The organism is Pseudomonas panipatensis (assembly GCF_900099785.1).
Lineage (GTDB): Bacteria > Pseudomonadota > Gammaproteobacteria > Pseudomonadales > Pseudomonadaceae > Pseudomonas > Pseudomonas panipatensis.
Genome location: NZ_FNDS01000011.1, coordinates 108,195 through 159,348, shown reverse-complemented (window position 1 = coordinate 159,348; position 51,154 = coordinate 108,195). Strand labels below are relative to the sequence as shown.

Annotated in this window: 69 protein-coding genes and 1 pseudogene (2 of these 70 only partly in view); 32 read left to right on the top strand and 38 right to left on the bottom strand. The window is 66.4% G+C overall.

The genetic code is table 11. The features are described from left to right. The 5 genes in view from BLQ74_RS22885 to BLQ74_RS22865 are tightly spaced (at most 14 nt apart) and all read right to left on the bottom strand, a layout consistent with a single transcriptional unit that may run on beyond the window. Window positions 1–417, bottom strand: the 5' end (the start) of a protein-coding gene (locus BLQ74_RS22885) for a PAS domain-containing sensor histidine kinase (protein ID WP_090266998.1). 903 nt of this gene lie to the left of the window's left edge; the window shows 417 of its 1,320 coding nt (coding positions 1–417); its start codon is at window positions 415–417; the stop codon falls past the left edge of the window. Window positions 418–422: 5 nt separating this feature from the next. Continuing rightward, window positions 423–872, bottom strand: a complete 450-nt coding sequence (gene nikR, locus BLQ74_RS22880) for a nickel-responsive transcriptional regulator NikR (RefSeq protein ID WP_090266994.1) — start codon at window positions 870–872, stop codon at window positions 423–425. A 14-nt stretch (window positions 873–886) separates the two neighbouring features. Continuing rightward, window positions 887–2,344: a nickel-dependent hydrogenase large subunit gene (locus BLQ74_RS22875; RefSeq protein WP_090266990.1), complete on the bottom strand. Its 1,458-nt coding sequence runs from the start codon at window positions 2,342–2,344 to the stop codon at window positions 887–889. 11 nt (window positions 2,345–2,355) lie between these two features. Further along, window positions 2,356–3,363 carry an NADH-quinone oxidoreductase subunit B family protein gene (locus BLQ74_RS22870; protein ID WP_090266987.1) on the bottom strand — a complete coding sequence of 336 codons (1,008 nt, stop codon included), beginning with the start codon at window positions 3,361–3,363 and terminating at the stop codon, window positions 2,356–2,358. Beyond that, complete coding sequence (locus tag BLQ74_RS22865) at window positions 3,360–4,826, bottom strand: sigma-54-dependent transcriptional regulator (protein ID WP_090266984.1); 1,467 nt, start codon at window positions 4,824–4,826, stop codon at window positions 3,360–3,362. The genes BLQ74_RS22870 and BLQ74_RS22865 overlap by 4 nt, the downstream gene beginning before the upstream one ends. A gap of 314 nt (window positions 4,827–5,140) precedes the next feature. Between BLQ74_RS22865 and BLQ74_RS22860 the strand changes: the two genes are divergently transcribed. Beyond that, window positions 5,141–5,608 (top strand): aminoacyl-tRNA deacylase, encoded by a 468-nt coding sequence (locus tag BLQ74_RS22860; RefSeq protein ID WP_090266981.1) that lies wholly within the window; start codon window positions 5,141–5,143, stop codon window positions 5,606–5,608. A 476-nt stretch (window positions 5,609–6,084) separates the two neighbouring features. Here BLQ74_RS22860 and BLQ74_RS22855 read toward each other — a convergent pair whose 3' ends face one another. Next, window positions 6,085–6,954 carry a 3-hydroxybutyryl-CoA dehydrogenase gene (locus BLQ74_RS22855; RefSeq protein ID WP_090266978.1) on the bottom strand — a complete coding sequence of 290 codons (870 nt, stop codon included), beginning with the start codon at window positions 6,952–6,954 and terminating at the stop codon, window positions 6,085–6,087. Window positions 6,955–7,311: 357 nt separating this feature from the next. Between BLQ74_RS22855 and BLQ74_RS22850 the strand changes: the two genes are divergently transcribed. Then, window positions 7,312–7,587: a DUF3077 domain-containing protein gene (locus tag BLQ74_RS22850; RefSeq protein ID WP_090266976.1), complete on the top strand. Its 276-nt coding sequence runs from the start codon at window positions 7,312–7,314 to the stop codon at window positions 7,585–7,587. 8 nt (window positions 7,588–7,595) lie between these two features. Here the strand turns inward: BLQ74_RS22850 and BLQ74_RS22845 are convergent, their stop codons facing one another. The 4 genes from BLQ74_RS22845 to BLQ74_RS22830 are packed head-to-tail and all read right to left on the bottom strand — an operon-like array spanning window position 7,596 to window position 12,407. Continuing rightward, the gene (locus tag BLQ74_RS22845; protein WP_090266973.1) at window positions 7,596–9,308 is read right to left on the bottom strand and encodes an ATP-binding cassette domain-containing protein; all 1,713 of its coding nucleotides are present in this window, start codon (window positions 9,306–9,308) and stop codon (window positions 7,596–7,598) included. Then, complete coding sequence (locus BLQ74_RS22840; RefSeq protein WP_090266969.1) at window positions 9,302–10,048, bottom strand: hypothetical protein; 747 nt, start codon at window positions 10,046–10,048, stop codon at window positions 9,302–9,304. The genes BLQ74_RS22845 and BLQ74_RS22840 overlap by 7 nt, the downstream gene beginning before the upstream one ends. After that, window positions 10,045–11,109 (bottom strand): glycosyltransferase family 4 protein, encoded by a 1,065-nt coding sequence (locus BLQ74_RS22835; RefSeq protein WP_212633163.1) that lies wholly within the window; start codon window positions 11,107–11,109, stop codon window positions 10,045–10,047. The genes BLQ74_RS22840 and BLQ74_RS22835 overlap by 4 nt, the downstream gene beginning before the upstream one ends. Next, window positions 11,106–12,407 carry a hypothetical protein gene (locus BLQ74_RS22830; RefSeq protein ID WP_090266966.1) on the bottom strand — a complete coding sequence of 434 codons (1,302 nt, stop codon included), beginning with the start codon at window positions 12,405–12,407 and terminating at the stop codon, window positions 11,106–11,108. The genes BLQ74_RS22835 and BLQ74_RS22830 overlap by 4 nt, the downstream gene beginning before the upstream one ends. A gap of 166 nt (window positions 12,408–12,573) precedes the next feature. Here BLQ74_RS22830 and BLQ74_RS22825 point away from each other — a divergent pair, with 166 nt between their 5' ends. Beyond that, entirely contained in the window at window positions 12,574–13,698 is a 1,125-nt protein-coding gene (locus tag BLQ74_RS22825) for a nucleotidyltransferase family protein (RefSeq protein ID WP_090266962.1), read from the top strand. Then, on the top strand, window positions 13,688–14,647 hold the full coding sequence (locus BLQ74_RS22820; RefSeq protein WP_244507253.1) for a sugar transferase: 960 nt from the start codon (window positions 13,688–13,690) through the stop codon (window positions 14,645–14,647). The genes BLQ74_RS22825 and BLQ74_RS22820 overlap by 11 nt, the downstream gene beginning before the upstream one ends. Before the next feature lie 2 nt (window positions 14,648–14,649). On the opposite strand, the gene BLQ74_RS22815 is transcribed toward BLQ74_RS22820, so the two are convergent. Next, complete coding sequence (locus BLQ74_RS22815; protein ID WP_090266954.1) at window positions 14,650–15,606, bottom strand: class I SAM-dependent methyltransferase; 957 nt, start codon at window positions 15,604–15,606, stop codon at window positions 14,650–14,652. A 142-nt stretch (window positions 15,607–15,748) separates the two neighbouring features. Between BLQ74_RS22815 and BLQ74_RS22810 the strand changes: the two genes are divergently transcribed. The 4 genes from BLQ74_RS22810 (at window position 15,749) to BLQ74_RS22795 (ending at window position 19,211) form a co-directional block, all read left to right on the top strand. Continuing rightward, window positions 15,749–16,894 (top strand): glycosyltransferase family 4 protein, encoded by a 1,146-nt coding sequence (locus tag BLQ74_RS22810; protein ID WP_244507252.1) that lies wholly within the window; start codon window positions 15,749–15,751, stop codon window positions 16,892–16,894. Window positions 16,895–17,008: 114 nt separating this feature from the next. Then, entirely contained in the window at window positions 17,009–17,923 is a 915-nt protein-coding gene (locus BLQ74_RS22805) for a hypothetical protein (RefSeq protein ID WP_090266949.1), read from the top strand. 3 nt (window positions 17,924–17,926) lie between these two features. Beyond that, window positions 17,927–18,820: a sulfotransferase domain-containing protein gene (locus tag BLQ74_RS22800; RefSeq protein ID WP_090266947.1), complete on the top strand. Its 894-nt coding sequence runs from the start codon at window positions 17,927–17,929 to the stop codon at window positions 18,818–18,820. Beyond that, complete coding sequence (locus tag BLQ74_RS22795) at window positions 18,813–19,211, top strand: hypothetical protein (RefSeq protein WP_090266944.1); 399 nt, start codon at window positions 18,813–18,815, stop codon at window positions 19,209–19,211. Before BLQ74_RS22800 ends, BLQ74_RS22795 begins: the two co-directional genes overlap by 8 nt. Here the strand turns inward: BLQ74_RS22795 and BLQ74_RS22790 are convergent. From BLQ74_RS22790 to BLQ74_RS22765, 7 genes are all read right to left on the bottom strand, one after another. After that, on the bottom strand, window positions 19,155–20,336 hold the full coding sequence (locus tag BLQ74_RS22790; RefSeq protein ID WP_090266941.1) for a tyrosine-type recombinase/integrase: 1,182 nt from the start codon (window positions 20,334–20,336) through the stop codon (window positions 19,155–19,157). The two genes, BLQ74_RS22795 and BLQ74_RS22790, sit on opposite strands and share 57 nt — an antisense overlap. A 355-nt stretch (window positions 20,337–20,691) precedes the next feature. Then, window positions 20,692–21,051, bottom strand: coding sequence for a Lar family restriction alleviation protein (locus BLQ74_RS22785; RefSeq protein WP_170842854.1), 360 nt, complete (start codon window positions 21,049–21,051; stop codon window positions 20,692–20,694). 225 nt (window positions 21,052–21,276) lie between these two features. Further along, window positions 21,277–21,999 (bottom strand): hypothetical protein, encoded by a 723-nt coding sequence (locus BLQ74_RS22780; RefSeq protein WP_139199111.1) that lies wholly within the window; start codon window positions 21,997–21,999, stop codon window positions 21,277–21,279. Next, complete coding sequence (locus tag BLQ74_RS27205) at window positions 21,992–22,270, bottom strand: hypothetical protein (protein WP_212633162.1); 279 nt, start codon at window positions 22,268–22,270, stop codon at window positions 21,992–21,994. Before BLQ74_RS27205 ends, BLQ74_RS22780 begins: the two co-directional genes overlap by 8 nt. Then, window positions 22,267–23,505, bottom strand: a complete 1,239-nt coding sequence (locus BLQ74_RS27200; RefSeq protein WP_139199110.1) for a hypothetical protein — start codon at window positions 23,503–23,505, stop codon at window positions 22,267–22,269. The genes BLQ74_RS27205 and BLQ74_RS27200 overlap by 4 nt, the downstream gene beginning before the upstream one ends. 3 nt (window positions 23,506–23,508) lie before the next feature. Continuing rightward, a complete protein-coding gene (locus BLQ74_RS22770) occupies window positions 23,509–23,697 on the bottom strand; it encodes a hypothetical protein (protein WP_090266930.1) in 189 nt (62 codons plus the stop codon). An 85-nt stretch (window positions 23,698–23,782) separates the two neighbouring features. Then, complete coding sequence (locus tag BLQ74_RS22765; protein ID WP_090266927.1) at window positions 23,783–24,142, bottom strand: DUF551 domain-containing protein; 360 nt, start codon at window positions 24,140–24,142, stop codon at window positions 23,783–23,785. Window positions 24,143–24,192: 50 nt separating this feature from the next. Between BLQ74_RS22765 and BLQ74_RS22760 the strand changes: the two genes are divergently transcribed. From BLQ74_RS22760 to BLQ74_RS22750, 3 genes are all read left to right on the top strand, one after another. After that, a complete protein-coding gene (locus BLQ74_RS22760) occupies window positions 24,193–24,411 on the top strand; it encodes a hypothetical protein (RefSeq protein WP_090266924.1) in 219 nt (72 codons plus the stop codon). Between the two features lie 73 nt (window positions 24,412–24,484). Further along, window positions 24,485–24,700: a hypothetical protein gene (locus BLQ74_RS22755; RefSeq protein ID WP_090266920.1), complete on the top strand. Its 216-nt coding sequence runs from the start codon at window positions 24,485–24,487 to the stop codon at window positions 24,698–24,700. Window positions 24,701–24,775: 75 nt separating this feature from the next. Continuing rightward, window positions 24,776–25,237 (top strand): hypothetical protein, encoded by a 462-nt coding sequence (locus BLQ74_RS22750; RefSeq protein ID WP_090266916.1) that lies wholly within the window; start codon window positions 24,776–24,778, stop codon window positions 25,235–25,237. A 44-nt stretch (window positions 25,238–25,281) separates the two neighbouring features. Here the strand turns inward: BLQ74_RS22750 and BLQ74_RS22745 are convergent, their stop codons facing one another. The 19 genes from BLQ74_RS22745 to BLQ74_RS22665 form a co-directional block, all read right to left on the bottom strand. Then, the gene (locus BLQ74_RS22745; protein ID WP_090266912.1) at window positions 25,282–26,151 is read right to left on the bottom strand and encodes an adenine nucleotide alpha hydrolase family protein; all 870 of its coding nucleotides are present in this window, start codon (window positions 26,149–26,151) and stop codon (window positions 25,282–25,284) included. A 77-nt stretch (window positions 26,152–26,228) separates the two neighbouring features. Continuing rightward, window positions 26,229–26,690, bottom strand: a complete 462-nt coding sequence (locus BLQ74_RS22740; protein WP_090266909.1) for a hypothetical protein — start codon at window positions 26,688–26,690, stop codon at window positions 26,229–26,231. Beyond that, complete coding sequence (locus BLQ74_RS22735; protein WP_090266906.1) at window positions 26,687–26,914, bottom strand: hypothetical protein; 228 nt, start codon at window positions 26,912–26,914, stop codon at window positions 26,687–26,689. Before BLQ74_RS22735 ends, BLQ74_RS22740 begins: the two co-directional genes overlap by 4 nt. Window positions 26,915–26,961: 47 nt before the next feature. Beyond that, entirely contained in the window at window positions 26,962–27,675 is a 714-nt protein-coding gene (locus BLQ74_RS22730; protein ID WP_090266902.1) for a putative quorum-sensing-regulated virulence factor, read from the bottom strand. Window positions 27,676–27,724: 49 nt separating this feature from the next. Beyond that, on the bottom strand, window positions 27,725–29,467 hold the full coding sequence (locus tag BLQ74_RS22725; protein WP_090266899.1) for an AAA family ATPase: 1,743 nt from the start codon (window positions 29,465–29,467) through the stop codon (window positions 27,725–27,727). 3 nt (window positions 29,468–29,470) lie between these two features. Continuing rightward, window positions 29,471–30,277, bottom strand: a complete 807-nt coding sequence (locus BLQ74_RS22720) for a cell division protein FtsK (RefSeq protein WP_090266896.1) — start codon at window positions 30,275–30,277, stop codon at window positions 29,471–29,473. 12 nt (window positions 30,278–30,289) lie between these two features. Further along, window positions 30,290–30,490: a hypothetical protein gene (locus BLQ74_RS22715; protein WP_090266893.1), complete on the bottom strand. Its 201-nt coding sequence runs from the start codon at window positions 30,488–30,490 to the stop codon at window positions 30,290–30,292. Window positions 30,491–30,496: 6 nt separating this feature from the next. Next, window positions 30,497–31,414, bottom strand: a complete 918-nt coding sequence (locus tag BLQ74_RS22710) for a hypothetical protein (protein ID WP_090266889.1) — start codon at window positions 31,412–31,414, stop codon at window positions 30,497–30,499. Further along, entirely contained in the window at window positions 31,411–31,626 is a 216-nt protein-coding gene (locus BLQ74_RS22705; protein ID WP_090266885.1) for a hypothetical protein, read from the bottom strand. Before BLQ74_RS22705 ends, BLQ74_RS22710 begins: the two co-directional genes overlap by 4 nt. A gap of 8 nt (window positions 31,627–31,634) precedes the next feature. After that, the gene (locus BLQ74_RS22700) at window positions 31,635–32,441 is read right to left on the bottom strand and encodes a RecB family exonuclease (RefSeq protein ID WP_090266881.1); all 807 of its coding nucleotides are present in this window, start codon (window positions 32,439–32,441) and stop codon (window positions 31,635–31,637) included. A 7-nt stretch (window positions 32,442–32,448) separates the two neighbouring features. Then, window positions 32,449–32,583 carry a hypothetical protein gene (locus tag BLQ74_RS27990; RefSeq protein ID WP_280139889.1) on the bottom strand — a complete coding sequence of 45 codons (135 nt, stop codon included), beginning with the start codon at window positions 32,581–32,583 and terminating at the stop codon, window positions 32,449–32,451. Continuing rightward, complete coding sequence (locus tag BLQ74_RS22695) at window positions 32,580–32,798, bottom strand: hypothetical protein (protein ID WP_090266877.1); 219 nt, start codon at window positions 32,796–32,798, stop codon at window positions 32,580–32,582. Before BLQ74_RS22695 ends, BLQ74_RS27990 begins: the two co-directional genes overlap by 4 nt. After that, window positions 32,795–32,983 (bottom strand): hypothetical protein, encoded by a 189-nt coding sequence (locus BLQ74_RS22690; RefSeq protein ID WP_090266874.1) that lies wholly within the window; start codon window positions 32,981–32,983, stop codon window positions 32,795–32,797. The genes BLQ74_RS22695 and BLQ74_RS22690 overlap by 4 nt, the downstream gene beginning before the upstream one ends. Continuing rightward, a complete protein-coding gene (locus BLQ74_RS22685) occupies window positions 32,952–33,221 on the bottom strand; it encodes a hypothetical protein (protein WP_090266870.1) in 270 nt (89 codons plus the stop codon). Before BLQ74_RS22685 ends, BLQ74_RS22690 begins: the two co-directional genes overlap by 32 nt. Next, window positions 33,178–33,354 (bottom strand): hypothetical protein, encoded by a 177-nt coding sequence (locus BLQ74_RS27475; RefSeq protein ID WP_170842853.1) that lies wholly within the window; start codon window positions 33,352–33,354, stop codon window positions 33,178–33,180. The genes BLQ74_RS22685 and BLQ74_RS27475 overlap by 44 nt, the downstream gene beginning before the upstream one ends. Window positions 33,355–33,668: 314 nt before the next feature. After that, a complete protein-coding gene (locus BLQ74_RS22680) occupies window positions 33,669–33,875 on the bottom strand; it encodes a hypothetical protein (RefSeq protein ID WP_090266868.1) in 207 nt (68 codons plus the stop codon). 3 nt (window positions 33,876–33,878) lie between these two features. Next, complete coding sequence (locus BLQ74_RS22675; protein ID WP_090266865.1) at window positions 33,879–34,091, bottom strand: hypothetical protein; 213 nt, start codon at window positions 34,089–34,091, stop codon at window positions 33,879–33,881. 534 nt (window positions 34,092–34,625) lie between these two features. Next, window positions 34,626–34,877: a DUF1654 domain-containing protein gene (locus tag BLQ74_RS22670; RefSeq protein WP_090266862.1), complete on the bottom strand. Its 252-nt coding sequence runs from the start codon at window positions 34,875–34,877 to the stop codon at window positions 34,626–34,628. A gap of 112 nt (window positions 34,878–34,989) precedes the next feature. After that, window positions 34,990–35,655, bottom strand: a complete 666-nt coding sequence (locus tag BLQ74_RS22665) for a LexA family protein (protein WP_090266858.1) — start codon at window positions 35,653–35,655, stop codon at window positions 34,990–34,992. Window positions 35,656–35,763: 108 nt separating this feature from the next. Here BLQ74_RS22665 and BLQ74_RS22660 point away from each other — a divergent pair, with 108 nt between their 5' ends. From BLQ74_RS22660 to BLQ74_RS22625, 8 genes and pseudogenes are all read left to right on the top strand, one after another. Further along, window positions 35,764–36,000 (top strand): helix-turn-helix domain-containing protein, encoded by a 237-nt coding sequence (locus tag BLQ74_RS22660; RefSeq protein WP_090266853.1) that lies wholly within the window; start codon window positions 35,764–35,766, stop codon window positions 35,998–36,000. Window positions 36,001–36,002: 2 nt separating this feature from the next. Then, the gene (locus BLQ74_RS22655) at window positions 36,003–36,311 is read left to right on the top strand and encodes a CII family transcriptional regulator (RefSeq protein WP_090266851.1); all 309 of its coding nucleotides are present in this window, start codon (window positions 36,003–36,005) and stop codon (window positions 36,309–36,311) included. 2 nt (window positions 36,312–36,313) lie between these two features. Beyond that, a pseudogene (locus BLQ74_RS28045) lies at window positions 36,314–37,081 on the top strand (DnaT-like ssDNA-binding domain-containing protein); the annotation flags it as partial. A 22-nt stretch (window positions 37,082–37,103) separates the two neighbouring features. Further along, entirely contained in the window at window positions 37,104–37,865 is a 762-nt protein-coding gene (locus BLQ74_RS22645; protein WP_244507250.1) for a hypothetical protein, read from the top strand. Beyond that, window positions 37,855–38,301: a RusA family crossover junction endodeoxyribonuclease gene (locus BLQ74_RS22640; RefSeq protein ID WP_090266842.1), complete on the top strand. Its 447-nt coding sequence runs from the start codon at window positions 37,855–37,857 to the stop codon at window positions 38,299–38,301. Before BLQ74_RS22645 ends, BLQ74_RS22640 begins: the two co-directional genes overlap by 11 nt. 28 nt (window positions 38,302–38,329) lie before the next feature. Further along, on the top strand, window positions 38,330–39,202 hold the full coding sequence (locus BLQ74_RS22635) for a hypothetical protein (RefSeq protein ID WP_090266839.1): 873 nt from the start codon (window positions 38,330–38,332) through the stop codon (window positions 39,200–39,202). Window positions 39,203–39,367: 165 nt separating this feature from the next. Beyond that, entirely contained in the window at window positions 39,368–39,691 is a 324-nt protein-coding gene (locus BLQ74_RS22630; RefSeq protein WP_090266836.1) for a peptidase M48, Ste24p, read from the top strand. 2 nt (window positions 39,692–39,693) lie between these two features. After that, window positions 39,694–39,993, top strand: coding sequence for a hypothetical protein (locus BLQ74_RS22625; protein WP_090266832.1), 300 nt, complete (start codon window positions 39,694–39,696; stop codon window positions 39,991–39,993). A gap of 15 nt (window positions 39,994–40,008) precedes the next feature. Here BLQ74_RS22625 and BLQ74_RS27195 read toward each other — a convergent pair whose 3' ends face one another. Beyond that, window positions 40,009–40,221 (bottom strand): hypothetical protein, encoded by a 213-nt coding sequence (locus tag BLQ74_RS27195; protein ID WP_139199109.1) that lies wholly within the window; start codon window positions 40,219–40,221, stop codon window positions 40,009–40,011. Between the two features lie 99 nt (window positions 40,222–40,320). Between BLQ74_RS27195 and BLQ74_RS22615 the strand changes: the two genes are divergently transcribed. The 13 genes in view from BLQ74_RS22615 to BLQ74_RS22555 are tightly spaced (at most 38 nt apart) and all read left to right on the top strand, a layout consistent with a single transcriptional unit that may run on beyond the window. Continuing rightward, a complete protein-coding gene (locus tag BLQ74_RS22615) occupies window positions 40,321–40,878 on the top strand; it encodes a terminase small subunit (RefSeq protein WP_090266821.1) in 558 nt (185 codons plus the stop codon). Next, window positions 40,878–42,473: a TerL protein gene (locus tag BLQ74_RS22610; protein WP_090266819.1), complete on the top strand. Its 1,596-nt coding sequence runs from the start codon at window positions 40,878–40,880 to the stop codon at window positions 42,471–42,473. Before BLQ74_RS22615 ends, BLQ74_RS22610 begins: the two co-directional genes overlap by 1 nt. Beyond that, entirely contained in the window at window positions 42,473–43,945 is a 1,473-nt protein-coding gene (locus BLQ74_RS22605; RefSeq protein WP_090266816.1) for a DUF1073 domain-containing protein, read from the top strand. The genes BLQ74_RS22610 and BLQ74_RS22605 overlap by 1 nt, the downstream gene beginning before the upstream one ends. Then, window positions 43,884–44,618 carry a phage head morphogenesis protein gene (locus BLQ74_RS22600; protein WP_090266812.1) on the top strand — a complete coding sequence of 245 codons (735 nt, stop codon included), beginning with the start codon at window positions 43,884–43,886 and terminating at the stop codon, window positions 44,616–44,618. The genes BLQ74_RS22605 and BLQ74_RS22600 overlap by 62 nt, the downstream gene beginning before the upstream one ends. Window positions 44,619–44,656: 38 nt before the next feature. Continuing rightward, window positions 44,657–45,970: a DUF2213 domain-containing protein gene (locus tag BLQ74_RS22595; protein ID WP_090266809.1), complete on the top strand. Its 1,314-nt coding sequence runs from the start codon at window positions 44,657–44,659 to the stop codon at window positions 45,968–45,970. Window positions 45,971–45,985: 15 nt separating this feature from the next. Beyond that, window positions 45,986–46,483 carry a structural cement protein Gp24 gene (locus BLQ74_RS22590; RefSeq protein ID WP_090266806.1) on the top strand — a complete coding sequence of 166 codons (498 nt, stop codon included), beginning with the start codon at window positions 45,986–45,988 and terminating at the stop codon, window positions 46,481–46,483. Between the two features lie 13 nt (window positions 46,484–46,496). Continuing rightward, window positions 46,497–47,498 (top strand): DUF2184 domain-containing protein, encoded by a 1,002-nt coding sequence (locus tag BLQ74_RS22585; protein WP_090266802.1) that lies wholly within the window; start codon window positions 46,497–46,499, stop codon window positions 47,496–47,498. A gap of 15 nt (window positions 47,499–47,513) precedes the next feature. Further along, the gene (locus BLQ74_RS22580; RefSeq protein WP_090266800.1) at window positions 47,514–47,792 is read left to right on the top strand and encodes an STY1053 family phage-associated protein; all 279 of its coding nucleotides are present in this window, start codon (window positions 47,514–47,516) and stop codon (window positions 47,790–47,792) included. A 3-nt stretch (window positions 47,793–47,795) separates the two neighbouring features. Then, window positions 47,796–48,179 (top strand): DUF4054 domain-containing protein, encoded by a 384-nt coding sequence (locus tag BLQ74_RS22575; RefSeq protein WP_090266798.1) that lies wholly within the window; start codon window positions 47,796–47,798, stop codon window positions 48,177–48,179. After that, complete coding sequence (locus tag BLQ74_RS22570) at window positions 48,176–48,745, top strand: hypothetical protein (protein ID WP_139199108.1); 570 nt, start codon at window positions 48,176–48,178, stop codon at window positions 48,743–48,745. The genes BLQ74_RS22575 and BLQ74_RS22570 overlap by 4 nt, the downstream gene beginning before the upstream one ends. Window positions 48,746–48,749: 4 nt before the next feature. Further along, window positions 48,750–49,124: a hypothetical protein gene (locus BLQ74_RS22565; RefSeq protein ID WP_090266792.1), complete on the top strand. Its 375-nt coding sequence runs from the start codon at window positions 48,750–48,752 to the stop codon at window positions 49,122–49,124. Window positions 49,125–49,127: 3 nt separating this feature from the next. Beyond that, window positions 49,128–49,679 carry a phage neck terminator protein gene (locus tag BLQ74_RS22560; RefSeq protein WP_090266789.1) on the top strand — a complete coding sequence of 184 codons (552 nt, stop codon included), beginning with the start codon at window positions 49,128–49,130 and terminating at the stop codon, window positions 49,677–49,679. Window positions 49,680–49,697: 18 nt separating this feature from the next. Beyond that, window positions 49,698–51,154, top strand: the 5' portion of a protein-coding gene (locus tag BLQ74_RS22555) for a DUF3383 domain-containing protein (RefSeq protein WP_090266786.1). Its footprint extends 22 nt past the window's final position; the window shows 1,457 of its 1,479 coding nt (coding positions 1–1,457); its start codon is at window positions 49,698–49,700; its stop codon lies off the right edge, out of view.

The window sequence follows — 51,154 nt, the reverse complement described above, 5'->3', positions numbered from 1 at the left end:
ACTGAGATCGACCGGCAGCAGCGCGCCGTCGGCACCCTTGAAATTCACCTCCAGGCTGGCGCTGGCGTTGGGCCGGCGCAGGCCGCCGAGGGTCTTGCGCAACTGCGCGGCGCTGGCGCTGTCGCCGAGCAGCGCATACACCGGGCTGCCGCGCAGTTGGGCTTCGGTGGCGCCGACCAGGTCGCGCAAGGCGTGGTTGGACTCCTCGATGTGCCCTTCCGGGTCGCAGGCCAGGAGGATGTCGGACATGGAGGCGAGCAGCCCGGCGATGAACTGTTGGGACTGCTCCAGCTCGGCGTTCTTTTCCTCCAGGGCGATCTCGTCCTGGACCAGCTGCGAGTAGACCTCGTCCATCTTGCCGATCACTTCCAGCCAGGCGTCCTCGTCGAGGTGGGCCGGCGGCTGCCTGCGCGCCATGATCGTCAGCTCTTCGGATGCAGGTGCGGGTGGGGGTGCGCGTCGGCGGCCGCTTCCACCGGGATCAGGTTGAGCTGGCCATGGCGCACGCCGCGCTCGGCGCTCAGGCGTTCGGCGAAGGCCCGCACGCGCGGCAGCGGGCCCTTGAGCATCAGGCTCTCCAGGCAGTGGTCGTGGTCCAGGTGGACGTGCTGGCTGGCGATGGTCAGGTCGTGGTGCTCGTGCTGCAGGGCCATGACCCGCTCGGCCAGGGTGCGCGCGTGGTGGTCGTAGACGAAGCTCAGGTTGGCCACGCAATGCAGCGACTCGGCTTCCTGTTGCAGGCGCGCCTGCTCGATGTGGCGGCGGAGGATGTCGCGCAGCGCTTCGGAGCGGTTGCCGTAGCCCTGGGCGCGGATCAGCCGGTCGAGTTCCTCGGCGAGGCCGCTGTCCAGGGAGATGGTCAGGCGTTCCATGGCGGTTCTCCGGGTCAATGCACGGTACAGACCATGCAGGGGTCGAACGAGCGCACGATGTGTTGCACCGCCACCGGGGTTTTCTCGCCGGGGCGCACCGGGGCGCCTTGCAATGCCTGTTCCAGCGCGCCGGGGCGGCCCTGGGCGTCGCGCGGCGAGAAGTTCCAGGTGGTCGGCGCGATGATCTGGTAGCTGGCGATGCGCCCGTGCTCGACGCGCAGCCAGTGGCCGAGGGCGCCGCGCGCGGCTTCGTTGAGGCCGACCGCGCTGCCGCTGTCGGGCAGCGCGGCGTCCAGGTAATAGGGCTCGCCGGGGCGCAGCGCGAGCAGCCAGCTTTCCATCAGCGGCACCACTCGCGCCAGCTCCACCAGGCGTGCCAGCAGGCGCGTGTAGACACTGCCGCCGCAGCGCGCCGCGGCGTCGCGCAGCAGTGCCTGGCCGGCGACCAGTTGGCGCGCCAGGGCGCCGGTTTCCAGCACCGCGCCGGCCAGCCGGGGCGCCTTGTTCCAGGTATAGGCGGCGGGCTTGTCCGGGCTCGGCTCGGTTTCGCCGCGCGCCGGGTGCAGCGGCCCGGCGCTGTCGTCGAGCCAGGCGTGGCTGGCGTCTTCGCGGATGGCGCCGAGGTCCAGCGCTTCGACCTGGGCACTGGCGGCGTTCCACAGGCCACGGGCGAACACCAGGCTGCCGTCGGCCTGCGGGTAGGCGCCATAGGACAGGTAGAGTCCCGGGCCCTGCCCGAGATGCTCCAGGCCGCTGTCCTGGACGATGCGCAGGAAACGGCGCAGGTCGCCTTGCTCCGGCGCCTCGGCGTACCAGGCCCAGAGCTGGCCTTCGCTGGCCAGCTCGGCGATGCGCTCCAGCGGCGCGGCGAACAGCTCGCTTTCGAGGAACTGGCGGAACTCGCGCACCCGCGCCAGCAGGCGCAGGCGTTCGGCGGCGTCGAGCGCGCGGGTGGAGCCGCCGGGATGCACGGAGCCGGTGTGCGGCCACTTGCCGCCAAGGGTGCCGATCAGGTCCAGCCAGCGCTTGCGCGCGGCCAGCGCCAGGCGCTGCTGGCTGCCGCTGTGCGGAGTGAAGCGGGCCACGGCGTCGGCGTACCAGGGGCGCTCGGCGTACAGCGGGCGGACGAAGTCCGGCATGAAGAACAGGTAGAAGTGGCTGAGGTGATCGGCGAGGTTTTCCGTCGCCGCCATCAGGTTGGTGGCGATCAGCCCGTTGGCCGGCGGCTGCACCCCGGCCAGCTCGGCCAGGGCGCGGGCGGCGGCGACCGACTGCGACACCGAACAGATGCCGCAGATGCGCGGCGCGTAGACCAGCGCGTCGAGCGGCGCGTGGTTCAGCAGAATCTGCTCGAAACCGCGGTACATGGTGGCGTTGACCTGGGCCGAGCGCACCTGGCCATCCTCGATCTCCAGTTGCACTTCGAGGTCGCCTTCGACGCGGTTGAACGGGCCGACCAGCAGACGTGTCATGACGGGGCTCCCTAGCGCCGGGTGGGGCGGATGGCTGGCGCGATCAACGGGTGGTCGGCGGTGGCGTTCTGCTTGACGCGCTCCGGGGTGGCCGATTTCGACAGCGCGGCGAGGGCGACGAACCAGGCCTTGGGCATGTCGGTCGGCAGGCCGATGGGGATGCCGGCGCGCTTGGGCGTGAGGTGGAAGGCATGCCCCGGCTCCTCGAAGCCCGGCGCCGTGCAGTTGATGCAGGCGTAGCCGCCACGGGTGCAGGAGCCTTCGCCGTTCCACAGGCGGGTGTTGCAGTCGCCGTGGGCCTGGGTGCCCTTGCAGCCGAGGTTTTCCATCATGCAGCCGAGGTCGGACGGCTTCACCGCGCTGGCCTTGTACTCGTAGAACTCGTTGCGTGTGCAGCCGTGGTGGACCAGTTGGTCGGCATAGAAACGCGGCCGGCCGAGGGCGTCCAGATCGGTCTCGGCGAAGAGCCCGGCGGCCAGCGCCATCAGACTGTCGGTCACCCAGCCCGGATGGGTCGGGCAGCCGGCCACGTTGATCACCGGCAGGCCCTTGCCCGAGCGGTAGTCGGCACCGAGCACGCCGCCCCGGCGCTCGCCGTCGTACTGCAAGCCGCAGGCGTCGGTGGGGTTGCTGCCGGCGGCGGTGATGCCGCCGAAGGCCGCGCAGGTGCCGATGCCCAGGCAGTAATCGGCGACCGCGGCCAACCGGCGTACCCAGTCGATCATCGGCACGCCGGTGCCGGCCAGCAGGTGGAAGCGACCGGTGCCGTTCGGCCCGCGCAGCAGCGCGCCCTCGACACACAGGGCATCCAGGTGGATACGCCCGGCCAGGCAGTCGTCGAGGATCGCCAGCACTTCATCGCCGCTTTCCAGCGACAGCGAGGGGTGCCAGAGCAGCTCGATCCCGGCGTTGCGCCAGAGACCGGCGAAATCCTGGGTATCGGCGCACAGCAGCGACATGTTGCAGCCGCCGCAGCCGCCGGATTGCAGCCAGAGCACGCGGAACGGAGCCTTGCTCATTGCGATTCCTCCAGGCCGAAACGGCGCAGCTTCTGCCGCAGGCCGACGCGCGAGAGGCCCAGCTCCCGCGCGGTGTGGGTCTTGTTCCAGCGGTGCCGCAGCAGCGACTCCCTGAGTATGCTGGCTTCGATGGCGTCGAGCTGCTCCTGCAAGGTGCCGCCGGGGCTGGACGCCGGCGCGGCGCCGGCCAGCGCGCTGCGCGCCTGTCCCTGCAGGACCCGCCAGGAAAAGGCGCGGGCGCCGATTTCCGCGCCGTCGGAGAGCGCCGCGGCACGGTAGATCTCGTTGCGCAGCTCACGGATATTGCCCGGCCACGGGTAGCCGAGCAGGCTGCCGAGGGCGTCGGCGGCGAAACGCAGGTCGGGCAGGTCGAGTTCCTGGCTGGCGTCGGCGAGCAGCTTGTTGGCGATGGGCACCAGGTCGCCGCTGCGCTCGCGCAACGGCGGCAGGGCCAGGGGCACGCTGGCCAGGCGGTAATAGAGGTCGCTGCGGAAGCGCCCGTTGCGGACTTCTTCTTCGAGGTCGCGATGGGTCGCGGCGATCACCCGCACATCCACCCGTACCGGGGTGGTGGCGCCGACCGGGCGCAGTTCGCCCTCCTGCAACACGCGCAGCAACTTGACCTGGAAGGCCGGCGAGGTGTCGCCGATCTCATCGAGGAACAGGGTGCCGCCGTGGGCGCGCTGGATCAGCCCGACGTGGTCCTGGTGCGCGCCGGTGAAGGCGCCGCGCTTGTGGCCGAAGAGTTCGGATTCGAGCAGCGAGTCCGGTAGCGCCGCACAGTTTTCCATGACGAAGGCATTGCTGGCGCGCGGGCTGGCGTAGTGGATGGCGCGCGCGAGCAGCTCCTTGCCGGTGCCGGACTCGCCGAGCAGCAGCACCGAGAGATCGAAGCGCGCCACCCGTGCGGCCAGCTCGCAGAGGGCGTCCAGCGGACCGCCGGGGGCGCGCACGATGCGTGAGAAATCGAAAGCGTCGCGCACCTTGTCCAGCGTCTGCTGGCTGCGCCGGCGCAACACCGGCGTACCGGCGCGCAACTCGACGTCCAGGCGCTGCATGTGGTTCTGCAGCGAACGGCTCTCCACCGCGTTGCGCACCGTCGTCAGCAGGTGCTCGGGCAGCCAGGGCTTGAGCAGGTACTGGTAGATGCCGGCATGGTTGATGCCGGCGATGATGTCTTCCGAGTCGGTGTAGCCGGAGAGCACGATGCGCACCACGTCCGGCCAGCGTTCGCGGGCTTCCTTGAGAAACTCGATGCCCTGGATGCCGGGCATGCGCTGGTCGCAGAGAATCACCGCCACCGCGTGCTGTTCGAGCAGTTCGCGGGCCTGCGCGGCCGAGTCGGCCAGCAACACCGAGAACTCCTGATTCAGCACCCGCGACAAGGCTTCCCGCGAGCGCAACTCATCGTCCACCACAAGGACAGTCGGCAAGCTGGATTGCGGATCGTAGCTGGAGGTCATGGGCAGACAGGACAGGGATCGGGACGGCGCCGAGGCGAGCCGGGTCGCGTCGACGAGAGGGCGAAATACTAGCACGCGGGCCGGAAAGGGATGTCCGCTTTTTCCTCGGACGGGCGCCTGGCCACCCCGGCACAGAGCGCCCGCTTCCGTCCGGCCAGTCGCCGTCTGCGCAGGGGCCGGCGGGAGTAAACTCTTGCCAAGGCACCGGCACGCGACCGATGCCGGGCGGGGGAGCGGGAACCTCTCCCGGTGCATGCCAGCCACGCCGGAATCATCGGGATCATGGGCCGGCGTCGTGCCAGAGGATGTGCGCCATGAGCATGGCAACCCGCTTGCAAAGCTGCCTGACCCAGCACCAGTCGCACTACGACCTGCTGTCTCACACGCAATCGATGACCACCCGCGAAGCCGCGCGCCGCGCCGGCATTCAACCGCAACAGATGGCCAAGCCGGTGATCCTCGACGACTTCCAGGGGCACTGGCTGATGGCCGTGGTCCCGGCCAGCCGCCAGGTCGACCTGCACAAGGTGCACAAACTCACCCGGCGCAACTGGCGCCTGGCCAAGGAACGCGATCTCGGCGAGCGCTTCGAGGACTGCGCGCTGGGCGCAATACCCGCGGTGGGCAACGTCTTCGGCCTGGAAACCCTGATCGACCAGTCCCTCAGCGAACAGTCGGACATCTACTTCGAAGCCGGCGACCACAACGCCCTGGTGCACATGACCAGCCAGCAGTACCTGGACCTGATGCCCGACGCCCGCCTGGGGCGCTTCTGCGAATGACCCCGCGTCCTGGCGCCGGGCGACCGCATGGGTTTCGCGGGCTCAACCCAGCCTACGGCGCCGCGCGGGTATGGCCGGGTTTCGTAGGATGGCGTTGAGCGCAGCGATACCCATCGCCCTGGCGGGGCGACACCGCATGGGTTTCGCGGGCTCAACCCATCCTACGGCGCCATGCGGGTATGGCCGGGGTTCGTCGGATGGCGTTGAGCGCAGCGATACCCATCGGCCTGGCGGGGGACACCGCATGGGTTTCGCGGGCTCAACCCAGCCTACGGTGCCACGCGGGTGTGGCTGGGTTTCGTAGGATGGCGTTGAGCGCAGCGATACCCATCGCCCTGACCCATCGCCCTGGCGGGCTGACACCGCATGGGTTTCGCGGGCTCAACCCATCCTACGGTGCCAGGCGGGTATGGCCGGGGTTCGTAGGATGGCGTTGAGCGAAGCGATACCCATCGCCCAATCGCCGTGCGGGTCCGTCAGTAGCTGAAGAAGCCCTGGCCGCTTTTGCGGCCCAGGCGGCCGGCGGCGACCATTTCCTTGAGCAGCGGGGCGGGGCGGTATTTGCTGTCGTTGAAGCCGTCGTAGAGCACATTCATGATCGCCAGCAGGGTATCCAGGCCGATCAGGTCGGCCAGGGCCAGCGGGCCGATGGGGTGGTTGCAGCCCAGTTGCATGCCGGTGTCGATATCGGCGGCGCTGGCCAGGCCTTCCTGCAGCACGAAGATCGCTTCGTTGATCATCGGCACCAGGATGCGGTTGACCGCGAAGCCCGGGGCGTTCTTCACGCTGACCGCACGCTTGCCGACCAGCTCGGCGAAGGCCACGGCCTTGGCGTGGGTTTCGTCGGCGGTCTGCAGGCCACGGATGACTTCCAGCAGGCCCATCACCGGCACCGGGTTGAAGAAGTGCATGCCGATGAAGCGTTGCGGGTTGCGCACCACCACCGCCAACTGGGTGATGGAAATGGACGAGGTATTGCTGGCGATCACGCACTCGGCGCCGACCAGTTCGTCGATCTGGCGCAGGATGCGCAGTTTGAGTTCAAGGTTCTCGGTGGCCGCTTCGATGACCAGGTCGGCGTCTTTCAGCACCGCGTAGTCGGTGCCACCGTGGATGCGCGCGAGGATGCCGGGCTTGTCGGCGGCGGCCAGCTTGTCCTTCTTGATCAGCCGGTCGAGGTTGCCGCCGATGGTGGCCAGGCCGCGTTCGACGGCGGCGTCGGAGATGTCGAGCATGGCCACCTGCAGGCCGGCCGCGGCGCACACCTGGGCGATGCCGTTGCCCATGGTGCCGGCGCCGATCACGCCGACCTTGCGCATGCCGAGGGTGGAAGCTTGGGTTGTCATTCTTCTGGTTCCTCTCTGAGACGAAGCGGGGGCGCCGGGCGCCGGCGGCGACAATAGCGCACCCGGCGGGTCGAGGCGACTGTGCTGCGCTCCGAGGCTTGCTTGCCAGCGCCGGCCGCGCTCTCTATCCTCGCCCGGCCACGGTCAATCCCGTGGTCGACCTTGGCCGGTCGCGAAACCAGAGACGCGTCACTGACACCGCGGGCCTTCGCTCGTCCGGTGCATCAATGGCGGCTGCGTGCGGGACACCCTCGGGTGTGCCGGACCTCTGGTTCCGGTCGGCCAACCCGTGCGCAGTCGCCTCCCTCTCGTTTGGCCGCGAATGGAGGCGATCCCATTACCAGAGGATCGAACCCCATGAAAGCGCTTACTTCCACGCTCACCGCTACCACCGAAACCACCCCCTTCGGCACGCTCGGCTGTATCCGCGCCGGCCTGCCGGTACTGGAGGTGCTGGAACAGACCGCCAGCCTGCTCGAATGCGCCGAGGCCACCGGCCGCGAAGCGGCGTCGCTGGATGCCGAACAGGGCCGGCACCTGGCCTGGGCCAGCCTGGCGCTGCTGGAGCAGGCCCGCGCCGCGCTGAATGCCGCCGTCGCCGGGCTGTACCGGCAGCGCCGCGAGTCGGCCTGAGGCGCGCACTAGACGGTTGGGCTGAGGCGTTGCGCCGCGCTGCTGTCGGTCGCTTGATCGCACTCGCTCAAGCGGCCGTGCGCCAGGCGCAACAGTCGGTCGAACTGCGCCAGGCTGCTTTCGCGGTGGGTGACCTGTAGCACGGCGGTGCCTGGCCGGCATTGGCGCAGGCGCTGGAGGAAGGCGGCCTCGCTGGCCATGTCCAGGGCGGCGGTGGCTTCGTCGAGAATCAGCAGGTCGCTGGCGTGCAGCACCGCGCGGGCCAGGCCGATGCGCTGGCGTTCGCCGCCGGAGAGGCGCTGCTCGACGCTGCCCAGATCCTCGTCGAACCCGCCCGGCAGGCGCTGCAGCAGGTGCTCGATGCCGGCGATCCACAGCGCCTCGTGCAGCCGCGCGTCGTCGGCGCAGACCTGGTGGAAACCCAGGTTGTCGCGCAGGCTGCCCTGCACCAGGGTGGTCAGCGCGCCGGCGTAGCCGATGCCGGGTGTCGGCGTGCTCCAGCGCAGCGTGCCGGCGAGCGCGTGCAACTCGCCGAGGAGCAGGTCGACCAGGGTCGATTTGCCGGCGCCGGATGGGCCGCTCAGCGCCAGCCATTGCCCCGCCGCGCAACGCAGGTCGAGGGCCTGGAGCACGTCCTGCTGGGCGCCCGGATAGCGATAGACGAGGCCCTGGGCGTCGAACAGCAGGCCCGGCGCGGCGCCGTCCTGGCGTGTGCGCGAACCCGGCTCGGCGGGGTCCGTCAGGCTCGCGGCGAAGGCATTGAAGGACGCGCGGCCGAAGGCGAGCGTGCGCAGGCTGGTGGCCATGCGCCGCAGCGATGGCAGCAGGCGCACGGCGGCGACGCCGAACAGGGCCAGCGGCGCGCTGTCGTTGCCCAGCGCCAGGTGCCCAGGCAGCAGCAGGGCGACGCCGCCGAGGGCGAGCAGAAACAGTGCTTCGACGATCGGCAACTGCATGTCGGCGAGGGTGCGTTCCTGGGCCATGGCGTGGGCGAAGCGCCGCGCCAGCGGGCGGTAGCCCGCGAGTACCGAGCGCTCGCGGGCATAGAGGTGGATCTCGCGCAGGCAGGCGACGCTGTCGGTGACCCAGCGCTGCATGTCCGTCAGCGTCCGCGCGCGCAGCCCGCCGCCGCTGAAGCGCTGCAACAGCAGGTGACTGGCGCCGGCGCCGAGCAGCAGCGCGGTGCACAGCAGCAGGCCGGGCCAGAGGCCATGGCTGAGCAGCAGGGCGAAGAGCATCAGCGCCAGCAGGGATTCGCTGAGCAGCTCCAGCAACGGCAGCACGCGGCCCTGGATGATGCGCGGCGCGACGTGGTTGACCAGGGTGTTGCTGCCCTGGGCGTGGCGGTCCAGGCGGGCACTGGCCGGGCGTTGGATTTCACCGTCGAGGGCGCGCAGCGACAGGGCCTGGGTCCAGCCGACGATCAGCCGCCCGCGCCACCAGCCGAGCAGCGGTGCGAGCAGGCCACGGAACAGCAGCAGGGCGCCGCCGAGCAGCAGCAGCGGCGACAGCGGGCTGCCCGCTTCAACCGTGCGCAGCAACACGCGGCTCCACCCCTGGGGCACGGCGTCGGGTGTCAGCAGCAGCGCCAGCAGCGCGGCCAGCAGCCCGGCGGAGCAAGCCTCGACCAGCGCCCGCGCCGGCAGCAGCAGGCTCATCAGGGCGATGCTCGTGCGGCTCACGCCGCAACGGCGCAGGCAACGCAGGGTGGCGCTCAGCATGGGGACGTCCGCTGCGGGTCGCGGTCTGGCCGCTGGCCCAGCGCGATCAGTGATTTGCTCAGCCCGAACAGGCGTTCGTCGAGGATGGCGGCGCCCGGGAACAGGCCTTTCAGGGTTCGCCGGTCCAGCAGCCGCGCGCTGTCGACGATCCGGCGTGCTTCGTCGAGCGAGGCGGCGCGGCGCCAATGGCCGAGACGGAACTGCCGCACCAGGCGAACACGCAGCGCGTGGGGCAGCCAATGGAAGAAGGGGGTCATGCAGTGCGGCTCGATGGGGAACCAGGCGTTCGGTGTCTGCACGAAGTAGCGCTGCGCGACGCGGCGGATCTCGCCGGCGAAACGCTGCATGCGCTGGTGGTCGCCGACATGTTCGAGCACCGAGTTGGCGTGCAGCACATGGATGCTCTGGTCGGTCCAGGCGGACAGGTCGCAGCCGTCGCCCTCGACGAAGCGGAAGCGGCCGCTGGCGGCCAGCGGGCGGATACGCCCGGGCAGGTTGAGCAGGGTGATGCTGACCCGGTGCCGCGCGAGGAACTCGTCGGGCACTATCGTCCAGTAGCGCAGGGTGCCCCCGACATCCAGCAGGTGGACCTCGCCATGCTCGGCGAACGCCTCCTCGATCAGCCGCAGCAAGGGGCCGATACGCCTGGCGCGCAGGCGCGAGCCGAGCGAGCGCGGATTGCGGTAGTCGGCCAGGCGGCGGGCCAGGCGAGTGAGCGGCGGTACGCTGTTGGCGGTCATGCGCGCTGGCTCTGCGCGTGCAGTTGGCGGTAGACGCCGGCCAACTCGGCGGCGCGGCGCTGCCAGGTGAATTGGCTGCGTACCGCCTCGATCACCTCGGCGCTGACGCGGCGCCCGGCGGTCTGTTTCAGGCAGGCCGCCAGGGCCGGGATGGCGCCCAGCGGGAAATGCGCCTGCCAGCCGACCCGTTGGGTAATGGCGCGATTGCCGTCGATATCCGAGCAGGCGATCGGCACGCCGGCCAGCAGCGCTTCGAGAATCACCGTCGGCAGGCCTTCGCGCTCCGAGGCCAGCACCATCAAGTCGCATCCGCGCATCATGCGCTGGGTCGCCGCATCGTCCTGCCAGCCATGGAAGCGCACGCGGGTGCCGACGCCCAGGCGTTGCGCCAGGGCTTCCAGGCGCGGGCGGTCGTCGCCGCGCCCGACCAGGTGCAGCACCGCCTCGCCGAGAGCGGGGTCGCGCAGCGCGGCGATGACATCGTCGAGGCGCTTGATCGGGTCGAGCCGGCCGATCGAGAGGATCGCCGGCTGGCCGTCCAGGGGCTGGGCGGGCAGGTCCGCGGCGCTGCCGGCGTCGTCGATGCAGTTCGGCACGATCAGTGTCCGCCGCGGCTGCAGGCCACGGCGGACGAGGTCGGCCGGCCAGCCGTCGTGGAGCAGGATCACGGCCTGGCTGCGGCGCATCAGCGAGCGCTCGACGCTGAGGTCCCAGGCACGCTTGAGCAGGCGTTTGCCGCTGCCACCGCTGTCGTAGTAGCAGTGCGGCGTGTACAGCACCGGGGTGCCGCGCAGTGCCGCCAGGTGGGCGGCGGCGGCGGCCAGCGGGGTGCGCGCGCCATGCACGTGGAGGATGTTGTTGCGGGCGATGGCGGCGCCCAGGGCGGCGTAGCTGCCGCGACTCAAGGTGTAGGGGCCGGGTTCGGCGTCCACGCGCGGGGCGAGGATTTCCAGGTGCAGGTCGGCTTCTCCGGCCAGCGCCAGGGCCAGGCCGTGGATATGCCGGGCAACGCCGCTGGAGCGCGGCTCGAATTCGCGACTGACGTGCAGGACGCGGATCATCGCGTGCCTCCCGGGGTGGACTCGCGGTAGCCGCGCAGGAGGCCGAGGAGGGCGCCGCTGGGCGTGGCGAAGACTTCGTCCAGCCAGGCCTGCATGGCGCGCCGGGTGTCGGCGCGGAAGGCGGCGTCCGCGCCCAGACGCTGCAGCAGGGCCTGGGCCTGTTCGGCGTTGGCCACCCGCAGAGGGCTTGCCAGCAGGCTGCGCGCCCCGGCATTGCCGGGTTCGGCGAAGTCCAGGGCGGCGACCCAGTGGCCGGCCAGGGCGGCGTCGAGCATGGCGGTGGAGCAATAGCCGAGGACCAGGCAGGTGCCGTCGCGGTCGTCGCGCAGCAGCCGGTGCGGCGCCTGTCGCAGCCTAATGTTCGGCAGCGCCGGGTAGGCAGCGGCAGCTTGCTCCTGGGGGTGCAGCAGCACTTCCAGGGCCACGCCGCGCGCGGCGAACTCGCTGACCAGCTCGCGCAGGCGTTGGCCGAGACCGGGGCCGAAGACGCCGGCATGGGTCTGCGACAGCAGGGCGATCCGTTGCGGGGGTGCCTCGGCCAGGCGGCCTTGGCCGCGTCCGAGGGCGTCGACCAGCAGGCGCGCCGGTGCGCAGCCCGCGGCGAGGAACAGGCGGCGGCTGCTTTCGCCCCAGAGCACATGCCAGTCGGCGCGCGCGGGGAAGAACTCATCGCTGGGCAGGCCGTGCTGCAGGCAGATCGCCGCAAGCCCCTGGGACTGCGCGGCCTGGCTCAGCAGGTCGAAATCGTTGTGCAGCAACAGCACCCCGCGGCGTCCGCTCAGGCTGCGCGCCAGGCAGGCGCGCCAGAGCGCCAGACGGCCGGCGCCAAGGGCCAGCAGCAGTGGCCAGCGGCGCCGCCGCGCGGCGCTGAAGGCGCGCAGGCTGTTGATCAGGTCGGCACCGCGCGGACGGGCTGGGGCCAGGCGCGGCAGTTCGCTCGGCAGTTCGTCGGCGCGCAGACGCGGATGGGCGAGGATCACGGCCGGCAGGCCGGCGTCGCGGCAGGCGTCCAGGCTGCGCGCCAGGGTCTGCCAGCCACTGGCGCCGGCGAGGCTGCAGACCAGGATCGCCTGGGCCGCATCGCTGGCCGGCGCGGCGGCGGATTGGCCGCGGCGCAGCAACAGGCCGGTGTCGCGCAGCCAGGCCGCGGCGGCGCGCGCCACGGCCGGCCAGCCGTCGGCGTGGCGGCGCAGGAAGAAGAGTTCATGGCGCAGCGCGGCGGCCTCGGCGCCGAAGCGTCGCAGCAGGTCGTCGTGATAGTGGGCGAAAGCGCCCTGGCGCGGCGGGGGCGAACTCATCCGGCGCGGTTCCTCGGTTGCGTGGCGCGCAAACGCTACAGAGGAACTGGCGATTTGCCAATGCTCAGCGCGCGTGCCTCTCGCCGTGGCCCGTGCGGCTGATTAGAATCGCGCCTTTGTTCATGAATCGCCGTGGCCACGCCACGGATCGCCAGGAGTCAGCCTTGTGAACGGGGCCGAAGTGCAAGCACGGATGCCGATGCCCAGCGCCAGCCTGTTGGGCCAGAGCCTTTGGCTGCTCGGCTTCGCCGGTGAGCCGGCGCTCGCTCCGGCGCCGGGCCTGGAAGCCTTCGTGCGCCACCACGGGGTGGCCGCCCTGCTCGACGCCGGGCGCCTCGCCCAGTTGCCGGAGGAACGCGCGGCGAGCCTGAAGGCCGAGCAGCGGCAGGTGGTCCTGCGTGCGTTGCAACTGACCGGCACGCTGCGCCAACTGAGCCGGCGCCTGAGCGCGGCGAATATCGATTACCTGGCGCTGAAGGGCCCGGCGCTGGCCCGGCAGGTCCATGGCGACTGTGCCGCGCGCACGGCGCTCGATCTCGACATCCTGGTCCGCCCGGAGCAATGGCCGGCCGCGCTGGAGGTATTCGCCGGACTCGGCTACCTGACCCCGGAAGCACCGGCGGCGCTGCCCAGCGGCACTCACGAACTGCTCCTGCGCCACCCCGACGGCTTGCCTTGCGTCGAGCTGCACCGGCGCCTGTTGCGCCGCCGCCATGCGTTGCTCGGTGACGATTGGTCCTGCCCAGGCGGCAGCGTCGACCTGCAGGGGCAGGCGGTCGCCACCCTGGCGCCGGCGATCGGCTTGCCCTACCTGGCGGCGCATGCCGGCCAGCATCTGTTTCGCCGCCTGATCTGGCTGCTGGACATTCTGGCGCTGATGCGCCTGCCCGGATTCGATGCGGCGCAAGCCGCGCGCATCGCCCGCCAGGCCGATCTGGAAGGCCCACTGGGGGTGTGCCTGGCCTTGCTGGAGCGCCTTTTCGGTTTCGCTGCGCCAGCCGAGCTGGCAGCGCTGACCAACCTGGGGCGGGCGCAGAGGGTCATGTTCGAGGCGGCGCTGCGGGCGCTGCAGGGCTGCCACTCCGACGCACAGGTCGCGCAATCCCTGGGCATGGCCCGGCGCGTCTGGCTCGACCTGTGCCTGCAACGCACCCTGGCCGGCCGCCTGCAGTCGCTGTGCGACTGGTTCAGCCCCACCGGCAAGGACCTCGCCTGGTTGCGCCTGCCCCGCGCGGCGGCGTTTCTCTATCCGCTGGTGCGCCTGGCGCGCCTGGTGTCCCGTGAACGCTGAGCGGCGCGGCCGCCGGCTGCTGCTGATCGGCGACGGGCTGTCGCCGGCGCTGCGTCAGTGGTTGCGCAGTGGCGTCGAGCGCGGCGCCGTGGTGGTCGCGCAACGACCGGTGCGCGAGGCGCTGGAGTGGCTGCGCAGCGACCCACGGCGCAAGCAGGTGGACGAGTTGGTCGTCGCCGCCGACCAGCTCGACGCCAGTACGCGCCTGCAGTTGCTCGCGCTGATCGGGCGTCGCCGGCTGTGCCTGGTGCGCGCCGAGGGCCCCGCGCCGGAATCTTTCAAGCCCGCCTCGGAGCGGGGCAAACGGCTCTTCGATGCCGCCGCCAGCCTGCTGCTGCTGACACTCCTCGGCCCGTTGCTGCTGCTCATCGCCCTGGCGATTCGTCTCAGCGACGGTGCCCCGGTGCTGTTCCGTCAACGCCGCCTGGGGCGCCAGGGCCGGCCGTTCAGCCTCTATAAGTTCCGCACGCTGCGGGCCAGCGCGTGCGCCGATCCGCTGGCGCCCCAGGTCATCGCCGGTGATCCCAGGGTGACGCGACTCGGCGCGCTGCTGCGGCGCTGGGGGCTGGATGAGCTGCCGCAGTTGTGGAATGTGTTGCGCGGCGACATGTCGCTGGTCGGCCCGCGCCCGCACGCCATCGCCCACGACCTGCTGTATGCCGGGCTGCTCGACGGCTACGCGGCACGCCTGGCGGGCCGCCCGGGCATCACCGGGCTGGCCCAGGTCCTGGGCTGGCGCGGCGAAATTGCCGAGCTGGAGGATATGCGCGAGCGCCTGCTCGCCGACCTGAGCTACTGGCGCCGGCGCAGCCTGCTGCTGGACCTGCGCCTGCTGCTGGGCACCCCGCTGGCGCTGTGCCGGGCGCGCAAGCCGTCCGCGCGGCGGTCGCGGCGGTTGCGGCGGCGGGCTTTGGTCGAGCGCTCGCCGGTCGACCTCGACCGCCGCTGAACTCAGCCGCGCGCGGCGCAGCGCAGCAGGCGCACGGCGGCGCGTGGGTAGCCGTTGCGCAGGCTCCAGGGGCGAATCTGCGCGCGGATGCTGTCGGCCACGCCGGGCAGCGGGACTGGGGCCGGTTCGATGACGGCCGGTGCCGTTTGCCCAGCCGTGGGGCGGGCGAACACGCGCAGGTTGCCGGGATAGATGCCATGGGCTTCGCGGCTGATGTACCAGGGCGTGAAGCCGCTGCGCTGGAGCAGGGCGGACAGGGACGCGGCACTGAAGTAGCTGCGGTGCGAGACGTGCACCTGCCACAGGCCGAGGCTACGCCAGTCGGCGAGGATGTCCGGCACTTCGATCACCAGCCAGCCCTGCGGGTCCAGCGCGTTGGCCAACTGGCGCAAGGCGGCGCCGGGATCGGCCAGGTGTTCGAGGACATGGAACATCACGGCCAGCCTGGGCACGAAGGGAAAGCGGCTGTCCGCCGTCAGCGGCGCGTGCGCGACCTGGCCGGCGAGGCCGAGGGTGCCGCTGAGGTAGCTGTGCTGGGGGGCGCCGGGTTCGAGACCGAAGAACTCGCGGACCCCATGTGCCCGGCAGGCATCGAGGAAGAAGCCCATGCCGGCGCCGACTTCCAGCACCCGCTCGGGCATGCCGATGACATCGCGGATGGCCTGCAAGCGATAACCGGCCATGAGGCGGAAACTGCCCAGATTGGCGCTCGTCAGGCTCATCAGGCGCGGATAGACGTGCTCATAGAAGCGCTCCTCGGCCTGCCCGCTGAGGCCACGGGCCAGGTGGACCAGGCCGCATTGGCGGCAGATGGAAAGGTCCACGCGCAGGAAGTAACGGTCCTGGCGCCAGATCCGCTGGCGATCTTCGACGCCGCAACCGGGGCAGGGCAGTGGGCTCATTTGCCGGTCTACCCGGAGCAGCTCGGAGAGCAGCGACCAGCGACGCTTGAGTGACATGGGCGGTCCTTGGCGATGACGAAAAACGAAGCGGGCAATCTGCCCACTTAAGCGTCGTTCGGCAAGCCTCGTGCTGGGCCGCGCGAGGCTGACTGCTTTATGATGCGCGGCCTGGACGCAAGCGTGACGTCAGCAGGGGGCCGTGAGCCGAGTGCAGCTAGTTCTATCCGTCGATTCCATCCACCACCCGCTCACCGGGATCGGTCGCTACACCCTGGAACTGGCGCGCCAGCTTCAGGCGCGCACGGACGTCCAGACCCTGTACATGGGCGCTGGCCGCCTGTTCGAGACGCTGCCGGCCTGTCCCGAGGCGGCGCCCGCGTCGCGCCGCTGGCTGGAGCGGCTGCCGCGCCCGGCCATCGCCCTGGGCGCCTACCGGCGCTGGGTCGCCGCGCGCCATGCGGCGCTGCTGCGCGGCCACGAGCAACGCCTGCTGCATGGCACCAACTATTACCTGCCGGCCTTTGCCGGGAGAAGCCTGGTGACCATCCACGACGCGTCGGTCCTGCTGCACGCGCGCAGCCACCGGCCCGACCGGGTGCGTCATTTGCGCGAGGTGGTGGCGCGCTCCCTGCGGCAGGCGTCGCTGGTGCTCACCGTTTCCGAGTTCTCCCGGCGGGAAATCGCCGAGGCCTGGAACTACCCGGAGGAGCGCATTCAGGTCACGCCGCTGGCAGCCGCCACGGATTTCCATCCGCGCGATGCCGCGCAGATCGCCGCGGAACTGGCGCTGCTCGGCCTGCGGCCGGGCGCCTATTGCCTTTATGTCGGCACCATCGAGCCGCGCAAGAACCTGGCGACCCTGTTGCGCGCCTACGCCGGCTTGCCGCTGGAGCTGCGCCGGTGCTACCCGCTGGTGCTCGCCGGCCATGCCGATTGGCCCGGCGATCCTGTGCTGGCGCGTATCCAGCAGGCCCAGGCCGAAGGCTGGCTGCGTTATCTCGGCTTCGTTCCGGCGCGTCTGCTGCCGCTGTTGCAGGCCGGTGCGCGGCTGTTTGCCTATCCCTCGCGCTACGAGGGGTTCGGCCTGCCGATCCTCGAAGCCATGGCCTCGGCGGTGCCGGTGGTCTGCGCCGACGCCGCGTCGCTGCCGGAAGTCGCCGGCGATGCCGCCGCCTACGCGGCGCCCGACGATTGCGACGGCTGGACGGCGCTGCTGGCGCGCGGGCTCGACGACGCCGGCTGGCGCGCGCAGGCGATCGAGCGTGGCCGACTGCGCGCGGCGAGCTTCAGTTGGGCGCGCTGCGCGGCGCTGACCGTCGCCGCCTATGCTGCCGCGCAGCGCTGAAAAGGGCCGCCGCGCCGCATTCGACAGGGCCATTCGGGGCATGTGAGAATGCGCCGCCGCTGGCCGCCGGCCAGTATCGGCATTCCTGTCCGACCCCTGTTCTGTGATGAGCCCATGTCCCGTATCCGGTTCTACCGTGCCTATTGCCTGCTGATCGAGAGCGAGATTCCGCTGGCGGAACTGCTCGATGCCGAGGCGCCGGCCGCGGACCAGTCGGTGGACGTGCGCATCCGCCGTGGCAGCGTGGGCCCGGGCGCCGCCGACGGTCGCCGGCAGACGGGCCCTTTGATCTGGTGCGCCGACGATCAGCTGTGGCTGGAAGTGGCCGGCATCGCCCGCTTTCTGGTGCGTGGCGGCACGGAAATCGTCGTCGAGGCCGAGCCCGGCATGGACGAGGAAAGTGTGCGGCTGTTCCTCCTCGGTTCCGTCTTCGGGGCCTTGCTGGCGCAGCGTGGCCTGCTGGTGCTGCATGGCAACGCGGTGCGCATCGGCGAGCAGTGCCTGGTCTGTGTCGGCCCCTCGGGCATCGGCAAGTCGACCCTGGCGGCGGGTTTCGCCAAGCGCGGCCATACGCTGCTGGCCGACGATGTGGTGCCACTGGATGACGAGGGCAGGGCGCTGCCCGGTTTTCCCCGGGTCAAGTTGTGGCAGGACTCGGCCGAACAGCTCGGCGTCGATACCCGCGAGCTGCGGAGAATCCGACCGCAGTTGGCGAAGTACAACTACCCCCTGGGCGAGCGCTTCGAGCAGCAGCCCCTGCCGGTGCGCTGGATCTATGTGCTGGAAAGCGCGGCGGTCGAGCAGCCGCAGTTCTCGCCGATTCTCGGCATGCAGCGCTTTCCGCCGCTGCTCGACAATACCTATCGCCTGCGCTTCCTCAACGGCATGGGGCGCAAGGCCGAGCACCTGGCGCAGTGTGGCCGCCTGGCCGCGCGCAGCCACCTGGTGCTGGCACGGCGGCCGAGCGAGGGCTTCGACCTGGACCGGCTGATCGACAGCATCCTCGACGATCTGCGCGAGCGTGCCTGAGCCATGTCCGCACTCTACTGGCTGGCGTCATACCCGAAATCCGGCAATACCTGGTTCCGCGCGTTTCTCTGCAACCTGCTCAGCGCCGCCGAGCAGCCGGTGTCGATCAATGAACTGGGCTCGGGGGTCATCGCCAGCAGCCGCCGCTGGCTGGACGATGCGCTGGGCGTGGACAGCGCCGAGCTGTATCCCGACGAGGTCGACGGCCTGCGCCCCGCCGTCTATCGCTGGAAGGCGCAGCACGAGGCGCTGGCCTACCACAAGATCCACGACGCTTGCCTGCCTAACGCCGCCGGCGAAATGATCCCCGCGCCCGATGCGGCGGCAGGCTCCGTGTACATCGTGCGCAATCCGCTGGATGTGGCGCCGTCGCTGGCCAACCACCTGGGCCGTTCGCTGGACCAGGCGATTGATTTCATGGCCTCCGCCGAGTCCGGCTTAGGCCGTTCCCGGCGCGGCTTCTCGCTGCAGGTGGCGCAACGACTGTCGTCCTGGTCCGGCCATGTGCAGAGCTGGCTCGACGGCGCCGGTCCGCGGCTGCTGGTGATCCGCTACGAGGACATGCTCGCCGACGGCCCGGCGACCTTCGCCGCCGCCGCGCGTTTCCTCGGTCTACCCGACGATAGCCAGCGGATCGAACGGGCGATTCGCTTCAGTGACTTCCGCCTGCTCGCCGCGCAGGAGGGCGAGTCGGGCTTCAAGGAACGCCCCAAGGTGGCCGCGCGCTTCTTCCGTCGTGGCGAGAAAGGCGCCTGGCGCGACACCCTCGGTCCCGACCAGGTGCGTCGCGTGGTCGCCGCGCATGGGCCGATGATGGCCCGTTTCGGTTATCTGGATGAGGCACTGGCGTGGCTGGAGCAGACCGCCTCGCCCGCCCAGGAGGTAATGCATGAGTGACATGGGCGACGCCGCGCCGGGCAGCGAACTCCCCGATGCCAGCCTGGACGCCGCGGCGACCTTCGGCGTGGCCATGCCCTGGCGCGTCCCGGGGTATTCCAGCGGCGGGCCCCAGGTGCCTGCGCGCGATCCGCACTATCGCTTCGACGCCGAGGCCTGCCGCGCCATCCTGCTCGGCTTCGCGCACAATCGCCGGGTCTACCTGCATGGGGTGCAAGGGGTCGAGTGTTCGAATCACTCCGTCCCGACCAACAAATTCAACGACTTAGCCACCTTCGGGTGGCTTTTTCGTTTCTGGCCCAGTGACTTTTCAAGTGACATGGCCAGTTTTCGATTATCCCTGCCTCCTTTTCAGGATCGTCAGCGCCGGTGCGCGACTGTCGGTGGCTGATACCTTGTTGGCTGCCTCAATCAGCTGGTCCAACTCCGCCGCGGAGTAGTGGCTGGTGATGCTGCCGTTCTTGTGGCCCAATAGGGCCTTCCGATCCTCTTCGGTAACACCCGCTGCCCGAAGCCGTCTGCCAAACGTGTGCTTCAGGTCGTGGATACGCAGAGACCGATAACCAGGGTGCGCCGGCGTGCGATGGGCTTTCTCCCACTTGTCCGCCGCTCGTACCCTGGCCTTCTTCCAAGCGCTGTCGTTCATCCGGTGAACCGCCGTCGGCCCGTTCTCGTCAGGCTTCCCGTATGGGAAGACCAGGCTGGCGTGCATGCCGCGCTGCCCCTCGATGATCTTCCTGGCTACATCGTTCAGGACGACAAGGCGCTCCTCGCCATTCTTCACGCCAGACTTCTCGTGGCGCCCGCCGAACCCGTCCGGGATCAGGAACACGCTCGTCCCCAGTTCCGGAACCGCGATCTCCCACTCCCACCTCAGCTTGCACACTTCCTGCTCACGGCAGCCGGTGTTCACCTTGAACAGCGCCATGCGCAGCAGGTGATCCGGCAGCTCGGCGAACAGCACCGACTGCTCATCCCAGGACATCGGGTAGGGCTTCCGGGCCGCCTTCTTCTCATTCAGCTTGGTGATCATCGGCACCGTGTCGAGCCATGGCCGCTTCTGCTCATCTCGCCACTTCCGCGCGCAGAGGTTCAGGATGCGGATCACGCGCTCGAGCGCGATGTTGATGGTCCTCGGGCTGGCCGGCTTGCCTTCCTTCGGGTTCAGCCTGTCCTTGATGTACGGCGCCAGGGCTTCGTCGTCGACGAAGGTCAGCGCCAGGCCGCCAAGGTACGGGTCGAGCTGCTCCAGGTAGGTCGCCGTGAGCTTGATCGACGGCATGTCCTTGTTTTCCAGCAGGTAGCGTGTCGCCGCCTCCCGCCAGATCTTCACCTCGCGCACGCCGTAGACCTTCTGCTGCCGCTTCTTCTCCAGCAGGTGGATTAGGTACTGCTCGGCTTCTTCCCGGTCACAAGTGCCAGTGCTCTCTTGAATTCGTTCTCCTCGGTAGACTTTGTCGATTTTCCAGATGCCGTTCGGCTGCCTCTGGAGCCCTGTGATTGCTTTCTTTGCCATGGCAATGCTCCGTTGCCCTGGCGCTCGCTGCGGGAATGATTGTTGTCCCCAGCGCCAGGCTTTTCAATTGATGCTTTCTCGACGTAGGAATCTGCCCAGGCATCGAGTTCGAGACGATCGAAGGCAACACCCTGTTTCCCGATGGGAAATTCTCGGATGTGCGGCCGGACGGTCTTGTTGAACTCATCCCGGCACATGCCGAGATAGGACGCTGCGTCCTTTGCCCGGATGAATCGCGGGACAAAATGAGGCTGTCGCTGCCGGTCGGCCGGCGGCGCAAGAAGGGCGGACATGGCAATACCTCATCGCGCCGACGGGCTCGTGCCGGCCGGCGATGTTGGAATGGGGTTGGGGTTTAGCGCTGGAGGAGGGCGCGGAGTTCGTCGGCTTCCGCAATGTCTCGCTCGTACTTCGGTCGGATTGCTGGGTGATCCTTCGTTCCGCAGTAAGTCGCCTCAACCTCGATGCGAAGACTTTCCTCGATGCGCTCCAGCAGCTCCTTCGGCACCAGCACCTGGTCGGCGGGGATGGCGCGGTTGTTCCATTGCTCTATTGCGGCAGCGTGCCACTCTCCATCATCTGGGTATCTACGGCGGACCTCTCCTGCGCTTGCATCACAGCCTGCGCAGCGTGCATCTCCCCACCGATACGTGCTGCCATCATTGAATGTCAGCCCGATATGTCCGCAGAACGGGCAAGGCTTCAGCTCAGGCATGGCCGTCTCCCTCCTTCTTCTCCCAGTGCCCGTCTCTCCAAGTCCATGGCTTCCACCAGGTGGAAAGACTGACCCAGCGCTCAATGCTGTCGTAATAGGACTGAGTGCTTCCGCAGTTGTGGCAAGTCGATAACTCCGGCCAGCTATTGCAGAAACTGCTGTTGTGCGATTCGGAGTCGCAGTGCGCATCACACTCCCGGCACCGCGTAATTAGTTGGTAGCCGCTCATGACTCCCTCCCCTCATCGAGCAGCTCCCGCAACTCCCTACGCATCGCATCAACCTCCTCACGCCAGTTGTCGCCGATGGTGCTAGTGATAATTCCGTGGAAGTCGTGGCTGCGTATGGCTGCGAGGACGAGATCGATGCGGCGCAACAGCCCTTCGCTCACCGTCTTGCTGTTGAGGCGCGCACGCGCTTCCCATGCCGACAGCGCTGTCTCGCGGAACTTGTAGAAGCCCGAGTCTTCCCACCATTCTTCGAATGCGCCGTCCTCGTCAACCACCACCCTTGCGCGCAGGGCTGCGACTTCCTCCCTGAGCGCCTGGGTCTCGGATTTTGCAGCTTCAATTCTGTCGTCCGCCACGCTGAGCGCTTCGTGCATCTCAGACAGGAGAAGACCTTTCTTCTCTAGCTCCGAATTGAGTGCGCGCCGCGTTCCTTCAGCGGCTTCCATGTAGTCGTTTTTGTGCTGCCGCAGGGCCGCCACCTGCTGCTCAAGAACCTGATACGGAGTAGGCCGCCCTTCGACTCTTGCCGCGATCATCGCCCAGACCGTTTCGTATTCCGGCCAGTCGCTCTCGACCACAACGCATTCGCTAGTGGGGATTAGGTGTTTGTCCAGCCATACCCGTAACTCTTGCTCAAGCGAGTCGTGGACCCTGCTTTCCGCAGAAAGGTGTTTGCGCTTGATGACGATGAAACGCGCTTCGCGTTTGAACTCACTCATGATCAAAAACTCCCTTCGCTGGCGCGAGTCCTTCAGTACCAATCCACCTCTTTGCCTGAACGTCCTGGATGAACAGCTCTAGCGTGGTGATGGCGCTGTTGTACCCGCGCTGCCAGTCGGATGGTTTTGAGCGCTGCTCAGCACGCAGGCGCTGAATACACTCAAGTATTGTTAGCTCAGCTAGAGCTCTGTTCTGTTTACGCTTCTTTGCGTCTGCAACAGGGCTCTTGAGCTGAGGAAGATTGCGTAGGCATTCAGGCGTATAGGTCATGGGTTACGCACCTTTTCGTTGGTGTCACCGGAATGGTCATTCCCTACTAGCTGAGGCGCGGAGGCGAGCGAACGCAGCGCTTCCATGATTTCGTTAAGACTGATGGTGTAAACCGGACCGTCTGTTGGAAGCGCATTTCCGGATTTTCTACATGCTTCATCCAGCGCTGCTTCGAGCGCCTTGTCCAAGTCAGAAGCATCCGGCACCTGCCCAGCCTGGGCGTCAGGCAGCGCCTCGTACAGTGCTTCCAGCTTCTCGTCGATGCAGGTAAGGCAGACATAGCCACCCATCCAATCAACGCGCAGCGGTGTGTGCTTGCGTACTCCGCAGCCTGCGCAGTTGGTTTCCTGCTCGCTGGCGTAGGTCCATTTCTTCGCCTTCCCAGCCTGGGCGACCGGGACGGCGATCTCTTCGCAGGCCACCAAAACGTAGCGCGCGCCGCACTGCGGACAGGCAGCCGCCATGCAGTTCTCGCTCTGACAGCCAGGGCACTTGTCCTCGGACGGGTCTGGCCCGGTCCAATCGCAATCGTGGCAGGCGGCCAATTCATCGGCTGCGTCGTTGATTCCGTAGTGACCACACCCAAAGCATTGACGCGCCTCGACGTGTACCTTCCCACCCTCCAGCTCGGAGAGCCGGGACTGGGCGGCGTCGCATTCTGCCTGCATGCGGTAGTAGTCCTGCTCTCGCTCACGGGATTGCGCATACTCGCCTTCAAGCTCAGCCCGCAGCACCCCGACGATGCGGTCGTGCTGGGCGAGGGTCATCAGTTCGCGACGCTCAACGGTATAGGAGCGTTCGAACTCCTCGCCTTTCCCTGGGTGCCAGAGACTCCAGCCAGTTTGCGGGCCTGCGGTGACGCGGTACTGCCACGCCACCACCTCCGGCCGCTCCAGCTCCGGCCTAAGCGTTTCGCTCGGTGCCTCATTGAACTTGTCGGCGTGTGGCGCCAGGCCGAGCGGGTCAAGCTCCGGCGCAGGGGAGGGTTGCGCCAGGCCTGCGCCACTGAACAGCATCACCGCCTTGCGCGCATGGATATCGGAATAGGCCTCGATGATCTCGCGCACGTCCTCTCGATCGTCCGGCAGGTAGCCCGCCAGCATCTCGTCCAGGGCGATGGTCGTTCCATGCTTCGGCAGTCGGATGGATTCCAGTGCGCCGGGGGCGTTCCAGTTGCACTGGTCAGCAGTGTGCCCTCCCGCACCGCAGAGGGTGCAGGCTTTCTGTTCGGTCATTGTTCAGTCCTCGGGGTATTGGCGGGTGCCGCGCTCGCCCTGGTCGGCGTCGTTGGCGATTTCGTTGAGCTGGCGCGCGAGCTGGCGGATCTGCTCGGGCACCATGAAGAGGGTTTCGGGCAAGCCCTCGATGCGGCAGTACCCGCCATCCATTGCCTGGCGGTGCTCGACGGTCAGTTGGATGGCTTGCATGGTGTGGGCTCCTTCGGCGGATGGCAGCGGAAGCACGGGCACTCGCCGATGCGCTTTCCGGTAGTGCGGCAGATACGAGGGGCTGTCACGGCTTTACCTCCGGCGCCGGCGGAAGCGGCATCCAGTGGGTCACGGCCCGATCCTCGCCGAGCTCATCCAGCGGGAAGGTCCAGCAGGCGAATCCTGTCTTGGCTCCGTGCCAGTAGGTGGCCCAGCCGACGCCAGGCTGCCCATCGTCGAAGAGAACCGCCACGGTGCCCTGCTCCTCGGTGGGCAGGCACTCGGCGATGGATATCCATTGGCGACAGTCCTGCTGGCCTCGGGCGCGCCCCATGGCATAGGCCTCATCCTGGAAGGCGATCAGTCGGTCAGCGAAGTGCTCGGTGTGGCGACTGTGCAGGGCTTCGATTGCCGACTGGTCGGCGGGGTGGTTGTTTGCAGACACAGGAACTCCTCACCAGCTAACCTGCTGGCTTTCGTTAAAGGGTGAAGGTGATGGGCCTGAAGAAGCCGAATAAGCAGCTACGGAGAGAGCTGCAGGACATTGCGCACATGGGGGAAGAAGCTGCCCATGTGATCTGGCAGGTGGTTAAGACGCTGCCGGAGGATCAGGTAGAGGTACTGATGCAGGCCGTGGGGCTGGTGCATGAGTGCGTCGACAAAGCAAATGCCCTGGCGGACAGGGTGAAAGCCGGGGAGGTCATTGCGACCTGACACCGTAGTGGCGCAGTGCCTTTGGGTGGAGTAATTTCGACTGCTCTACTGGGCTCTTTGGGAGGGGAGTTCGATGGACATTTCGATTCAGCGAGTTGAAACCCTAGGCCCGGACATTTGGCAGGTGCATGCCTGCGGCGCTGTCTTCTCGTTCGGCGACCAGTCCTCAGCTGTAGCCTTTGCCGACAAGCTCAAGGAGCGCGTCGAGGCTGACCACCACATCTCTGAGAGTGTTCTGCAGCGCTGGGCTGAAGAGCACAACCGCATGCTCGACACCGACCTGTCCTGAATTCCACCGGCTGGCGCTGCGGTATTGATTGGGGTACGGTCGAGGCCCGGCATGGGGCCGGATCAAGGAGATGGAATGCCGCAGGAACTTACGTTGGTCTTTACGGCGGTGATTTCAGCACTTGCGGCCTTAGGTGGGGTCGCCCTCACATGGGCACTTGGGAATATTTCTGCGGAAGGTAAAGATCGCCGTCTCGAGCGAGAGAGTTGGCGCCATCGCCTGGAGGATCGATATCTTCAGATACTGACTGATATAGACATATTCCTTCGGCGTGCAAAGAAGGGTGTCAATCTTGATGAAAGTCTCGCCGCATTGGGCGCAGCAATCTTGATATCGGCGGGGGAGCCAGTGAGAGATAGATATAACGCTCTTGCTGAGGCGATACAGGAAATGCTCGATGCAGTGGAGGGCAGCAAGGCATTAATGGGCTATGCGGATGAGCACCCCAGGGCATGGGGGAAGATCATCAACGCAAAGCTTGATTTGGCTTCCACGATGCGGTCCGAAATCGAAGCACTGCGCAATTTCTCCAACTGATCATGCTGCGGGCTCCTTGGTGTCGTTGAAGATGTCGAGCAGGCCTAGTCGCCGCACATGCAGTCGATCAGGTCTTCCTCGTCGGAGAAGTCGAGCTCTAGCGGCATCTGGCGGCCGATCTGATCGGCCATCCATGCCAGAGCTCGGTAGTTTGGCCTGTCCTTCCGGAAGACCTGGCCGCTGCGCTCCTCCGCTTCGATCCACCACCGAGCGCACTCGGGGTTCTCTACGATGGCGCGCAGGATCTTCTCGGGTGACTTGAGGAAGCAGAGGTCGCAGTTGCCAAGGTCGGAATCGATACCCAGGTCGAACAGTTGGCGAGCCCAGAAGCTATTCACGTCTGCCTTCAGCACGCCGGCGTGATACATCGGGGTGACGTTGTCCCAGCGGTTCGAGCCCTTCTGGTTGGCAGCCATCATTCGGTGATACCGCTTTGGCTCGTCGGCGCGGATGCCGATGATTGCGTCCCAGGAGTCGAGGCCGAGCTCGTCGCGCATGTACCAGGTACTGGCCTTGATCTTCATGCGGTCGGTGCACATGCGGTTTACTGGGTTCGGCAGAATTGGTGGTTCGCCTTTCTCCTCTCTGCGGTAGTCTGCGTAATAGCGGAGCATCAGGTCGAAGGGCTGGCCGTCGCGGCTGGCATTCTCGTAATTGACTACCTTCCAACTCAGTCCTTGACCGTACACACCGTCGAATTCCAGCCAAGTGATCGGCACACCCCAGTGGCGCTGGCACTCACGGATGAAGTCCAGCGTTTCCGGGCGTTCCTTCCCGGTGTTCTGGAAAGTCACGTGCACGTCGCTGGGAAGCTGTCCGCCGTGTTCCTCCAGGATGTGGTAGAGCATGAAGCCGGACGAACGCCCGCCGCTGAAGCCGATCTGCGCCGGCCCAGTGATTCGATAGGGGGTCATGGTTTCTCCAGGTAGAGCGCCGCCATAAGCACTGCCGTGGCATTGCTTATCCGGCGTAAGCGGTGTTTTGAGGGGGCTTAGGCGGCCTTCTGCTGATTCCAGGCGCCCACGGCATCGAACACCCGCGCGGCCTGCTCCTCGTCCAGCGAGACGGCGGAGGGAATGGCAATCCAGCCGGACGCCACCAGGTGGTTCGGGTTGCACTCGTCGCGCAGGGCTCGATAGCTCTGCTCGATGGCATCACTCAGATGCTCGGCGCGGTAGATTCCCTGTGGCGCGATCTCGATCGACTTGATGTAGCGCTGGCCGCGCTGGTCGATGCACAGCGCGCTGATGTAGATCGTCCAGCTGTGGGCGATGTCGCAGACCGCATCGGCGATCCGCTGGCCCGGCGGGATGTTCTTGCAGTTCTTCCAGTTCACCATGCCCTGGCGGCCGCTCGGGTCGATGTTCACCACGGCGACGTGGTTAGTGCTGAGCATGGCCCGGCAGGAACGCTCCAGCCGCGCACGCATGTTGTGGGCCTTCCGCTTGCTCATAGGGCCTCCGCGAGTTTTCGAAGCCAGAGGCGCTCCGTTCGGCTGATGCCGGTGCGGCGGCGCTTCAGGACGGTGTCGGGATCTATTCGCTTGGAGCGAGGTGGCATGGGTTTCACGTCGGTGAAGCCTTCCACCTGCTGGGGCTTGATGCCGCTCGCCGTGACGAGCTCGGACAGCCAGGCAGCATCCGCCGCCCGGCGCTCGGGGGTTATTTTGCAGATCATGGGGATGCTCGGGGTGCTGGGCGCCGTTGCGACACCCGGGTGGCGAATCAGCGCGCGCGGAGCGCCTGAACAAGGTAGGGATCGACGTCGGACTGGCGCAGCAGCCACGCCTTGTAGTCGCTCGGCACCTGGTTGATCGGCGTGCCCTTGTGCTTGCCGTAGGGCATGACCGTAGGGATTCGAGCCTTCTCGCTCAGCGCATGGACTTCTTCCCAGGTGTCAGCCGCGTGCCCGGCATCCATGGCGACCTCGAGTAGGAAGCGGAGGACGATGGCGCAGTTGCGGACGTCATCGAGCGCTGCGTGGGCGTTGCGCAACAGTTCACGAGCCTTCGCCTCACGGCCGCTGCGCCGTGCGATCAGGTACATCATGGCCGACTGGGTGTGGCTGTCCTTGTCCGGAAACAGGAAGCGGCTCAGCGCCAAGGTGCAGATGCGCTTGATGGCGGGGTTCTCGCCGGCCATGCGCCAGTCGAAATCGACGTTGTGGCCGATCATCAGGAGCGGGCCGGTGGGGAGGGCGAACTCCTTCGAGTCGCGGCAGCCGACCAGGTCCTGGCATATGATGTGGTGCACTGCCTGGGCGCCAAGGCTGATAGGCACGCTCGGCTTGAAGCGCTCCTGGTAGTGCGGGAGATCCTCCGGAGCCATTGCTGCGAACTGGTAGGGCCGTTCGGGAAGCTCCAGCCAGGCTGCCTCGATGATCTGGTCGGTCTGGTGGTCGGTGCCGGTGGTCTCGGTGTCGAAGATGATGGGCTTCATGAGCCCTCCTTGAATAGGGGCGGCCAGCGCGGCCGCCTGGGTTGGAAGGTCAGGCCGCGGCCTGGTGCTGGTGGTCGGCCAGGTGGCCAGCCTCAATCCATACCGCCTGCATGCCATCAGGCACCTTCGCCATCGGCTCCTTCAGCGTGCCGGCGATGATCACGGTATCGAGCGAAGCGTTGCCGGTGACCGCGCGCAGCAGCTTCACGGCCTGGCCGCGGCTCGGCAGGTCCAGCACGTCGAGGCGGTCCAGTAGGGCCAGCTTCAGCCCCGACAGAATCGCGATCGCCAGGGCCAGCGTGGTATCGCACCGCCAGCGCTCCGACTCCGACAGCAGACCGTAGAGCCGGCCGCCGAAGGTCACGTCGATGTCTGCGCTGATCTGCACCGGCAGCCAGCCGGCGGTGGCCGACATATCGCCGAGCAGCTTGTTCACGGGTCCGATGGCGTCCGCCAGGATCTCCGCCGGAATGCCGGAGGGCGACAGGGCGTCCGCCAACGCGCTCCAGGCGCCGACCTCGATGTGGAAGCCCGCGGCCTTCCTGATCACGTCCTGGCGCCGGGTGGCGGCGTCGAACGCATCCTGAAGCGACTGCAGCTTGGCCTGCACGCGGTCGCGCACCTGGCGCAGCTCGTTGATGGCCTGCTCGCCGTTCTGGATGGCCTCGGCGCTCAGTGCCTCGATGGATTCTGCCTCCAGCGCAGCGATCTGCGCGGCAGCGTCCTCGCACTCCTTCAGGTCGCGCTGGCTGTTCTGCACAGCGCGCTGGGCGACGGCCAGATAGCCGCGGTACTCGGCCAGGCGCTTGGCGGCTTCTGGGTCGGCGACCTTCTCCGGCGGCTGGTGCGCAACCAGCTTTCCGTCCTGCAGGTCAACTACGCCCTGGCAGTGGGGGCAGGTCAGCGGCTCGTGCGCAGGTTTGCCGGCGGCAGCCGTCTCGGCGGCCATAACCTTCTCGGACCACTCGTCCTGCAACTGTTCGTCGGTGGTCAGCTTATTGCGGCGGCGCTCGGCCAGGCCGGCGACCTCTCGCAGTTGGGCGATCTTCGCTTGGCGCTGTCCGGCGGCCGCTGCTGCCTGCTTGTGCGCGCCCAGGGTCTGCTGGGCCTCGGCCAGATCCTGCTCGGCGCCCTGCAGCTCGGCGCGCGCGGCGTCGACGTCCTCGGCGTTGACCACAACCTGCGGCAGATCCGGCTCCCAGCCCTCGGCCTTGTCGCTGCCGTAGTTCTCGCCGGTGATCGCCTTCCAGGCGCCGCGTGCCTCGCTGGCGTAATCCTTGGCCTGGGCGACGGCAGCGGGAAAGCCGGAGCGGAGCAGGGGCTTCACCTTCTCGAACAGCTGCAGGTCGATGCCCTTGGCCTGGATGCGCTTGGCCACTTCCGCCGGGCTGGCGCTGGCGCCGGTCAGGCTGAACAGCAGTTTTCGGCGCTCGTCGGCCTTCTGCGCAGCGAACAAGCTGGCGTCCAGCACGAAGGGAAGGAACGGCGCATCGACCAGGGGCGAGCCCTTGCCGGCCGGCAGCGCGATGCCGCAGACCTGCTCATTACCATCGGCGTCGAGCCAGGTGACGCGGGCCTCGCCCTTCTTGGCGCCCTCGTTGACCAGCTGCGCCATGTCCTTCTTCAGCGACACGCGCCGCGGCTGGCCGGTGAAGGCCATGCTGATCGAGTCGAGCAGGCTGCTTTTACCGGCGCCGTTCGGCCCGGCCACCAGCAGCAGGGGAGCAGAAACAACAAGGGCTGCATGCTGCAGCCCTTGGACGTTGGTGATTTCGAGGTTCGTGATGCGCATGGATCACTCCAGGTTGACGGGTTCGTCGGTAGCCGGCGGCGCGGCTACGGTTACTCGGTATGCATTTAAGTCCGGGGTGGTACCTTCGGTTTCGAGGACGATCACGCCGGCGTCCAGCAGCTGCAGAGCGACGCGCAGCGCCTCGTCGGTGCTCAGGGCGAAGCGCGATTGCAGCCACGCCACGTCCAGCGAGTCACGGCGCAGCACCAGAGTGGTGATGTCGTCGAGAGTGTGGCCGCCGAAGGTCTCCGCCTGGCTGGCGCCGGCGAGCAGGTCCTCGCCATAGCCCTGCTCGCCGCCGGCCCAGGCGCCTTCCTCCTGCATGTCATGGTCGCCGCCGTTGAGCTCCAGCTCGTTCTGGTCCGGATCGGGCTGCACCTCTTCCATGCCCTCCAGGTACTGGGCGGCGTCGGCCACTACCAGCATGCAGACTTTGCCGGTGCGGTCGATCAGGTCGTGGCGCAGCGGGTTGAACTGGCTGACTTTGAAAGTGGCCTTGATGCCTTCCTTGATCGCCACCGACTCGAGGATGCCGTCGATGGCCGGGCGCTCGCCGGCAGAGATCAGCTTCACGGCGTGCTTCACGGCGCGGTCAACGGTGCTGCGCAGGCGGTCGATGACGTCGGCCTGGCGCTTCTCGGACAGCTTCGGCCAGACGTCCGGCAGGACGCGGACCTCTTGCAGAAGGACCTGGAGCAGGTCGCGCCCGAGGGTTTCGGCGGTGATCGAGACGATGGAGGGCGTCGGCTGGTCCTCGGAGATCTGGTCGACGATGTCTTCAGCGATGGTGGCGGCGGCTTGTGCGGTCATTTGCTGGCGTTCCTACTGGTTGGCGATGCGTTCGAGGGTGGTGTGCTGGGATTCGCTGAGGAACATGCGCGCGCCGAAGCGTTGAAAGTTGGCGCGCATGTCCGCGGTGAATTGCTCTTCCCAGGTGTTGGCGGCGTTGAGTTCGGCGGCGCCGAGGAGCGTGGTGAACTCCTCGACGCGCTCGAACTGCTCTTCGATGGTCTGGCTGGCCATGGCCGGTTACTCGAAGTTGAGGCCTTCGTCGTCGCCGGCGCCCTGCTGCTGGGCGCTCGGCTCGACGATTTCACCGGTCTCGGTGTTCACGCCCTCAGGCACCTCGGCCTCTTCCTCAACGTCGACCACCGCTGGCGGCTCGGGCTCTCTGTCGCGAAGGTCGTCGACGTGCACCGGCGTGGCCTCGCCCTGGATGTCGGTGTCGCGGGGCTCGATGTAATCGTTGAGCTCCTCGACCGTTTGCAGGCCCATCAGCAGCTCGGGGGCGTACAGGCGGCCCAAGAGGCTCGCCGCGCGGTAGCGCAGCATGACCTCGGGCATGGTCAGCCACTTGCTGCCGTTCTTGGTCAGCCAGCCCTCGTCGATGGCCATCTGCATGGACACGGTCGGGCCATCCAGGCGATCGCCGGTTTCCTTCTCGATCACCCAGGCCGTGCAGGTGCGGTGATGGATCTTCGCCTTGCGCTTCTCGGTGACCTTCTTCCCGTCCTTCCAGAAGGTGGTGCTGTACTCGATCTCCTCGGCCTTCCCGGGCTCGCTCAGGTCGAAGCGCAACGGGCTGAAGCGGCCGCAGCTGTTGATCGAGGCGATGATGAACTGGCTGGACCAGCTGGGCCGGCCTTCGATGACGTAGAGGTTCTGCATAACCATGAGTGGGTCGGCGCCCATGCGCTGGGCCATGTTCAGCGCCACGATGCAGTTCGGCAGGCCGGCGCCATTCGGGGTGTGGCCGACGACCTTGCCGTACTCCTTGACCTCGGCGAAGGCGCGGTACTGGACCGGCACCAGGGTGGACGCGCTGAGTGCCTTGGCGACGCGTTGGATCTGTTCGAAGCCGGCGCCGGTCAGCAGCGACATCGGGGCATCACTGGCCTTGGCTACAGCGCTGGTTTGCAGGCTTGCGAGGGTGGTGGTCTGGCTCATGCCGCGTGCTCCTTGTAGCCCATGAATTTTCGGTAGTCGGCTTCGCTGGCGATGCTCACCCGGCGGTGCTCGTCGGGCTTGTCCGGCTTGTTGTTCTGCTTGCGCTGGGATTCCAGGAAACGCTGGCGGTCCCACACGCGGTGATGGCTCACGATCTCCCGGTACTTGCCGGTGGGGTCGGTGAGGCGGATGTAGATGTCTTCTGCCTTCATGGGCTTCCTCATTCGTGGTAGGGGCAGGTCGCCCAGCGCGGGCAGTATTTCGGGCTGCACAGCGGGCTTTGCGGGTTCGGAGGGAAGAGGCCGCTGCGGAACATGTCCGCAGCGAAATGGATCAGGCCTCGGTGCTCTTCGGTGCCGACCATGACCTCGCGGGCGCCGATGATTTCGCCGGTCGCCGCCTCGGGCTTGCCCTTGGTCTTCAGGCCGATGATCTCGGCCGGCGCCGTGATCCGGTCACCGGTGGTGTGCTCGTAGAGCAGCTCGTAGGTACCGATCTGCGGCTTGTGGCCCTTGGTCTTGGCCGCGCCATGGCTCACTGCGGCGCCGCCGGTCTTCACGTCGGCGATGCCGATGCCGTAGGAGTCGCGCTTGATCCGCGCCCGGTCCAGCTGGCCGGTGAGCCGGACGATGATCCCGCCGCCGCAGTCGATCTCCATCGGCTTGGTGGTCAGCTCGACGGCCACGAAGTCGTAGTGCGGGCTGATGTCGTTGCAGTACTTCGTGTGCAGGGCCAGGCCGGTGGCCTCGGCCTCACGCATAGAGAGGTCGGCGCCGCGCCAGTCCACCTCGAACTCTGGCTGCTGCAGGGTGTGCACCAGCAACTCGGACGCATCGTAGGCACTGATGGGCTCACCATTCACCCGGGCGGCGTCGAAGGCAGCGGTGCTGGCGTGGATCGCGGTCCCCAGCAGCGCGCGCGGCGAGGAGGGGCTGCGAATCTTGAGGAGGTGGACGCCTTCCCATTTGAAAGCGCAGTCGAACAGCGCGCCCCAGGACGAGGCGCGCACCGTGGTTACGGAGTTCATGGGGTTCTCACTTCGCAGCGACGGCCGCGACAGGTTGCTCGGCCGTCAGGTGGCCGCCGAGGGCCGGGCCGATGATCAGGGAGAGGTAGAGGGCGACGGCACCGAAGGCGCCGAGGAGAGTGGCTTTGCGCTTGGCGTTCATGACGGCGTAGCCTCCGGCTCGATGTGCAGCCAGGTCCGCTGCAAAACGTCCACGGCGCGTGCGGTGCCGCAGTACTTCTCGATGCCGCGCGCGGTTTTGCTGATCACCATCTCTCCGGCTTTCCGGACATCCTCCGGCGTGGCGCAGCCGCAAGCGCGGAAGTACTGGCCAAGGAGGTGATCCGCCAGCGCATCGGCTTCCTTGGAGGTGATCATCGCCGCACCCCCAGACTCTTCCGGCCACCCTTGATGGTCAGCGCCATGCGGCGTGGCAGGTTCGCCACTAGGGTCTCGCGCGGTAGGCCGAGCGCAGCGGCAACGTCGGCGCCGGCCGGCATGATCATCCGTTCGACTTCGGCCAGCTGGTCGTCAATGAGCGAGGTGACAGGGCGCGTGGACATGGTCCGTTCCTCCAATGAGTTTCACGATCTTCTGTTGGCGCAGCTCGGCGCGGCGCAGACGGACTGTGGTGGCGGCTTCCTTCGTCAGCACCAGCTCTTGCCGGTCGCCGATGTCGCCCAGGGCGTAGGCCATCTGGATCATCCCGATTGCCACGTCGTCGCTCGGGTAGTCCGAGCGGGACTGCCGCTCGATCTCATGCCTGATCAGCTTCCAGGCCTTCTCGGTTCTGCTGGTCATCGCTGGTGTCCTCGGGTTCGTCGTCAGGCTCCGGATCGGGCTGATCCCAGAGCGGGTCGCTCGCCAGGTCGTAGGCGAGCTGCGCATTGCCAAACGCCGCGCGACTGCGGCGCTCGCGGTAGCTGGTGAGCATGGGGATGTCCTCGGTGTCGCCGGCATGCGGATGAACGCTCGCGCCGCCGGGATGACCCGATGGGGAGGCGGGGAGCGTTCATGCGGATGCGGGCGGAAAAAGAACCCGGCCGAAGCCGGGCGAAGGATGGGGGTCTGATGCTCGTCGCATCGGAATAGGTGGCCGGAGCTGATCCCGGCATTTCGCGTACAAGACCTTGAGTCGTTTCACCCCAGCGACTTCTGGGAGACTCCGCACTTGGAGTTACAAGGCCCCTCCGGTCAGCCCCGGCATTCACCTATTCCGATGCGCCCTGGCTGGGCCAGGGGATCGGGTCAGGCGTACATCCGCACCGTGACGTAGCCATTGCTGGAAACCACATGATCCCAGCGGTTAAACCAGATGATTCCGCCGAACTTCTTCATGGCGGCCTGGCGAACCTGGATCACCACGTCATCTGGCGTTTCACCTTTCTCAGGCAGCGCGAGCCAGTCCAGGCGCTCGCCGTTGCTCAGGTGTCCATCGACGTTGAACTGAGCCATCTCTCATCCCTCAATCTGGAAGTGGCGGCGTGCGACCTGCTCCCCGATTTCATCGAGAAGGTTTTCCGCGCCGAAGTGGTTAACGATCTGCTCGATGTCGAAGTTCTCCAGCACCGAGGCGCCGTCCGCATCGAAGGCCGAGACGCCCACCGTCGTGCGACTGGAAGGGTCCACATCGATCTTGTAAGCGTTGAAATTCAAAACGCTGATGTTCATCAGCCCATCCTCCTGGTTGTCATCCCAAAGCCGCCTCATCGAAGCGGCTTCAGTGATGCTCGGTGTCGCCCCGCGTTCGCCTAACTGGGCTTCTACAACCCGCGGGTGGTGCTTCTGGCTGTCGATGCCGGATTACTCGCCATCCGGCCGGGCACTCCATCTCGCTGATTCCGCTGTGCCGGTGGCGCGCCTTCGTCTCAGGCATCCGGCAGGGAGCAGTCGCAGCGCGCCTCGGTGGTTGCTGGCTCCAGTCGCACCAGCAGGTCGAGACGGCCCGGTAACCAGAGCCAGGCATGGGCGGGTTCTCCCGCAATAGCAGTCGTGTTTTGCCTCCGTCGCTCAGGCGAACCTGTCGGGACTGCGGAGGGATCGAGATTGTGAAAGAGCGCGGCTCGGTGGCCTGGCCGGCGGTGTGTTGCCGGTGTGATTAGATAATCACGCAACGTGTTTATTCTGTCAAACACAAACCGTGATTTATTTTTCTGCGGGCATGAAAAAGCCCGCGCTCGGCGGGCTTCGTCGGAATGGGGTTGGCTACCAGTCGGTGCCGGGGTGCGGCCAGGACACCTCGACGGTTCCGTCCTGTAGGCGACTGAGCGTGACGGAATCCTCCTGGCCGAGCTCATCGAGGAGCTGCAGCCAGGCCTCCTCGGGCTCATCCGGCATGCGCGAGATGACGGAGCGGCGCTCCAGCTGCGCGCGCGGCGTCAGCAGTTGCTTCTGGATGCGCAGGGCCAGGAGTTCGTAAGGGGTAGGGGTGTGTTGCACGACTGCTTTGCGGGCCATACAGGCTCTCCTATGCTGTATGGATATACAGTATTCCGACGAACGGCATTCGGCAAGCAGGAAAAGAAAAGCCCGGCTCTAGGCCGGGCTTTCTGGGATGGAGGGCGAAGAATTAGAGAGTGCCGCGCGGCTGCTTCGCGTCGATCACGCGCCCGATGATGTCCCAGGCATCGTCCATCTCGACCGGGTCGAACTTCGTGTTCAGTGGCATGAGGTATTCACGGCCGGCGTCGTAGATGTACTGCTTGAAGGTGGTCTCGCCGTCGCGGTGACGGGCGATGTAGAACTTGCCGCTGACCAGGTCGAAGCCCTCGGGCTTGATCAGGATCGGCGTGCCATCCGGGAAGCTCGGCGGCGTGGGCGACGTCATCGACGGTCCCTTCACGATCAGCCAGTAGCCGTGCGGGCCGGCGTTCTCGGTCGACGGCAGCCAGTCCTCGGCAACGCCAGGCGCGAAGTTGTCCGGCGAGTCGGCGCGCTGGCCGGCGGCGACCCAGCTGATCACCGGGTAGGTGCGCGGCTCGCGAGAAGGCTGCAGGGCCATCTCGACGTTCTGCAGGCGCTCGCCCGGGGCCCTGGCCGTGCCGATCAGGTCGGCAACGGAGATGCCGAGGGCCTTGGCCATCAGCTCCAAGTCATCGAGCGAAGGCTCTCGCGTGTCCTTCTCATAGTTGCCGATGCGCGATTGAGATCCCCACCCGCAAGCCTTGGCCAGGCCGGCCTGGGAGATGCCCTTCAGTTTGCGGAAATGCGCGATGCGCGAGCCGAGAGTGTCCATGCTCGGGATTGTAATCACGCTCTGAAATAAATCCCGTTCACTAATTGTGTTTGCACTCATCACGTTGCGTGTTTATCCTGTTTGCAATGACTCACATGGAGCCAGTCAATGAACCGTATTCGTGAAACCCGCGAGGGCGCCCGGATTTCCCAGGCCACGCTGCACCGCCGCCTCGGTTGGAAGCAGTCGCGCCTGGCGAACTACGAAAGCGGCGCCCGAACCCCGAGCCTCGATGACTCTCGCGCCATCGTTGCTGCCCTGAATGAACTCGGTGTGGCCTGCTCTCTCGGGGAGGTATTCCCCGAGCCTGAGCAGTCGGCCATTCCCGTCCAGATGGCGTCCTGACCATGTCCACGACTCAATTGGACCAGGACCAGACTGTAAGAGCCCGCAAGAACATGGCTCTTCTCATGCAGCGTCTTGCGTCAGTCGGCAACGCGCCAGTGGCAGTTGCAATCGGTTGCGACGAGGCAACCGTCAGCCGGATGAAGCCGGAGAAGTTCCAGCAGTTCTGCGAGATCCTCGCTGTGCTGGACCTGAAGGTCGTGCCCAAGGGCATGCGCTGCTTCGACGAGCGCGACATCGAGGCGATCCTTTACCAGGCCAAGCGTTGGATGGATCACGTCCAGGGCATTGACCAACTCGTGTCGGACTGACGATGCCGTCCTTCCTGATCTGCGACGCCGAATGGGACGCCTTGGTGGACGAGCCGCATCAGCTGCTCAAGGTCTACTGCGCGATCCGCATGCACATGGACTACCGCACCGGGTTCTCCGGCGAGGTACGGCGCCTGAGCGAGCAGATGCTGATCGAGGTCTTGAGCATACCGGCATCACCCGGAAGGCCCGCGCACAAGGCCACTCGCAAGGAAGTCCGCTACGCCATCGACGCCCTTGTTCGCCGCGGTCTCCTTGAGCCGATGGGGAGCATTGGCCCCTTCGTTTTCCACCTTCCAAAGGCTGAACGGGATAGCTCCGTCTCCGGGAGGTGGGGCCAGAGGTTTGCCGCAGGTGGGGCCAGACCTGGGGCCGTAGGTGGGGCCAACGAAATTCAGCCGGAATGCGCTGATTTACTGGCTTACAGCGAATTCGACGAGGAAGGCGGGGCCGGAGGTGGGGCCGGAGGTGGGACGGAGGTGGGGCCTGAGGTGGGGCCCACATCCGGACTTCCTCCTAGAGAACTTCCTACTTCCCTTCTTCCGCACGCGAGTCACGACCCGCCCGATCGCTTCCCGATGCACGACGCCTGGAAGCCAAGCCCCAGAGGGTGGCCGGCGACGTTGATGAGGATCGGGATGCAAGGGTTCCAGCTGCGCGACGACGACCTCCTTGAGTTCCGCAGCTACTGGGTCAATCGACCCGAGAAGTACCAGTCCCAAGGCCAGTGGGAGCACGAACTGGCGAAAGACCTGAAGCGCAAGAGCCGTTACGACCAGACTAGGAGCAGCCATGGACAACCACTCGGATCAGCAGGATCTCCCCAAGGCCAAGCCGGCTATCCTGCCGCCCAGCGCGGCCTCTCTCGTCGACAAGGCCCTCTCTCAGCCGTCGACCGAGTCAAAGCCAACGTCGCAGCCAACGAAGCTGCCCGACAGGCTGCTGGAGCGTCTCTGGGTGAAGATGACGGAGATGTACGGGCACCGCTGGACGTCGAGTTTTGGCGACAACCCGAATCCCGATAGTGCCTGGGCGACCGTATTGCACGGCCTGACCGGCCAGCAGTTGGCCAATGGCCTGGCCATCCTGGTGCACAAGGGCACCGAGTTCGACTGGCCTCCGCCGGCGAACGTCTTCCGCGCGCTGTGCCTGGAAGTGCACGGCTTGCCGCACGAGGACGAAGCCTGGGAGCAGGCCCTGCGCGGCGTGTACGGCCACGAGGCGGTTCGCATCGCTGCCAAGGCCACCGGAACCTGGGACTTGAAACAAGCCAAGCTGAGTGACAAGTCGCTGCGCAAGGTGTTCTCCCGCAACTACGCGATCGTGAAGGCTCGTGCCGCCATGGGTAAGCCGCTCGATGGCGAGATCCCGAAGGCCATCGCGTTCGAGGAGAAGACTCCGATGCAGGTGCAGTTCGCCAACAGCCACCGCGAGGCCCGCGATCTGATCGCCGCCCAGGGCCTGCCGACCGATCCGAAGCAGGCGCGCGAGCTGCTGCTGGCGAAGATGGGATTGCGGCGTCGCAAGGCTCCGGAGGTGCGCCGTGAGTTCTGACCTGCGCCCTGTAGTGTTTACCGTCCCCGGAGAGCCAGTGGGGAAGGGCAGGCCGCGTATCGGCCGCGTCGGCGCTCATGCCCGGATGTTCACGCCTCCCAAGACGGCAAGCTACGAGGGGTTGATCGCGCACAGCGGCCAGCAGGCGATGGGGGAGCGCTCGCTGCTGGAAGGGCCGGTGATGGTCGAGATGGACATCGCCCTGAGCATCCCTCAGTCGATGTCGAAAAAGCGGAAGGCCCAGGCCATTGCCGGGCAGCTGTTCCCGACCAAGAAGCCCGACATGGACAACGTGATCAAGGCGATTTACGACGGCCTGAACGGCGTGGTTTGGAAGGATGACGTGCAGGTCGTGAAGGCGGTTGTGGGGAAGCGCTACGGCGAAACGCCGGGCGTTCGCGTGAAAATCGTCCCTCTCCTCGAGGGCGAGCAGTGACTACGGAAAACTACAGGGGAGGGGTGGTATGAAACTCATCAGCGCACGGCAGGCGTGGCACGACTGCATGTACGAGAACCGCGATTCGACGCTGGCGGTTGCAGCGCAGAAGGCTCTGCTTGGCAAGAAGGGGCGGGTCGCCAACGAGACGCACCCGGACCGCAAGGAAACCAACGGGCGCTGCGCCCACATGCTGGCTGCCGGGCTCGTTCAGGCCGCCATTCTCACCCTGCCGAAACCGCTGCAGCACTTCGGGCACACGCTGTACTCGCCGCTGGCCAACGGTAACGACCTGGCCATTGCCCACGGATTGGTGTGGCTGGGCTCTGGCCTTGGCGGTCAACTCACCGCTCGACAGAGCGAGCGCGCCTACTGGATGGCTATGGCGGCGATCAACTCGCACAAGCGGGCCGTCAACGGCCGCGACGTGCTAGCCCCCAGCGAGGTGTGCCTGTTCATCGAGGAGCGCCTCGGCTGCCGCATCGATCCGTGCAACTGGGCGCGGGACTACGCCAGTACCTGGGAACGCCTGGCCAAGCACATCGACCGACTCGACGCCCAGGCCTTGAAGCCGGTCGCCGATGTGGTAGCGTGCGAGCAGGGGTGGCGCCGTGGTCCGGGCTGGCGGTGGTTGCAGGAAGACCGCGATGTGGTCGCCGAGCATCGCGCCCAGCGCTACGCGCAGCACCGGGACCAAATCAACGCAAGCCTCTGCAAGCGCCTGCAGGCGATGAGCGAGAAGCAGCTGGCGGCCTGGGCGGCCCGCATGAAGACCTACAGCGCCGCGTACCGTGCCGAGTGGGGTGACGACGTCCTGGAGCAGCCCGACGTGCACCGCCGTTACCACGACCGAGTAGCTGCCTACTGGAGCCAGCGCGAACGCTTGAAACAGGTCGCTTGACGAGTTGAAGAGCATTTCGGTACTGTTTCGCCATCGTGCATAGCTACACCCCAAGCACAAACACCTTCCGAGACCCCGGCCACTGCGCCGGGGTTTTTCGTTTCTGCGCTCCGGCGCTTGCCCGGCCTTGTACGTCACCGGGCGTTTTCTTCCTGGAGATCCCCGATGGAACCGACCACGACGTTTGGCGGTAGCGCCGTGCTCGCGAAGTACGGCATCGCTATCGCCGGCTTCGGCGGAGCGATCCTCTCGCTGTCGTTCCTGAAGGGATTGACCCGCAAGCAGGCTGTCGCGGCAGTGCTCACCGGATTCGGCTGCGCCTACTACTGGACAGCCCCGCTGGCATGGTGGCTCGGGCAGAAGTATCAGATGCCCACGGACGATCGCTTCCTGTGCGGCGTGGCCTTTACCATCGGCCTGTTGGCGATGAACATCATTCCGGGCCTGAAAGCCGCAGCGGAGCGCTTCCTGCCTGTCGGAGGTGCCTGACCATGACTTCCATCCTCATGGGCCTGGACGCCGTGCTATGCATTCTTGTGGTTCTCGCCGCGCTGGAGTTCCTGCGCGCTGTCCACTTGTTTGAGCATCCCGTGCTGAGCCTGTCGTTTTACCTGGTTGCCATCGGCGCCTTCGGGCTGCTGTGGGAGCTTGCTCGCGGCTCGGTTGTGAGCCCCTGGAGCGTTCTGTTGCATGCCGGCGTCGTTCTGTACGCATGGGCCCACCGGCACGAAATCTTCCAGCACGACTGGCATTGGAACGGGGTGGAGCGGAGGGGAAAGGGCCGCATCTAAGTGCGGCCCGGTTGTTCATGCCTTTTTCAATGCTTCCTGGATGCTGTCTGCGATTGCGCTCAGATGTTCCGAGTAATCACGGGCGTTTCCGCTGACGCTGCCGCCGTTAAGCTTTGCCGCTACCAGTTCTGCAGCAGCGGCAACGGCATAGGCGCGGCGGGACGAGGCGTTATCGTTCTGACTTTCGGATGCGTAAAAAATGGCATGGCCCAGAGGGGAGAGAGACATCACAGCTTCCTTTTGTTGATGGTGAAAGATGGATGTGATGTCGACTTGAAGCCTTTCAAGGGGCTCCGCCAATTTTTCATTGTTTGAGGGTGCGACACGATGGCGCTGACAGACAAACAGCGCCGCTTCGTCGACGAGTACCTGGTCGACCTCAACGCTACCCAGGCCGCGATCCGGGCCGGCTATAGCAAGCGGCGCGCCTCCGAGATTGGATCGCAGCTGCTGCGCAAGCCTGCCGTCGCTGAAGCCATCAGCGCGGCCCAGGTGGAGCGCTCGCAGCGGACACAGATCGACGCCGACTACGTGCTCCGCCGGATGGTCGAGATCGACCAGATGGACGTCCTGGACATCATGACGGACGACATGGAGTTGAAGCCGGTCAGCCAATGGCCTCGCGTGTGGCGCCAGTACCTGAGCGGCTTTGACCTGGCCGAGATGTTCGAAGGGCGCGGAGAAGAGCGCTCCGCCGTCGGCATCCTCAAGAAGATCAAGTGGCCTGACAAGGTGAAGAACCTGGAACTGCTGGGGCGCCACTTCGGCATGTTCACGGACAACCTGGCGGTCACAGGCAAGAACGGCGGCCCAATTCAGACCGTGACCACGGTCACCGATCCGCAGGAGGCCGCGAAGATTTACCAGCAGCTGATGACCCCCTGATGCCCATCCCATTCCCCTTCGACTTCCGAAAGCCGGACTATGTCCAGGTGTTCGAGTGGAGGGTGGAGCGACTGCGGCGCATTCGGGAGAATCCCAGCGCCCTATCGGCGCTGAAGCTGTTCTACCGGGACAACCCGGCCCAGTTCATCATCGACTGGGGCATGACATTCGACCCGCGCAACGTCGAGCGTGGCTTGCCGGCGATGATCCCCTTCCTGCTGTTCCCGAAGCAGGAGGAGTGGGTCGACTGGTTCATGGATCGCTGGAGATCGCAGGAGCCTGGCATCACCGAGAAGACCCGCGACATGGGAATGTCGTGGCTCACAGTCGGCCTGGCTGACACGGTGTGCCTGTTCCACCACGGCGTGGTCGTCGGTTTCGGCTCCCGCAAGGAGGAGTACGTCGACAAGATCGGCTCCCCCAAGAGCCTGTTCTGGAAGGCACGCGAGTTCATGCGCCTGCTGCCGGCAGAATTCCGCGGCGGATGGGACTCAAGCAAGCACGCGCCGCACATGCGGATCATGTTCCCCGACACCGACTCGGTGATCACCGGCGAGTCCGGCGACGGCATCGGCCGCGGCGACCGCTCCAGTTTCTACATCGTCGACGAGTCGGCCTTCCTGGAACGGCCTCAGCTGGTCGACGCATCATTGTCGGCGACCACCAACTGCCGGCAGGACATCTCCACGCCGAACGGCATGGGCAACTCGTTCGCCCAGCGCCGGCACGGCGGCAAGATCAAGGTCTTCACCTTCCACTGGCGGGATGACCCCCGGAAGGACGACGCCTGGTACGCCAAGCAGGTCAACGACCTCGACCCGGTCGTCGTAGCGCAGGAGATCGACATCAACTACTCGGCCTCGGTCGAGGGTGTCGTGATTCCGTCCGCCTGGGTGCAGGCCGCCATCGGAGCCCACCTGAAGCTCGGCGTCGAGCCGACCGGCATGCGCCGCGGCGCTATGGACGTGGCCGACGAGGGCGCGGACAAGAACGCCTTCGCTGGCCGACACGGTTTCCTGCTGGACTTCCTGGAGTCGTGGTCCGGCAAGGGTGGCGACATCTACGGCTCGGTGGTGAAGAGCTTCGCCATCTGCGACGAGCGCAACTACGAGGGCTTCGACTACGACGCTGATGGCCTTGGCGCCGGCGTGCGCGGCGATGCCAGGGTGATCAACGAAGCCCGGCACGAGGAAGGCAAGCGCCGGATCGACGATTCACCCTTCCGCGGCTCTGGCCCCGTCTTTGACCCCGAAGGCGAGATGGTCAAGGAGCGCAAGAACAAGGACTTCTTCGCCAATGCCAAGGCGCAGGCCTGGTGGGCGCTTCGCATGCGCTTCCAGGCGACCTACCGCGCCGTGGTCGAGGGAATGGAGTTCAACCCCGACGACATCATCAGCATCTCGCCAGACCTGGCAGAGCTTTCGACGCTGACGATGGAGCTGTCCCAGCCGACCTACACCATCAACCAGGTGGGCAAGATCGTTATCGACAAGGCCCCCGAGGGCACGAAATCGCCGAACCACGCTGATGCAGTGATGATCTGCTACCAGCCGGCAACCCGAGCATTGGACATCTGGAACAGGCTGGCAGGCTGATGAGCAAGAAGAACGCACGGCAACAGCAGCGCCTGGCAGCCCGGATCACCCACGACACCGACCGGGCGCGGAAGTCGTTCGTCACCGCGGACAGCTTCCAGAACTTCGCCGCGCGCGTCGGCCTTGGCACCGCGAACCAGAACAACGCGAGCCAGTACGGCTTCGACCTGGTCAGCCGCAACCGCGTGCAGATGGAGGCCGTCTATCGCTCCAGCTGGCTCGCCGGCATGGCCGTGGATCTGGTCGCCCAGGACATGACCCGGGCGGGCATTGAACTCGTGTCCGACATGAAGCCCGAGGACAAGGACAAGCTGAACCAGTCCCTGGAGCGCCTGCAGATCTGGAACCAGCTCTGCGACAACGTGAAGTGGTCGCGCCTCTACGGCGGCTCGATCGCCGTGATGCTGATCGACGGCCAAGACGTCAGCACCCCGCTGCGCCTGGATAGCATCGGCAAAGACCAGTTCAAGGGCCTGCTGGTGCTGGACCGCTGGTTGGTGCAGCCGTCGCTGGAGAACCTAGTTACCGAGCTCGGCCCGAACCTGGGCAAGCCGAAGTTCTACACCGTGGTTGCGGATGCCCAGGCGCTGATCAACCAGCGCATCCACTACAGCCGGGTCATTCGCCTTGAGGGCGTGCAGCTTCCCTACTGGCAGCGTATCGCCGAGAACGGCTGGGGTCAGTCGGTGCTGGAGCGCCTGTGGGATCGCCTGATCTCCTTCGATAGCGTCAGCGCGGGCGCTGCCCAGTTGGCCTACAAGGCGCACCTGCGCACCTACAAGATCGAGAAGCTCCGCGAGCTGATCGCCACCGGCGGCAAGGCCTTCGAGGCCGTCGTCAAGCAGATCGACCTGATCCGGCAGTATCAGTCCAACGAGGGCATGACCCTCATGGATGCTTCGGACGAGTTCGAGGCGCACCAGTACACCTTCTCCGGCCTGGCCGAGCTCAAGCTCAGCTTCGGTGAGGAGTTGTCCGGCGCGCTGCAGATTCCCCTGGTGCGCCTGTTCGGGCAGTCACCGGGAGGCTTGAACAGCTCCGGCGACAGCGACCTGCGCACCTACTACGACAACGTGGCCGCCTGGCAGGACCGCGACCTGCGGCCCGGCATGACCACGCTGCTTGAAGTGGCTTCGCGCTCGGTGCTGGGAAAGCCTATGCCGGATGGCTGGGACTTCCAGTTCCGCCCGCTCTGGCAACTGACCGACACCGAGAAGGCGGACATCGCCAGCAAGGACACCCAGTCGGTCGTGCAGGCCTACGAGGCGCAGCTGATCGGACGGTCGACGGCTCTGAAGGAACTGCGCCAGTCCAGCCAGACCACCGGCCTCTGGTCGAACATCACCGACGAGGACATCGAGGAGGCGGAGAACGACCCGCCGCCTGGTGCCGAAGACCTGGACCCTCCAGATGCGAACGATCGACCGGAAGAAAAACCGGAATCCGGTCAGGACCAGCCGAGCGGAGCGTGAGTACCAGCGCAGCCTGACCCAGGTGGCGCGGCAGGTCGGCGCGATCATCAACGGCTTCCCGCCAGGTGATCCGTCGGCTGAGCCGACCATCAGCCAGATCCTGCGCAAGTACGCAGACGCACTGAACGACTGGGCCATCGCCACCGGCGCCAGGATGATCACCGAGGTCAACCAGCAGGACCGCAAGGCCTGGGCTGCGAGGACCGAGGAGATGTCCAAGGCGCTGCGTGACGAGATCCTGCACGCCGACACCGGCACCGCGATGCGTGGGCTGCTCAGCGAGCAGGTGACGCTCATCAAGAGCATCCCGCTCGACGCCGCCCAGCGCGTGCACGAGCTGACGCTGCAGGGCATAGAGGACGCCACCCGCGCGAACGAGATCGCCAAGGAGATTCGGCGCTCCGGCGAGGTGGCCGCCAGTCGAGCCCAGTTGATTGCCAGGACCGAGGTATCGCGCACCGCGGCGACGCTCACCGAGGCACGCGCCAAGGCGACCGGCAGCGAAGGCTATATCTGGCGGACCGCCCACGACGGCACGGTCCGCAGCTCGCACAAGGCCATGGAAGGGAAGTTTATTCCATGGTCCTCGCCTCCCACCCTGGACAAGCTCACCGGCCACGCAGGCTGCCTGCCGAACTGCAGGTGCTGGCCTGAACCAGTGATCCCCGAATAGCACCCGCCGTCCTGGCGGGTTTTTTACGAGTGCATGCCATGCGAGTGCATACGCGAGACGAAGCCGCGCGCTGGTTCACGCCCGAATACCTGAGTCCCAGGCAGCGAATGACCCCCGAGGGCTTTCTGCTGTGCGAGTCGGTCCCGATCGCGCGCACCGGAACGCTCCTCTATGCCGAAGGTGAAGTGCCGGTCGACGCCAGCTACGCGGGCGAGATCGTCATCGAGCGCAACGCCGACGAGGTATTCCGCGCCGAGACGTTGGCCAGCTTCGAAGGCAAGCCGGTCACGCTGAATCACCCCGACGACTTCGTGACCCCGCAGAACTGGCGGCAGCTGAGCGTCGGCATCACCCAGAACGTCCGCCGGGGCGAAGGCGTCGAGCAGGACCTAATGCTCGCCGACCTGCTCATCACCGACGCAGACGCCATCAGCGAGGTCCGCGACGGCCTGCGCGAGGTCAGCTGCGGGTATGAGGCGGACTACGAACAGTTGGCTACCGGTCGCGGTCGCCAGCTCAACATCGTGGGCAACCACGTAGCCCTGGTAGCGCGAGGCCGCTGCGGCCCGCGATGTGCAATTGGAGACTCCGACGATATGAAAACCAAAGACGCCGCCAAGCCGAAAGGCCGCCGCACGGTCTGGGATCGCATCATGACCGCCTTCCGCGCCAACGATGCGGAAGCCCTGGAAGAAGCCCTGGAAGAAGCCAAGGCCGCCACCGCCGACGAGGAGTCGGAGGAGGAAGAAGAGGGCAAGGAGAAAGCCAAGACCGGCGACTCCGCGACCCTCGATGCCATCCGCGCGCTGTCGGCCGACATCAAGGCGCTGACCAAGCGCGTCGGCGACATGGAAGCCGAGAAGAAAGAAACCGAGGACGAAGACGACGAATCGGAGAAGAAGGAAACCGAGGACGACATCCTCGAAGCCGAGGAAGCCACTCACAACCCCGATGCTGCCGGCAAGACCTACACCGGCGACGCCGCGGCGATGTCCGACCTTCGTTCCCGTGCCGAGATCCTGGTCCCCGGTATCACCTTCCCGACCCGCGATGCCAAGGCGAAGACCGAAGACCATGTCTGCGCCTGCCAGCGCGCCGCCTTGGGCAAGGCCATGCAGACCGAGGACGGCAAGGCCGCTGTCGAGCCGTTCCTGCTCGGTAAGCCCCTGGAAAAGCTCACCGCCGACCAGGTGGCCAGCGCCTTCATCGGCTCTTCCGAGCTGATCAAGGCCCGTAACAACGCCGCCGGCGCTCGCTCGGCGATCTCCACCAAAGACTTCGGGCGTCCCGGCGACGTGGCCGCCATGAACGCTCGCAATCGCGAGTTCTGGAATGGCCAAGGCCGCAAATAATCGAGGAACCTCTCCATGGGTAACGCAATTCTTTACCGCATGCCCTCGGGCATCCCGGGCGACGTAAGCCGCCCGTCTCAGTCCACCATCGAGTCGGTGCTGCTCGATTCGGCGAACCCGTTCGCTGGCTTCGGCCTGTTCGGCAAGATCGTCTCCGGCAAGTTCATCCCGGTCGGCGCTGGTGATGCCGCGACTGCCGTGTACGGCCTGTACGTGCGGCCATACCCGGCCACCGGTGGCGCTGCCTCCGACCCGCTGGGCACCTCCACTCCGCCACAGGGCGCCGGCATCGGTAACGCCCTGCGTCGCGGCTACATGACCGTGAAGAACAACGCCGGCACCCCGGCCATGAACGGCCAGGTGTACGTGCGTGTCGCCGCGGCTGCCGCCGGCAAGCCCATCGGCGGCATCGAGGCGGCTGCCGACTCCACCAACACCATCGCCATCACTGGCGCGATCTTCCTGGCTGCTGCCGATGCTGCCGGGAACGTCGAAATCGCCTACAACATCTGACGGAGATAGCTCGATGAGCAACCTGATCCTGCCGCGCGCTATCAAGCGTGCGTACACCCGCGACGGTCTGATGACCTTCGACCGCCAGACCATCGACTCCGCCGGTGTATTCCTGATCGGCGAGCTGGAGCGTCTGGACCAGAACCTCCACGAGCCGCTGGCGTCCGTGACCTGGTCGCGTGACATCCAGCTGCGCGAGGATGTCAGCATCGCCGACGAGATGTCGTCCTTCACCAACTCCAGCTTCGCTGCCGCTGGCGGTCCCAGCCCGAACGGCAAGAGCTGGATCGGCAAGGACACCAACGCCATCGCTGGCATCGCCCTGGACATCGGCAAGACCGCTACCCCGCTGAACCTGTGGGGCATGCAGCTCGGCTGGACCATCCCGGAACTCGAGTCCGCCCAGAAGCTCGGTCGTCCCGTCGACCAGCAGAAGTTCAAGGGCATGCAGCTCAAGTACCAGATGGACGTCGACGAGCAGGTCTACATCGGCGACTCCGGCCTGGGCCTGACCGGCCTGGTCAACGGTGCGTTGGTAACCAACGTCTCGAACGCCGTGACCGGCAACTGGTCGTCGGCCACCGACCCCAAAACCATCCTGGCCGATGTGAACGAGCTGCTGAACAGCGTATGGGCGGCCTCCGCTTTTGCTATCTGCCCGAGCGAGCTGCGCCTGCCGCCGACGCAATACAGCTTGCTGGTAAGCACCCTGATCAGCTCCGCCGGTAACATCTCGGTGCTGGAGTTCCTGCGCATCAACTGCCTGTCGAACTCCATCAATGGCCGGCCGCTGAACATCCAGCCGCTGAAGTGGCTGACCGGTCGAGGCGCCTCCAACAAGGACCGCATGATCGCCTACACCAACGACATGGAGCGCGTGCGCTTCCCGCTGGTTCCGCTGCAGCGCACTCCGCTGGAGTACCGCGGCATCCACCAGCTGACCACCTACTTCGGTCGTCTGGGCGGTGTAGAGTTCGTCTACCCGGAAACCATCGGCTACCGTGACGGCATCTAAGCCGAGGAGCAGAGCATGAAGTACCTGAACGTGCTGACGGGCTTTATCCTGACCCTCGCCGATGGCGCCAAGCGCGAGTTCGAGGCGGGCCTGCAAGAGATCGAGGACGACCTGGCGGATCACTGGTATGTCGCTGCCCACAGCGAGCCACTGACCGCCAAGCAGGCCAAGGCTCTGCAGGCTGCGTCGGCCGCTCCGGAACCGGCTGCCGAGCAGCTTGCGCCGGAGCCCGAGCCCGCCGCTGAACCTGAAGCCCCGGCCGAGCCGGTAGTCGACGCACCCACCGAGAGCTGATCCATGGATGCTGCCAAGTTCCGCCAGGACTTCCCCGAGTTCGCCGATGTCACGAAGTACCCCGACTACGCGGTGAACCTCTGGCTGGGCTTGGCCAGCACGACGCTACCGGCTGACCGCTGGTGCGACTACCTGGACATCGGCATGGAGCTGTTCACGGCCCACAACCTGGCGCTGGCCGCCGGCAACCAGGCTACGGCCGCGGTTGGCGGTGCTCCCGGCCAGGTGAAGGGGCCACTGACCAGCAAGGCAGTCGACAAGGTCAGCGTCGGCTACGACAGCGGCGCTGCCGCGCTGGAGGATGGCGGGTTCTTCAACCTGACCACCTACGGCATCCAGTTCCTGCAGCTATCGCGCATGATCGGCTCTGGAGGCATCCAGCTGTGACGATGAAGGTGACGAAGGACAACGTCGGCAAGCTGCTGGCGTCGATCCAGCGCCTCGTCGGGCAGGAGGTTCTCGTCGGCATTCCGGCCAGCCAGGCCGAGCGCAGTGACGAAGATCCGCAGCCGATGAACAACGCCCAGCTCGGCTACGTACACGAGAACGGCTCACCGGCGCAGAACATCCCGGCGCGCCCGTTCCTGATCCCCGGCGTCGAAGACACTGAGGAAATTTATACCGGCCACCTGAAGAAGGCAGCCGCCGCGGCAATGGACGGCGACAACACCAGGGTGCAGGCGGAGCTTAATGCGGCCGGCCTGGTCGCCTCTGCAGGCGCGCGCAACAAGATCACCACCGGCGACTTCGTGCCGCTGTCGCCCGCAACCATCCGCAACCGGCGGAAGAGCCGCGGGACCAAGTCCATGCGCGCCGCCGAGAAGAAGTACCTGGAGCTGATCGCCAACGGCGCCACGCCGGAGCAGGCCCAGGACGAGGCCGGCATCCGGCCGCTGATCAACACCGGCCAGCTTCGCAACTCGCTCACCCACGTCATCCGCAAGAAGGAATAGCCCCATGGCTCAGCTCGACGTCACTGAAGTCCTGCTAGATCCTGACTTCATGGACTCGGGCTTGGTCTGCAAGCGCTCCACCCAGGCCGTCGGCGACAACGGGCGCGCGGCGAACGCGACAACCTCCATCCCGTTCGCCGGCGTGGTCACCAGCGACAAGGGCGACATCCTCGAGCGTCTGGCCGGCGGCGAGCGCAAGAAAGGCTCGATCACCATCCATACGATGTTCCGGCTCACGGCCGGCAGCGGCGAAGATAGCATCTCCGACATCGTCACCTGGCAGGGCCGCGACTACACCGTGGCCAACGTCAACGACTACAGCCACTTCGGCCGCGGCTTCGTTGCCGCTTCCTGCGACCTCCTACCACTGGCGGGATAACCCATGGCGAACACCTCAGCAACCGGCGGCTACCTGTCGCCGGTGGGCACGCCTACGCCTGCAGATGAGGCACTGGAGGACATCCTGCAGCCTATGGTCGCCGGCATCACCGGCCTGGCGGGCAAGTACGTCCGGCCGCGCTGGCAGCCAGGCAACCCCAAGCAGCCGGAGCCGACCGTCAACTGGTGTGCTATCGGCGTGATGAACACCAAGTCTGACGCGAACCCGGCCATCGAGCATGACGGCACCGGCGACGGCGAGGACCAGTACCAGCGCCACCAGGATGTGATTCTGCTGGCGACCTTCTATGGGCCGAACGCCCAGGGCTACGGCCAGATGCTGAGCGACGGCATGTACGTCCCGCAGAACAGCGAAGCTCTGCGCGCGCAGAACATGGCCTTCGTCGAGGCCGGCGAACTCATCGCCGCGCCAGAGCTGATCAACCAGCAGTGGGTTCGCCGCTACGACCTACGCATCCGGCTACGCCGGAAGATCGAACGCACCTACCCGGTGCTCAACATCCTGTCCGCCGACACCCCGGTCATCACCGGCTGACCTCTCTCGGAGAAATCAATGCCTACTCTCGCCGTTTCGGACGTGGTCAACGTCCAGATCGTCATGTCCCCCACGGCGGCAGCCACCCGAGACTTCGGCGCGCTGCTGATCCTGGGCTCGTCCAGCGTGATCGACACCAACGAGCGCATCCGCAAGTACTCGACCCTCGACGCTGTAGCCTCCGACTTCGGCACCAGCGCGCCGGAGTACCTGGCTGCCAACTTGTTCTTCAGCCAGTCGCCGCAGCCGGCCGAACTCTATATCGGCCGCTGGGCAGAGGCTTCGTCGTCTGCTCGCCTGAATGGCGGCGCGCTGTCGATCGCCCAGCAGGCGATGTCGAACTTCACCAGCATCACCAACGGCTCGATGAAGATCACCGTCGACGGAACCTTGAAGACCCTGTCGGCGCTCAATTTCAGTGCCGAGACGAACCTTAACGGCGTGGCCTCGGTCATCACTACCGCCCTGGCCGGCGCCACCTGTGTCTGGAACGCCAACTACTCGCGCTTCGAGATCACCAGCCCGACCACCGGTGCGACCTCAACGCTGACTTATGCCAGCTCCACTGGCTCCGGCACTGACGTGTCCGCGCTGCTCGGCCTGGTAACTGGTGTGGCCTCGGCCCCGGTCGGCGGAATCGTCGCCGAGTCGCTGCTGACCTGCGTTACCAACCTGGCCTCCATTTCGGCCGACTGGTATGGCCTGTTGGTCGCTGACACCAGCCCGACCGATACCGATCTGCTCGGCGTGGCCGCCTTCATCGAAGGTGCATCGCCGTCGCGCATCTTCGGCATTACCACCCAGGCCGCCACCGCGCTGGACCCGGTCAGCACCACCGACCTGCCGTACAAGCTCAAGGCCGCCAACTACAAGCGCACCTTCTGCCAGTACTCCAGCTCCAGCGCGTATGCAGCCGCGTCGATCTTCGGTCGGGCCTTCACTGTGGACTTCCAGGGCAATAACACGACCATCACCCTGAAGTTCAAGCAGGAGCCTGGCGTCACCGCTGAGAGCCTGAACGAAACCCAGGCTAAGGCGCTAAAGGCGAAGAACTGCAACGTCTTCGTCAACTACAACAACGATACCGCCATCATCCAGGAAGGCGTCATGGCCAATGGGTACTTCTTCGATGAGGTACATGGGCTGGACTGGCTGCAGAACGACCTTCAAACCGCCGTCTTCAACGCGCTATATACCAGCCAGACCAAGACTCCTCAGACCGATCGCGGCGTGAATCGCCTGGTAACTGCCATCAACGACCGCATGGAGCAATCCGTGAATAACGGCTTGTGCGCGCCTGGGCAGTGGAGTGGACCGGCCTTCGGCGCCCTGCAGACCGGCCAATACCTGGCGGCCGGCTACTACACCTATGCGCCTCCGGTAAACAGCCAGTCGCAGGCCAATCGGGAAGCGCGCAAGGCGCCGACCCTTCAGGTCGCGGCCAAGCTGGCGGGCGCTGTGCACTTTGCCAACGT

Excerpts from the sequence above, each read along its gene's own strand:
- nikR (WP_090266994.1), bottom strand. The coding sequence starts at position 872 with ATGGAACGCCTGACCATCTCCCTGGACAGCGGCCTCGCCGAGGAACTC.
- BLQ74_RS22875 (WP_090266990.1), bottom strand. The coding sequence starts at position 2,344 with ATGACACGTCTGCTGGTCGGCCCGTTCAACCGCGTCGAAGGCGACCTC.
- BLQ74_RS22870 (WP_090266987.1), bottom strand. The coding sequence starts at position 3,363 with ATGAGCAAGGCTCCGTTCCGCGTGCTCTGGCTGCAATCCGGCGGCTGC.
- BLQ74_RS22865 (WP_090266984.1), bottom strand. The coding sequence starts at position 4,826 with ATGACCTCCAGCTACGATCCGCAATCCAGCTTGCCGACTGTCCTTGTG.
- BLQ74_RS22860 (WP_090266981.1), top strand. The coding sequence starts at position 5,141 with ATGAGCATGGCAACCCGCTTGCAAAGCTGCCTGACCCAGCACCAGTCG.
- BLQ74_RS22855 (WP_090266978.1), bottom strand. The coding sequence starts at position 6,954 with ATGACAACCCAAGCTTCCACCCTCGGCATGCGCAAGGTCGGCGTGATC.
- BLQ74_RS22850 (WP_090266976.1), top strand. The coding sequence starts at position 7,312 with ATGAAAGCGCTTACTTCCACGCTCACCGCTACCACCGAAACCACCCCC.
- BLQ74_RS22845 (WP_090266973.1), bottom strand. The coding sequence starts at position 9,308 with ATGCTGAGCGCCACCCTGCGTTGCCTGCGCCGTTGCGGCGTGAGCCGC.
- BLQ74_RS22840 (WP_090266969.1), bottom strand. The coding sequence starts at position 10,048 with ATGACCGCCAACAGCGTACCGCCGCTCACTCGCCTGGCCCGCCGCCTG.
- BLQ74_RS22835 (WP_212633163.1), bottom strand. The coding sequence starts at position 11,109 with ATGATCCGCGTCCTGCACGTCAGTCGCGAATTCGAGCCGCGCTCCAGC.
- BLQ74_RS22830 (WP_090266966.1), bottom strand. The coding sequence starts at position 12,407 with ATGAGTTCGCCCCCGCCGCGCCAGGGCGCTTTCGCCCACTATCACGAC.
- BLQ74_RS22815 (WP_090266954.1), bottom strand. The coding sequence starts at position 15,606 with ATGTCACTCAAGCGTCGCTGGTCGCTGCTCTCCGAGCTGCTCCGGGTA.
- BLQ74_RS22805 (WP_090266949.1), top strand. The coding sequence starts at position 17,009 with ATGTCCCGTATCCGGTTCTACCGTGCCTATTGCCTGCTGATCGAGAGC.
- BLQ74_RS22800 (WP_090266947.1), top strand. The coding sequence starts at position 17,927 with ATGTCCGCACTCTACTGGCTGGCGTCATACCCGAAATCCGGCAATACC.
- BLQ74_RS22795 (WP_090266944.1), top strand. The coding sequence starts at position 18,813 with ATGAGTGACATGGGCGACGCCGCGCCGGGCAGCGAACTCCCCGATGCC.
- BLQ74_RS22790 (WP_090266941.1), bottom strand. The coding sequence starts at position 20,336 with ATGGCAAAGAAAGCAATCACAGGGCTCCAGAGGCAGCCGAACGGCATC.
- BLQ74_RS22785 (WP_170842854.1), bottom strand. The coding sequence starts at position 21,051 with ATGCCTGAGCTGAAGCCTTGCCCGTTCTGCGGACATATCGGGCTGACA.
- BLQ74_RS22780 (WP_139199111.1), bottom strand. The coding sequence starts at position 21,999 with ATGAGTGAGTTCAAACGCGAAGCGCGTTTCATCGTCATCAAGCGCAAA.
- BLQ74_RS27205 (WP_212633162.1), bottom strand. The coding sequence starts at position 22,270 with ATGACCTATACGCCTGAATGCCTACGCAATCTTCCTCAGCTCAAGAGC.
- BLQ74_RS27200 (WP_139199110.1), bottom strand. The coding sequence starts at position 23,505 with ATGACCGAACAGAAAGCCTGCACCCTCTGCGGTGCGGGAGGGCACACT.
- BLQ74_RS22770 (WP_090266930.1), bottom strand. The coding sequence starts at position 23,697 with ATGCAAGCCATCCAACTGACCGTCGAGCACCGCCAGGCAATGGATGGC.
- BLQ74_RS22760 (WP_090266924.1), top strand. The coding sequence starts at position 24,193 with ATGGGCCTGAAGAAGCCGAATAAGCAGCTACGGAGAGAGCTGCAGGAC.
- BLQ74_RS22755 (WP_090266920.1), top strand. The coding sequence starts at position 24,485 with ATGGACATTTCGATTCAGCGAGTTGAAACCCTAGGCCCGGACATTTGG.
- BLQ74_RS22750 (WP_090266916.1), top strand. The coding sequence starts at position 24,776 with ATGCCGCAGGAACTTACGTTGGTCTTTACGGCGGTGATTTCAGCACTT.
- BLQ74_RS22745 (WP_090266912.1), bottom strand. The coding sequence starts at position 26,151 with ATGACCCCCTATCGAATCACTGGGCCGGCGCAGATCGGCTTCAGCGGC.
- BLQ74_RS22740 (WP_090266909.1), bottom strand. The coding sequence starts at position 26,690 with ATGAGCAAGCGGAAGGCCCACAACATGCGTGCGCGGCTGGAGCGTTCC.
- BLQ74_RS22735 (WP_090266906.1), bottom strand. The coding sequence starts at position 26,914 with ATGATCTGCAAAATAACCCCCGAGCGCCGGGCGGCGGATGCTGCCTGG.
- BLQ74_RS22730 (WP_090266902.1), bottom strand. The coding sequence starts at position 27,675 with ATGAAGCCCATCATCTTCGACACCGAGACCACCGGCACCGACCACCAG.
- BLQ74_RS22725 (WP_090266899.1), bottom strand. The coding sequence starts at position 29,467 with ATGCGCATCACGAACCTCGAAATCACCAACGTCCAAGGGCTGCAGCAT.
- BLQ74_RS22720 (WP_090266896.1), bottom strand. The coding sequence starts at position 30,277 with ATGACCGCACAAGCCGCCGCCACCATCGCTGAAGACATCGTCGACCAG.
- BLQ74_RS22715 (WP_090266893.1), bottom strand. The coding sequence starts at position 30,490 with ATGGCCAGCCAGACCATCGAAGAGCAGTTCGAGCGCGTCGAGGAGTTC.
- BLQ74_RS22710 (WP_090266889.1), bottom strand. The coding sequence starts at position 31,414 with ATGAGCCAGACCACCACCCTCGCAAGCCTGCAAACCAGCGCTGTAGCC.
- BLQ74_RS22705 (WP_090266885.1), bottom strand. The coding sequence starts at position 31,626 with ATGAAGGCAGAAGACATCTACATCCGCCTCACCGACCCCACCGGCAAG.
- BLQ74_RS22700 (WP_090266881.1), bottom strand. The coding sequence starts at position 32,441 with ATGAACTCCGTAACCACGGTGCGCGCCTCGTCCTGGGGCGCGCTGTTC.
- BLQ74_RS27990 (WP_280139889.1), bottom strand. The coding sequence starts at position 32,583 with ATGAACGCCAAGCGCAAAGCCACTCTCCTCGGCGCCTTCGGTGCCGTC.
- BLQ74_RS22695 (WP_090266877.1), bottom strand. The coding sequence starts at position 32,798 with ATGATCACCTCCAAGGAAGCCGATGCGCTGGCGGATCACCTCCTTGGC.
- BLQ74_RS22690 (WP_090266874.1), bottom strand. The coding sequence starts at position 32,983 with ATGTCCACGCGCCCTGTCACCTCGCTCATTGACGACCAGCTGGCCGAA.
- BLQ74_RS22685 (WP_090266870.1), bottom strand. The coding sequence starts at position 33,221 with ATGACCAGCAGAACCGAGAAGGCCTGGAAGCTGATCAGGCATGAGATC.
- BLQ74_RS27475 (WP_170842853.1), bottom strand. The coding sequence starts at position 33,354 with ATGCTCACCAGCTACCGCGAGCGCCGCAGTCGCGCGGCGTTTGGCAAT.
- BLQ74_RS22680 (WP_090266868.1), bottom strand. The coding sequence starts at position 33,875 with ATGGCTCAGTTCAACGTCGATGGACACCTGAGCAACGGCGAGCGCCTG.
- BLQ74_RS22675 (WP_090266865.1), bottom strand. The coding sequence starts at position 34,091 with ATGAACATCAGCGTTTTGAATTTCAACGCTTACAAGATCGATGTGGAC.
- BLQ74_RS22670 (WP_090266862.1), bottom strand. The coding sequence starts at position 34,877 with ATGGCCCGCAAAGCAGTCGTGCAACACACCCCTACCCCTTACGAACTC.
- BLQ74_RS22665 (WP_090266858.1), bottom strand. The coding sequence starts at position 35,655 with ATGGACACTCTCGGCTCGCGCATCGCGCATTTCCGCAAACTGAAGGGC.
- BLQ74_RS22660 (WP_090266853.1), top strand. The coding sequence starts at position 35,764 with ATGAACCGTATTCGTGAAACCCGCGAGGGCGCCCGGATTTCCCAGGCC.
- BLQ74_RS22655 (WP_090266851.1), top strand. The coding sequence starts at position 36,003 with ATGTCCACGACTCAATTGGACCAGGACCAGACTGTAAGAGCCCGCAAG.
- BLQ74_RS22645 (WP_244507250.1), top strand. The coding sequence starts at position 37,104 with ATGGACAACCACTCGGATCAGCAGGATCTCCCCAAGGCCAAGCCGGCT.
- BLQ74_RS22635 (WP_090266839.1), top strand. The coding sequence starts at position 38,330 with ATGAAACTCATCAGCGCACGGCAGGCGTGGCACGACTGCATGTACGAG.
- BLQ74_RS22630 (WP_090266836.1), top strand. The coding sequence starts at position 39,368 with ATGGAACCGACCACGACGTTTGGCGGTAGCGCCGTGCTCGCGAAGTAC.
- BLQ74_RS22625 (WP_090266832.1), top strand. The coding sequence starts at position 39,694 with ATGACTTCCATCCTCATGGGCCTGGACGCCGTGCTATGCATTCTTGTG.
- BLQ74_RS27195 (WP_139199109.1), bottom strand. The coding sequence starts at position 40,221 with ATGTCTCTCTCCCCTCTGGGCCATGCCATTTTTTACGCATCCGAAAGT.
- BLQ74_RS22615 (WP_090266821.1), top strand. The coding sequence starts at position 40,321 with ATGGCGCTGACAGACAAACAGCGCCGCTTCGTCGACGAGTACCTGGTC.
- BLQ74_RS22610 (WP_090266819.1), top strand. The coding sequence starts at position 40,878 with ATGCCCATCCCATTCCCCTTCGACTTCCGAAAGCCGGACTATGTCCAG.
- BLQ74_RS22605 (WP_090266816.1), top strand. The coding sequence starts at position 42,473 with ATGAGCAAGAAGAACGCACGGCAACAGCAGCGCCTGGCAGCCCGGATC.
- BLQ74_RS22600 (WP_090266812.1), top strand. The coding sequence starts at position 43,884 with ATGCGAACGATCGACCGGAAGAAAAACCGGAATCCGGTCAGGACCAGC.
- BLQ74_RS22595 (WP_090266809.1), top strand. The coding sequence starts at position 44,657 with ATGCGAGTGCATACGCGAGACGAAGCCGCGCGCTGGTTCACGCCCGAA.
- BLQ74_RS22590 (WP_090266806.1), top strand. The coding sequence starts at position 45,986 with ATGGGTAACGCAATTCTTTACCGCATGCCCTCGGGCATCCCGGGCGAC.
- BLQ74_RS22585 (WP_090266802.1), top strand. The coding sequence starts at position 46,497 with ATGAGCAACCTGATCCTGCCGCGCGCTATCAAGCGTGCGTACACCCGC.
- BLQ74_RS22580 (WP_090266800.1), top strand. The coding sequence starts at position 47,514 with ATGAAGTACCTGAACGTGCTGACGGGCTTTATCCTGACCCTCGCCGAT.
- BLQ74_RS22575 (WP_090266798.1), top strand. The coding sequence starts at position 47,796 with ATGGATGCTGCCAAGTTCCGCCAGGACTTCCCCGAGTTCGCCGATGTC.
- BLQ74_RS22565 (WP_090266792.1), top strand. The coding sequence starts at position 48,750 with ATGGCTCAGCTCGACGTCACTGAAGTCCTGCTAGATCCTGACTTCATG.
- BLQ74_RS22560 (WP_090266789.1), top strand. The coding sequence starts at position 49,128 with ATGGCGAACACCTCAGCAACCGGCGGCTACCTGTCGCCGGTGGGCACG.